We start from the raw sequence: 57,027 nt of genomic DNA on the forward strand, positions 1-57,027 counted from the left end.
AACCTCAAGAAAAACAAGCGCTTTTGCCACTCATCACCGCCTGCAACGTTGCCCGTCGCCGGCAGCGGATGCGTACTTTACGGATTCTCTCGGGGCGACGCAAGGACTATTTGCCGAATCGTGACGAGGGGATGAACAAGGCGTGACACTCACCTGCACCGGCACCCGCGGAAAGCTATCCACACCCGCCCGCCCGCTCGACCGCCTGTGGATAATTCAGGCCCGGCGCCCAGAGACAACAACGCCCGCACGAGGCGGGCGTTCGTCTCGGCACTCGTCAGCGCATCAGGCGACGATGACGCGCGCGTAGCGCTTCTTCCCGGCCTGAACCACGTAGCTCTTGCCGGTATCCAGCATGGCGCTCGGCTCCACGACCTCGCCGTCGACCTTGACCCGGCCGTTCTTGAGCATGTCCTTGGCCTGGGCGCTGTTCTTGGTCAGTCCGGCGCGATTGAGCAGTGCGGCAATAGGCGCCTGCTCGCTGCCCTCGAAGTCGACCTCCACTTCCGGCAGGTCTTCCGGCAGCTCGCCGTCGGCCAGCTGGTTGCCGGCGCTGCGGTGGGCATTGGCGGCGGCCTCATCGCCGTGATAGCGGGCGATCAGCTCGCGGGCCAGCTCCATCTTCACGTCGCGCGGGTTGGCACCGCCCTCGACATCGCGCTTGAGCGCCTCGAGCTCCTCGTTGCTCTTCAGCGAGAGCAGCTCGAAGTAGCGCCACATGAGGCTGTCGGGCATCGATACCAGCTTGTTGAACATGGTGCCCGGCGTATCGTCGACGCCCACATAGTTGCCCAGCGACTTGGACATCTTCTGCACGCCGTCCAGGCCCTCGAGCAGCGGCATGGTGATGACGACCTGGGAAGACTGGCCGTAGTGCTTCTGCAGCTCGCGGCCCATCAGCAGGTTGAACTTCTGGTCGGTGCCACCCAGCTCGACATCCGCCTCCAGAGCCACGGAGTCGTAGCCCTGCACCAGCGGATACAGGAACTCGTGAATGGAGATCGACTGGCCGGACTTGTAGCGCTTCTCGAAGTCGTCGCGCTCGAGCATGCGCGCCACGGTGCTCTGCCCCGCCAGCGAGATCATGTCGGCCGCGCTCATGGCGGAGAACCACTCGGCGTTGAAGCGCACCTCGGTCTTCTCGGGATCGAGGATCTTGAACACCTGGGCCTTGTAGGTCTCGGCGTTGGCCTTGACCTCTTCCTCGGTGAGCGGCTTGCGGGTGACGTTCTTGCCGGTGGGATCACCGATGCGGCCGGTGAAGTCCCCGATCAGGAAGATGACCGTATGACCGAGATCCTGGAACTGGCGCATCTTGGTCAGCAGCACGCTGTGCCCCAGATGCAGGTCCGGTGCGGTGGGATCGAAGCCCGCCTTGATGCGCAGCGGGCGGCCGGAGGCCAGCTTCTTCTCCAGCTCGTCTTCCAGCAGGATCTCGTGGGTACCACGCTTGAGCAACGCTAGCGCGTCGGCGACATCGGTCATGCTCTCCTCTCCACTCGGCAGGGCGGCCCGTTCGGGCGACGCAGGACATTGGCAATGGGCGAGGATGTTACCATGCCAGCCATCGACGGTTGAGCCCCAGCGAGAGCCCTTATGCCCTACTTCATCGGCCTGATGTCCGGCACCAGTCTCGACGGCATCGACGCCGCCCTGGTCGACTGCTCGGCGACACGGCCCCCGCGCCTGATCGCCACCCACGGCGAGCCGATGCCGCCGACGCTCCGCGAGCGCCTGTGGACGCTGTGCCACGCCGACGGCGCCGGCTTCGCCGAACTGGCCGCGGCCGAGCAAGGCTTCTGCGAGGCCCAGGCCCGAGCCGTCACCGGACTGCTGGCGGATGCCGGGCTCGCTCCCGCCGACATCGCCGCCGTCGGCAGCCATGGCCAGACCATCGAGCACGCCCCCTGGGGCCACGACGGAGGGCCGCCCTATACCCTGCAGCTCGACAACCCCAGCCTGCTGGCCGAGCTCACCGGCTGCCCGGTGGTCGCCGACTTCCGTCGTCGCGACCTGGCCGCCGGCGGCCAGGCCGCGCCCCTGGCGCCCGCCTTTCATCAGGCGCTGTTCCGCGCCCCGGGCCAGTGGCGCCTGGTGCTGAACCTGGGCGGCTTCGCCAACCTGACCCTGCTGCCGCCGCGGGAGGACGACCGCCCACCCCTGGGCTTCGACAGCGGTCCGGCCAACGCCCTGCTGGACGCCTGGCACGCCCGCCATCGCCGCGGAAGCTTCGATGCCGACGGCGCCTGGGCGGCCTCGGGCCGCGTCGATGAAGCCCTGCTGGAACGGCTGCTTGCCGAGCCCTTCTTCCATCGCCCGCCACCGCGCAGTACCGGGCGCGAGATCTTCCATCTCGGCTGGCTGGCCTCACATCTCGACGGCCGCGAGCGCCCGGAGGACGTTCAGGCCACCCTCGCCGAGCTGACCGCCGCCAGCGTGGCGCTGGCCGTGGAAATGGCCCGCGACGTCTACGACGCCCCGCCCGCCGAATGCCTGATTCCCTGCGGCGGCGGCGCCCACAACGCCAATCTGCTGGCCCGCCTGGCACGCCGAATGCCCGACACGCGACTGGAAACCGCCGAGGCCTTCGGCTGGTCGCCCGACTGGCTCGAGGCCGCCGCCTTCGCCTGGCTGGCCTGGTGTCGCCTCGAGGGCCTGCCCGGCAATCTGCCTTCGGTCACCGGCGCCACCGGACCGCGAGTGCTGGGCGGACTGTTCGCACCTTAGTCGTCACCGCCGAATGCCTTACTAATGACACATCGGGGACGAAGCAGCGCGAGGGGTTTTTGGCCATGGATGGCCAAAGTAGCGCCCAAGGATGGGTTCATAGCGCCCTCGCGATGCTTTGTCGCCGGATACGTCCTTCTGAAAGCCACGCAAAACGGGATGACTCAATAGTCGTCCTCGCCGCGCAGGGACAGATGACTGGCCGCCTCCTTGGCCTGCGCCAGCCCCACCCCCTGCTCGTCGCCGTACTTGATCATCATGCGCAGATCGTTGGCCGAGTCGGCATGCACCAGCGCGACCTCTTCGCTGATCGCCCCCCTCTTGTAGAGGTCATAGAGCGCCTGGTCGAAGGTCTGCATGCCCATGTCCCGGGAGCGGGCCATGACGTTCTTGACGTCCGCCACCTCCCCCTTGCGGATCAGGTCGGCGATCAGCGGCGACTTCAGCAGGACCTCGATGGCCGGGCAGCGGCCACCGGCCTGGGTCGGCAGCAGCTGCTGGGCGACGATGCCCTGCAGGTTGAGCGACAGGTCGAGCCAGACCTGGTCGTGCCGCTCGTGGGGGAAGAAGTGGATGATGCGTTCCAGCGCCTGGTTGGCGTTGTTGGCATGCAGGGTCGCCAGGCACAGGTGGCCGGTCTCGGCGAAAGCCAGCGCATGTTCCATGGTCTCCCGGGTGCGGATCTCGCCGATCAGGATCACGTCCGGGGCCTGGCGCAGGGTGTTCTTTAGCGCCACCTCGAACGACTCGGTGTCGATGCCGACCTCGCGCTGGTTGATGATCGCTCGGCGGTGGGGGTGCACGTACTCGATCGGATCCTCGATGCTGATGATGTGGCCGCCGGCGGTCTCGTTGCGCTGCTGGATCATCGACGCCAGGGTCGTCGACTTGCCGGTGCCGGTGCCGCCGACCACGAACACCAGCCCGCGCTTGATGTTGGCCAGCTCGCCGAGCACCTCCGGCAGCGACAGTTCCTCGAGATGGGGAATCTCGAAGGCGATGCGACGGAGCACCATGGCCGGCTGGTTACGCTGGCGGAAGGCACTGACGCGGAAGCGCCCCCGCCCCGACAGGCTGAGCGCGAAATTGGCCTCCTGCTCATCGTCGAAGCGCGCCCGGTGATTCTCGGGCATTGCCGCCGCCACCAGCTCGCCGACCTGCGCCACCGACAGCCCTTCTTCGCCCATGGGCGTCAGCTGACCGGCCATCTTCAGCGTCGGCGGCGCGCCCACCGAGATCAGCAGGTCCGAGGCTTCCTTCTCGATCATGATGTCGAGCAGCTGATACAGCCATTCCTTCGCGGTCATTGACGCTTTCCTCCTGCCTCACCGCCTCATTGATGCGCGAGCGTGGCTCGCGCCTTGGTCTGGGCTTCCTCACGGGCGACCACGTTGTCCGCCACCAGCCGCGACAGCGCCGTATCCAGGGTCTGCATGCCCAGGTTGCCGCCGGTCTGCAGCGCCGAGTAGATCTGCGCCACCTTGTCCTCGCGGATCAGGTTGCGCACGGCCGAGGTGGCGATCAGGATCTCGTGGGCCGCCACCCGGCCGCCGCCCTGGCGCTTGAGCAGGGTCTGCGAGATCACCGCCTGCAGCGACTCGGAGAGCATCGAGCGCACCATGGCCTTCTCGTCCCCCGGGAAGACATCGATGATCCGGTCGATGGTCTTGGCCGCCGAGGTGGTATGCAGGGTGCCGAACACCAGATGGCCGGTCTCGGCCGCGGTCAGCGCCAGCCGGATGGTCTCCAGATCGCGCATCTCGCCGACCAGGATCACGTCCGGGTCCTCGCGCAGCGCACTGCGCAGCGCCGGGGCGAAGCCCTGGGTGTCGCGATGCACCTCGCGCTGGTTGATCAGGCAGCGCTTGCTGCGATGCACGAATTCCACCGGATCCTCGATGGTCAGGATATGCTCGAAGCGGTTGTCGTTGATGTGGTCGATCATCGCCGCCAGGGTGGTGCTCTTGCCCGAGCCGGTAGGCCCGGTCACCAGCACCAGGCCGCGCGGCAGCATGGCCAGGCGGCGGAACGTCTCGCCCATGCCCAGATCCTCCATGGTCAGCACCTCGGAGGGAATGGTGCGGAACACCGCCCCGGCGCCGCGGGCCTGGTTGAAGACGTTGACGCGAAAGCGCGAGACGCCCGGCACCTCGAAGGAGAAGTCGGTTTCCAGGTACTCCTCGAAGTCGCGCCGCTGACGGTCGGTGAGGATATCGTAGATCAGCTTGCGGACCTCACGATCGTCCATGGCCGGCACGTTGAGCCGCCGAATGTCGCCGTCGACCCGGATCATCGGCGGCAGGCCGGCCGAAAGGTGAAGGTCCGAGGCGTTCTGCTTTGCCGAGAATGCCAGCAGTTCGGTAATATCCATGCGATTCCCCTGCTCCCGGGATAGAGGTGTTCTTAGTATGGTAAAGCTTGCGACATGACAAACCTGGCACTTCGTGACGCCCTGGCCAACGCCCGCCACCGCCTCGACGCGGCACTGGCCGATGCCGGCCGCGCGCCCGACGGCGCGACGCTGCTGGCCGTGAGCAAGACCAAACCCGCTGCCATGATCCGCGAAGCGCACGCGCTGGGCCAGCGCGACTTCGGCGAGAACTACCTGCAGGAGGCGCTGGAGAAGCAGGAGGCGCTCGCGGATCTCGACGATATCGTCTGGCATTTCATCGGCCCGCTGCAATCGAACAAGACCCGCGACGTGGCCGAGCACTTCGCCTGGGTGCACAGCCTGGAACGCGAGAAGATCGCTCGCCGCCTCGATGCCCAACGCCCCGAGGCGCTGCCGCCGCTGAACGTCTGCCTGCAGGTCAACATCAGCGACGAGCCCTCGAAGTCCGGCGTCTCCGTCGCCGATCTCCCGGCACTGGCCGAGGCCGTGCTGGCCATGCCGAACCTCCGGCTGCGCGGGCTGATGGCGATCCCGGCCCCGGCCGACGATCCCGCCGCACAGCGCCGCCCCTTCGCCCGCCTGCGCGAGGCGCTCGAGGACCTCCGCGAGCGCTTTCCCGAGGCACGGCTCGACGCCCTCTCGATGGGCATGAGCGGCGACCTGGAAGCCGCCGTGGCCGAGGGCGCCACCCAGGTGCGGCTCGGCACCGCCATCTTCGGGGCACGCGACACCTCCGCCTGATCACTCACGACGCCGCCGGCATGCCGACGGCCCATTCGTCGACCCACACAGGATTGAACGCATGGCAAGCCAAGTCACCTTCATCGGCGCCGGCAACATGGCCGGCGCCATCATCGGCGGCATGATCGACAGCGGCTATCTCCGCGACGCCATCACCGCCACCTCGCCCAGCGACGAGATGCTCGCGCCGATGCGCGAGAAATACGGCATCCACACCGCCACCGACAACGCCGCCGCCGTGGCCGAGGCCGACGTGGTGGTGCTGGCGGTCAAGCCGCAGATCATGCAGGACGTCTGCGCCGGGATGCGCGACGCGATCCAGGCGCGCAAGCCGCTGATCGTCTCGGTGGCGGCCGGCCTGCCCGCCGAGACCCTCGAGGCCTGGCTGGGGGGCGAACTCGCCGTGGTGCGCTGCATGCCCAATACGCCCTCGCTGGTCGGCGCCGGCGCCGCCGGGCTCTATGCCAACGCCAAGGTCAGCGACACCCAGCGCGACCTCGCCACCGAACTGCTCGAGGCCGCGGGCCTGGTCGAGTGGGTCGACGACGAAGGCCTGCTGGAAGCCGTGACCGCGGTCTCCGGCAGCGCTCCGGCCTACTTCTTCCTGATGTTCGAGGCCATGGAAGAAGCCGGCGTCAGCCTCGGCCTGCCCGCCGACACCGCCCGTCGACTGGCCATGCAGACCGCCTTCGGCGCGGCGCGCATGGCGATGGACAGCGACAAGACCCCAGGCGAGCTCAAGCGCAACGTGATGTCCCCCGGCGGCACCACCGAGCGCGCCATCTCGCACCTCGAGGATGCCGGCATGCGCCGCATCGTGGCCGAGGCCATGGATGCCTGCGCCGCCCGCGCCCGCGAAATGGCCGACGAACTCGGCAAGCACTGAACGCCGCGCCACCGCGACCGATCGCACAAGACACGGAGGAGCCCCGATGGGCAGTCAACTGGGAAACGCCGGCCTGCTGCTGGTCAACACCCTCGTCAATATCTACCTGTTCCTGCTGATGCTGCGCTTCCTGCTGCAGGCATCCCGGGCCGACTACTACAACCCGATCAGCCAGTCGGTGGTGAAGATCACCCAGCCGGTGGTACGCCCCTTCCAGAGTTTCCTGGGGCCGGTGATGAACCGCTTCGACCTGGCCACCCTGGCGGCCGGCCTGGTGGTCAAGCTGATCGCCATCGTGGCCATCCTGCAGATCGCCGGCTACGGCATGGCACCGATCGGTAGCCTGGCGATCGGCGCGGTGGCGGCGCTGGCCAATGCCATTCTCAAGATCTACTTCTTCGCGCTGATCGTGATGATCATCCTCAGCTGGGTGTCGCCCCGCGCCAGCCACCCGGCGGCGATCCTGGTCATGCAGCTGGTGGAGCCGATCATGGCACCGGTGCGCCGGGTGATCCCGCCGCTGGGCATGCTCGACCTCTCGCCGATCGTGGTGTTCATCGCCATCAGCCTGCTCGACGGCATCGTGGTGGGCTCGCTGATCCGCGCCGCCGGCGTCGTCGGCGTGCTGGTGGGGCTCTAGAAGACACGTCGCCGACGATCCGGGATTCGCGATGAGCGTTTCCGGCGACAAGCCGTCGCGAGGGCGCCTTGACCCCATCCATGGCCAAGCCCCCCTCGCGCCGGCTCATCCCCGGCGCGGATCGAGCCGAGCCTCCCGTCACGCCCCGAATACCAACGAAAAACGACTGGACACGCCTGACAGATGACCGAGCAGCCACGCGATTCGGTCGGCCTGGTGACGCCGCAGACGGCGCACTTCGACGACCCCCTGGAGCTGGCCTGCGGCAGAACGCTGCCGGCCTACGACCTCGTCTACGAGACCTACGGCACCCTCAACGCCGAGGGCACCAACGCCGTGCTGATCTGCCACGCCCTGTCGGGGCATCACCATGCCGCCGGCTACCACTCGGCGGACGACCGCAAGCCCGGCTGGTGGAACGCCCATATCGGCCCCGGCAAGTCGATCGACACCGACCGCTTCTTCGTGGTCTCGCTGAACAACCTGGGCGGCTGCCACGGCAGCACCGGGCCGACCAGCGAGAACCCCGAGACCGGCACCGCCTGGGGCCCCGACTTCCCGATGATGACGGTGATCGACTGGGTGCACAGCCAGGCGCGCCTGGCCGACCGGCTCGGCATCCAGCGCTTCGCCGCGGTGGTCGGCGGCAGCCTCGGCGGCATGCAGGCGCTGCAGTGGGCCCTGACCTACCCGGAGCGCGTCGCCCACGCCGCGGTGATCGCCGCCACGCCCAAGCTGTCGGCCCAGAACATCGGTTTCAACGAGGTGGCCCGCCAGGCGATCCGCTCCGACCCCGAATTCTTCGACGGCCACTACGCCGAACACGCCTCCCTGCCACGCCGCGGGCTCAAGCTCGCCCGCATGGTGGGGCACATCACCTACCTGTCCGAAGACGCCATGGGCAGCAAGTTCGGCCGCGACCTGCGCAGCGACGACCTCAACTTCGGCTACGACGTGGAGTTCCAGGTGGAGTCCTACCTGCGCTATCAGGGCGACACCTTCTCGACCTCGTTCGATGCCAACACCTACCTGCTGATGACCAAGGCGCTGGACTACTTCGACCCGGCGGCAGCCCACGGCGGCGACCTGGCGGCGGCGCTGGCCCCGGCCGCCTGCCCCTTCCTGGTGGTCAGCTTCACCAGCGACTGGCGCTTCCCGCCGTCGCGCTCGAAGGAACTGGCCAACGCCCTGATACGCGCCGGCAAGGCGGTCAGCTACGCCAACATCGACTCGCCCCACGGCCACGACGCCTTCCTGCTGCCCGAGCCCCGCTACCTGGCGGTGTTCGCCGCCTTCATGCAACGCGTGGCCCGCGACCAGGGACTGGAGGAACGCTCATGATGCGCGCCGACCTGCAACGTATCCACGACTGGGTGCCGCACGGCGCCCGGGTGCTCGACCTGGGCTGCGGCGACGGCACCCTGCTGGCGGCCCTGGCCGAGAGCAAGAACGTCACCGGCTACGGCCTGGAAATCGACCCGGACGGCATCACCGCCTGCCTGGCCCGGGGCGTCAACGTCATCGAGCAGAACCTCGACGAGGGGCTCTCCAACTTCGAGGACGACGCCTGCGACCTGGTGGTGATGACCCAGGCCCTCCAGGCGCTGCGCCGCCCGGACCGCATGCTCGACGAGATGCTGCGCGTGGCCGACGAGTGCATCATCACCTTCCCCAACTTCGCCTACTGGCGTCACCGCGCCTATCTGGGCCTGCGCGGCTACATGCCGGTCTCCAAGTCGCTGCCCCACGCCTGGTACGACACCCCCAACATCCACCTCTCGACCTTCAACGACTTCGAGCAGCTGTGTCGCGACAAGGGGCTGTCGATCGTCGACCGGGCGGTGGGCGTCGGCAGCCGTGGCGGCAACTGGGCCTCGCGGCGCTGGCCCAACCTGTTCGGCGAGATCGCGATCTTTCGCGTCACCCGGCGCTGAGCGGACGGGGCGCCGCCCCGTCCGGTTCGTGCCCGTCAGCGATAGCGGCGCTCGAGCTCGACCGGCAGCGCCTCGCCCAGGCTCACGGCCACCGGCCGCCCGTCTTCCCGCATGAAGCGGCAGGCCCGCGCCAGCACCTCCACGCCCTCGCCGGCCACCCGACGCAGCGCCTCGGCATAGGCCGGATCCAGGTGGCCGGCCGGCGCCACCGAGCGGATGCCCTCATGGGCGACGCAGAACAGCAGCACCGCACGATGGCCCTCGGCGGCGAGCGCGGCCAGGGTCTCGAGGTGCTTGCGCCCACGCTCGCTGACCGCATCGGGAAAGTAGCCGTGGCCGTCGTCCTCGCGCAGGGTCACCTGCTTGACCTCGACATAGGTGGTCGCGCCGGCATCGCCATCCAGCCGGAAATCCAGCCTCGCGCCCTCCACCCTGGCCTCACGCTTCAGCGTACCGGCCCCGGCCAGCGCCTCGACCGTGCCCGCCACCAGCGCCTCCTCGACGATGCGGTTGGCCCGCCCGGTATGCACCGAGGCCAGGTCGACGCCGCCCTCGGGCCGAGGCAGCTCGATAAGCTCCCAGGTCCAGGCCAGCTTGCGCCGCGGATCGTCGCTTGGCGACAGCCACACCCGGCAGCCCGGCACGTTGACCGCGCGCATCGAGCCGGTGTTGGGGCAGTGGGCGACGACCTCGCGGCCGTCGGCCAGGCGCACGTCGGCCAGGAAGCGCTTGTAGCGGCGCAGCAGCACGCCCGCCACCAGCGGCGCGGCATAGTTCATCAGGCGCCCTCCTGGCGACTCAGGAACCGCCCCAGCCGCGTCACGGCCTCCTCCAGCCGCTCGACGCCGGTGGTGAAGGCGATGCGCACATGGTATTCGCCGCCCTCGAGGGCGAAGTCGGTGCCCGGGGTGATGGCCACGTTCTCCTCCTCGAGCAGGCGCCGGCAGAAGGCCTCGCTGTCGCGGGTGTAGCGGGACACGTCGAGCCACAGGTAGAAGGCGCCCTGGGGCGGCTGATCGGGCGCCAGCCCCAGTCGCTCCAGCCCCGCCAGCAGGGCGTCGCGGCGCTGCGCCAGCTCCCGGCGGCGCGCCTCGAGGATGTCCCGACACTCGGGCTCGAAGGCCGCCAGGGCGGCGTGCTGGGCCGGCGTCGGTGCCGACAGGAAGACGTTCTGTGCCAGCCGGGTCAGCGGCTCGACCGCCGCCTCCGGCGCCACCAGCCAGCCCAGGCGCCAGCCGGTCATGCCGAAGTACTTGGAGAAGCTGTTGACCACGAAGGCCTGCGGCGCCACCGAGGCGGCGGAGAGCGGCGCCAGGTCGTAGCACAGCCCCTGATAGATCTCGTCGACCAGCAGATGGCCGCCGCGCGCGGCGACGGTGTCGGCCACGGCGCCCAAGGCCGAGGCATCGAGCATGTGCCCGGTGGGGTTCGACGGCGTGGCCAGCATCGCCAGCCGGGTGTCGTCGCGCCAGTGGCGGGCGACAGTCGCGGCGTCGAGCTGCCAGCCGCTCGCCGGCCCCACCGGCACCGCCTCGACCTCGGCGCCGGCCAGTGCCATGAAGTGGCGATTGCAGGGATAGGTGGGATCGGCCATCAGCACCCGATCTCCGCCCTCGACCAGCAGCTGGCTGGCCAGCAGCAGCGCGCCGGAGGCGCCCGGAGTGACGATGATGCGGGACGGATCGACCTCGGCGCCGAAATGGCGCGCGTAGTGCCCGGCGATCGCCTCGCGCAGCGCCGGCAGCCCCGCCGCCGGCGTGTAGCGGGTCTGCCCCTCGGCCAGGGCCCGCTGGCCCGCGGCCTGCACCGGTTCGGGAGTGGGGAAGTCCGGCTCGCCCACCTCCAAATGGATGACGTCGTGGCCGGCGGCCTCGCGGGCCTGGGCGGCCTCCAGCAGGCGCATCACGCGGAAGGGAGCAACGGCGTCGAGTCGCGAGCTCCAGGACATGGGCTTCTCCTTGCACGGCGAGTCGTGACCGGCATCTTTTCGGCCGCTCATGGTCAAAGCTCGCATGTTACGACTTTTGTTGCGCTGGCGCAGTCCGGCGCGTCGGGGGGATTGCAAAGGCCGCGTTTTTTCGCTAAACAAGCATCCCTTTGGCGTGAGATACCTTGAGAAGTTCATCGGGTATTGATCAGCAGTCACACAAGTAACGAGGCAGTCCCATGCCAGTAGCAGAAAAGAAGATGGAAGCGCCCAAGAAATTCACCCCGTACGAGCCGGCACCGGGTGAAGAGTACATGAACGAGAAGCAGCTCGAGCACTTCCGCCAGATCCTGCTGGGCTGGAAACAGGAGCTCATGGAAGAAGTGGATCGCACGGTGCGCCATCTCCAGGAAGAGGCGAACAACTACGCCGACCCCGCGGATCGCGCTACCCAGGAGGAAGGCTTCAGCCTCGAGCTCCGCACCCGCGACCGCGAGCGCAAGCTGCTCAAGAAGATCAACGAGACCATCGAGAAGATCGACGAGGACGACTACGGCTTCTGCGAGGCCTGCGGCGTCGAGATCGGCATCCGCCGCCTCGAGGCGCGTCCCACCGCGACCCTGTGCGTCGACTGCAAGACCCTCGCCGAGCTCAAGGAGAAGCAGCTGGGCGGCTGATGGCCGGCCGCCACCGCTTCCGCGACGGGCGCCGCCGGCGCCCGTCCGCACCGTCGCTTCAGCCCTGTCTCTTCCGCTCCGGAGCCGCCCATGAGTGCCTATCGTGGCCGCTTCGCGCCGACCCCCTCGGGTCCCTTGCACTTCGGCTCACTGGTCGCCGCCCTCGCCAGCTTCCTCGACGCCCGCCACGCGCGGGGCCACTGGGGACTGCGCATCGAGGACGTCGACCCGCCACGCTGCCCGCCCGGCGCCGCTGATGCCATCCTGCGCCAGCTCGAGGCCTTCGGCCTGCACTGGGACGGCCCGGTCGCCTGGCAGAGCGAGCGTGACGACGCCTACGCCGCCGCCCTGGCTCGCCTCGAGGCCCGGGGCCTGGCCTATCCCTGCAGCTGCTCGCGCAAGCAGTGGCGCGATCACGCGATCTACCCCGGCTGGTGTCGCGACGGCGTGTGCGAACCGCAGCAGCCTCAGGCCTGGCGGCTGCGTAGCGACCTCGGCCTGCGCCCCGTGCGCTGGCAGGATCGCCTGTTCGGCCCGCAGACCTTCGATCCGGCCGAGCTCGGCGACGTGGTGCTCAAGCGCAAGGACGGCCTCTGGGCCTACCAGCTGGCCGTGGTGGTCGACGACGCCGACCAGGGCATCAACGAGGTGGTGCGTGGCGCCGACCTGCTCGACAACACCCCCTGGCAGCGCCAGCTGCAGCACGCCCTGGGCCTGCCCGAGCCGCGCTACCTGCACCTGCCGCTGGTGATGGGCGACGACGGCCAGAAGCTCTCCAAGCAGAACCTGGCCCCGGCGCTGCCGGAGGCCGAGCCCGAGGCCCGGCCGCTGCTGCATCGGGCCCTGACGCTGCTCGACCAGGCACCGCCGGCCGCGCTGGCCGAGGCCCCGGTGGCCGAGCAGCTCGAACACGCCATCGCCCGCTGGGCACCATGGCGGCTGCGCGCCGATCCCGAGCGGCACCTGACCGCCGCCGACTGAGGAGAGCGCATGTACGTCTACCGCATCGTGCTGTTCCTGGTCTTCGCCGGCTACCTGTTCTCGCCGCTGCTGATGAGCGGCTGGGGCAGCCCCGGCGCCGCCTGGTATCGGCCCTTCCTGATCTGGGGCGGACTGATCGCCCTGACCGTGTGGCTGGAGCGCAAGCGCCACCTCGACGAGCGACGCCAGGGGGACCTCGAATGAACCTCGCCGGCCTGCTCGCCCTGGGCGTGGGCTACCTGCTGCTGCTCGCCCTGTGCGCCCTGGCGGTGGAACGGGGCGGGGCGGCGAACCGCCTCGCCCGCCATCCCGCGACCCACACCCTGGCGCTGGGCGTCTACGCCAGCGCCTGGGCCATCCACGGCACCCTCGAGCAGGCCGACCGCAGCGGCTACGGCTACCTGGCCTACTACCTGGGCGCGGCCGGTGCCTTCCTGCTGGCGCCGATGCTGCTGGTGCCGATCCAGCGCATGGCCCACACCTACCAGCTGGCCTCGCTGGCCGACCTGTTCGCCTTCCGCTTCCGCTCACGCTGGGTGGGCACGCTGGTCACCCTGGTCAGCCTGCTGGCGGTGCTGCCGCTGCTGGCGCTGCAGGTGCAGACCATGGCCAACGCCATCCGTCTGCTGACCGGCGGCGGCTCGCGGGAGTGGCTGGCGCTGGGCTTCAGCGCCCTGATCGCGCTGTTCGCGATCCTGTTCGGCGCCCGGCATACCCACCTCAATGCCCGCCAGGACGGCCTGCTGGCGGCGATCGCCCTGGAGTCGGTGGTCAAGCTAGGCGCCATGCTGGCGCTGGGCGCCGTGGCGCTGTTCGGGATCTTCGACGGCCCCGGCGACCTCCAGGCCTGGCTCGACGGTCCGGGCCACCTCGCCCAGGCCGAGACGCAGTCGCTGCCCCCGGCCCAGTGGCGCACCCTGCTGATGCTGTTCTTCGCCGCGGCCTTCCTGATGCCGCACATGTTTCACATCACCTTCGCCGAGCCGCTGGAGCGCCGCACCCTGCTGCGCGCCGGCTGGGTGGTGCCGCTGTTCCTGCTGCTGATGGCCCTGCCGGTGCCGCTGATCCTGTGGGGAACCCAGCGTCTCGGGGTCGACCCCGCGACCACCGGCAGCGCCTACCTGGCCTTCGCCCTGTCGTCCTCGTGGTGGGTCGGCGCCCTGGCCTTCCTCGCCGGCCTGGCCGCGGCCAGCGGCACCATGATCATCATCTCCCTGGCGCTGTCGGGGATGATCCTCAACCACCTGGTGCTGGTGGCCCACCCGCCCATCGCCCAGCCCGACCTCTACCGCTGGCTGCGCTGGCTGCGGCGCGCCCTGATCGGCGCGGTGATCGTTGGCGGCTGGCTGTTCTATCGCACCGTGGGCGTGCACCACGACCTGTCGACCCTGGCGATCGCCTCGTTCGTCGGCATGGCCCAGTGCCTGCCGGGCATGCTGGCGCTGCTCTACTGGCCCGGCGCCAACCGCAAGGGCATGGTCACCGGCCTCGCGGTGGGCGTGGCCATCTGGCTGGCCGGCCTCTGGCCGTCGCTGCTCGGCGGCGCGCCCTGGCTCCCTCCGATCCCCCCGGGACTGGAGACGCTGGCCGACGAGCCCGACTGGTATCTCGTCACGCTGGTCTCGCTGGCCGCCAACGTGCTCGCCTTCATCCTCGTCTCGCTGGCCACCCGCACCTCGGCCGGCGAGCGGGCCGCCGCCGAGGCCTGCTCGGTGGACGCCGTGGTGCGCCCCATGCGTCTGCCGCTGGTGGCCGCCAACGGCCTGGAGATCAAGCGCCACCTGTCCCGGGCGCTGGGTCAGGAGGTCGCCGAGCGCGAGGTGGAGCGCGCCCTGGCGGCGCTGCAGATGTCGCCTCTCGATGGCCGCCCCTATGCCCTGCGCCGGCTGCGCGACCGCATCCAGGCCAACCTCTCCGGGCTGATGGGCCCCTCGGTGGCCCAGGACATCGTCGACCGCTTCCTGCCCTATCGCCAGGACGGTCCCGGCGCCACCGAGGACATCCACTTCGTCGAGAACCGGCTGGAGGACTATCGTCCGCGGCTCAACGGCCTGGCCCGTGAGATCGACGGCCTGCGCCGCTATCATCGCCGCACCCTGACGCGGCTGCCGGTGGGGCTGTGCGCCTTCGGCGAGGACGGCGAGCTGCTGATGTGGAACGACGCCCTCGCCGAGCTCTCCGGCATCCCCGGCGAGTCGGTGATCGGCGCCCACCGCGATACCCTGCCGCCACCCTGGGACGAGCTGCTGGGCCGCATCCTCGCCGAACCGGCCAGCCAGCTCTACAAGCAGCCGGTGACGCTGGCGAACGGCCAGCGCTTCCTGAGCCTGCACCGGGCCGAACATCAGGACGAGCGCGACGCCCACGGCGGCAACGTCATCCTGGTGGAGGACCACAGCGAGATGAAATGGCTGGAGGACGAGCTGGTGCACGCCGCTCGCCTGGCCTCCATCGGCCAGCTGGCGGCCGGCGTGGCCCACGAGATCGGCAATCCCATCACCGGCATCTCCTCGCTGGCCCAGAATCTGCGCTACGACACCGATGACCCCGAGCTCCGGGAGACTGCCGACCAGATCCAGCAGCTCACCGACCGGGTCTCGCGCATCGTCGGCTCGCTGGTGGGCTTCGCCCACGGCGGGCGCCACGTCACCGGCGCCGCCTTCGCGCCGGTGTCGATGGCCGAGGTCACCGACGAGGCCCTGAACTTGATCCACCTCGCCCGCTCGGGGGAGGATATCCGCTTCGAGAACCGCTGCCCGCCGAACCCACGGGTGTCCGGCGACGCCCAGCGCCTACAGCAGGTGATGATCAACCTGCTCGGCAACGCCCGCGACGCCAGCGTGCCCGGCGGGCGAGTGGTCGCCGCCGGCGAGGCGGATGGCAAACGGCTTCGGGTCACGGTCACCGACGAGGGCCACGGCATCGACGCCCGGGTCCGCGATCATCTCTTCGAGCCCTTCACCACCACCAAGCCCGCCGGCGAGGGCACGGGACTCGGCCTGCCGCTGGTCTACAGCATCGTCGCCGAGCACGGCGGCCAGATCGACATCGAGTCCCCGCCCGCCGGGCAGGCCCATGGCACCCGTATCCTGCTGTGGCTGCCCCTCCACCGAGAGGATGCTGAGAGTACCGATGAGCCGGATCCTGATCGTTGAAGACGAAGCCATCATCCGCAGCGCCCTGAAGCGCCTGCTGGAACGCCATGACCACCGCGTCAGCGAGGCCGGCTCGGTGGACGAGGCGCTGGCCCTCGATCCCCAGGGCTTCGACCTGGTGATCAGCGACCTGCGCCTGCCCGGGGATCCCGGCACCGAGCTGGTCGCCCGCGTCGCCCCGGTGCCGGTGCTGATCATGACCAGCTACGCCAGCATGCGCTCGGCGGTGGAGGCGCTGAAGCTCGGCGCCGTGGACTACGTGGCCAAGCCCTTCGATCACGACGAGCTGCTCGAGACCGTGGCCCGGGTGCTCCACCAGCGCGCCCTGCAGCAGGGCGAGCCGCCTGACGTCACCGCCCCCGGCGGCGAACGCCAGCCAATGATCGGCAACTGCCCCGCCATGCAGGCGGTCTACACCCGCATCCGCAAGACCGCGCCGGCCGACGTCACCGTGCTGATCCAGGGCGAGTCCGGCACCGGCAAGGAGCTGGTGGCCCGCGCCCTGCACCAGCAGAGCCGGCGCGCCGCCGCCCCACTGGTGTGCGTCAACTGCGCGGCCATTCCCGAGACGCTGATCGAGTCCGAGCTGTTCGGCCACGAGAAGGGCGCCTTCACCGGCGCCAGCGCCGCCCGCACCGGCCTGGTCGAGGCCGCCGACGGTGGCACCCTGTTCCTCGACGAGATCGGCGAGCTGCCGCTGGATGCCCAGGCCCGCCTGCTGCGCGTGCTGCAGGAGGGCGAGATCCGCAAGATCGGCTCGGTGGAGACCCGCCACGTCGACGTGCGCCTGATCGCCGCCACCCATCGCGACCTGCACGCCCTGTCACGCACCGGCGGCTTCCGCCTGGACCTCTACTACCGCCTCAACGTGATGCAGATCGACCTGCCGCCGCTGCGCGACCGCGAGGACGACATCCTGGAAATCGCCGACGTGCTGCTGGAGAAGGCCTGCCGGCGCCACGAACGCGAGGGGCTCAAGCTGTCGCGGGCCGCCCGACGGGTGATCCGCGACTGCCCCTGGCCCGGTAACGTGCGCGAGCTGGAGAACGCCCTGGAACGCGGGGTGATCCTGGCCGAGGGCCACCTGATTCACCCCGACGATCTGGGGATCGGCCCCCCGCCCCATGCCGGTGCGGCCCCGCCGGCGCCGCCCGTTCCCGACGACGAGCCGCCCGCGTCCGGCGGCGGCGAACGACCGGACGAGGAGGAAGAGGACCTGTCCCTCGAGGACTACTTCCAGCACTTCGTGCTCGAGCACCAGGACCAGATGAGCGAGACCGAGCTGGCCCAGAAGCTCGGCATCAGCCGCAAGTGCCTGTGGGAGCGCCGTCAGCGCCTCGGCATCCCGCGCAAGAAGGGCCCTCGCCGCAGCACCGGCTGAGGCGACGGGCACCGGACGCCGCCCGCCTCTACGACCAAAGCACTAACGCCCGCGGCCGACCCCGCGGGCGTCGTTTTTGAGGCATTCGACGGCGCGCACGCACCATTTGTTACCTTCCCACACAGCCTTTGCCCCATAAGCGCGCACCCTGGGTAACACTTTCCCGCCTCACGCCGAGAGCACTCGACGATGGATAACATATCTTATTGATTTAAATGAGCTTAATGGATTGTGGCACACCGCCTGCTACATACAGGACAAGAAAAACAATGCCGGATGCCACCCGCGGCCAATAACAACAACAAGGCCCGCGCGCGGTGACAGGCCCGCCCAACAACAACAAGACCACGGGCCGGAAGACACACGAGCGCCATTGCCGACAACAAGCACAACAGCGGCAGCGGGCGCGAGTCCTTCGAGGCAACAACAACAAGACGCTCGAAGTCCGGAATCAGGACGCGACGCACCCGACCCGGCCGCCAACAACAACAAGGGCCGTCAGAGGTGCACCCCCGTCAACAACAACAAGACGTCGGGGGGAGGCAATCACATGCCGTCGTGGTTGGATTATTGTTTTGAATACGAGACGGTCACTTTCAGGAACGTCCACAATGACAACAACATTGCTTGCCTGAGCTCCTTGGTGACTGTGGTGCGTATTCAAGGCGATGCGCCATCACGAAGAAGAATCAGCAGCAGGGATGCTGCATCCTGCTTTCAGGGGAGGCTCACGAGCCTCCCCTTTCCATTTCCAGGCGGCGGGTCAGCGGCCCACGCTTTGCAAGGTGTCGGGTGTTCGCTACACTCAACGCCTTTCGTACCCTCTTTTGTACCCCGCGAGTCGACAACGCCGCATGATCAAAGGATTTACCCGCTTTCTGCAGAGCCCGGGCGAGCGCCTCCGGTCGCTGTTCGGCCCTCAGGAGCCGTCGGCCGCCCTCCCCGAGCTGCGCATCATTCCCCGCGACGAGCACCCGGTCTCTCGCCAGCACTTCAGCGACGCCGCCCTCAAGGTGCTGTACCGGCTGCACAACGCCGGCCATGAGGCCTTCCTGGTGGGGGGCTGCATCCGCGACTCCCTGCTCGGCCGCATGCCCAAGGACTTCGACGTGGCCACCGACGCCACCCCGGAGCAGGTCCGCGAGCTGTTCCGGAACTCGCGCATCGTCGGGCGCCGCTTCCGTATCGTCCACGTGCGCTTCGGCCGCGAGGTGATCGAGGTCACCACCTTCCGCGGCAAGCCCAGCGACGATCACGCCGACCATATCGCCCAGCAGTCGGACGACGGCATGCTGCTGCGCGACAACGTCTGGGGCAACATCGAGGAGGACGCCATCCGGCGCGACTTCACGATCAACGCGCTCTACTACAACATCGCCGACTTCTCGATCCACGACTTCGCCGGCGGCGTCCAGGACATCGAGGATCGCACCCTGCGGCTGATCGGCGACCCGGCGACCCGCTACCGCGAGGACCCGGTACGCATGCTGCGTGCGGTGCGCTTCGCCGCCAAGCTCGACTTCGACATCGCCCCGGCCACCGAGGCGCCGATCGCCGAGCTGGCCGAGCTGCTGCTCCAGGTACCGCCGGCGCGACTGTTCGACGAGGTCCTCAAGCTGTTCATGAGCGGCCACGGCGTCGAGACCTTCCATCTGCTGCGCGACTACGGCCTGTTCGCCATGCTGTTCCCCGAGGCCGACGAGGCCATGGAAGAGCTGCCCTGGGCCGAGGCGGTCATCGAGCGCGCCCTGACCAGCACCGACCGCCGCGTCCGCGACGATCGCCCGGTCACGCCGGCCTTCCTGTTCGCCGCCCTGCTGTGGGGCCCGGTGCAGCTGCGCCAGCAGGCCCTGGAGGCCGACGGCATGCCGCCCATCCCGGCCCAGCAGGCCGCCTCCCAGCAGGTCATCTCGCGCCAGCTGCAGCACGTGTCCATTCCCAAGCGCTTCAGCCTGCCGATGCGCGACATCTGGGACCTGCAGCAGCGCCTGCCGCTGCGCCGCGGCAAACGCGTCTTCCAGACCCGCGAGCACCCGCGTTTCCGCGCCGCCTACGACTTCCTGCTGGTGCGCGAAGCCGCCGGCGAGATGGAGCCCGGCCTCGGCGACTGGTGGACCGCCTTCCAGGACGCCGACGAGCACGAGCAGCGTCGCCTGCTGGGCAAGGTCGACGCCGACCCCGCCGGCACCCCCGCCCCACGCAACAAGCGCCGGCGCCGCCGTCGTCGCCGCAAGCCGTCCAACGACGACTCATGAGCGCCCCACACCGTGCCTGGATCGGGCTTGGCAGCAACCTCGACGACCCCCACGGCCACGTCGAGCGCGCCCTGACCGAGCTCGACGCCCTGCCGCTGACCCGGCGGCGCCGGGCCTCGTGGCGCTACGCCAGCCGCCCGCTGGGCCCGGCCGACCAGCCCGACTTCGTCAACGCCGTGGCCGAGCTGGAGACCCGGCTGTCGCCGCTGGCCCTGCTCGACCAGCTGCAGGCCCTCGAGCAGCGCCACGGACGTGTCCGTGGCCGCCGCTGGGGGCCGCGCACCCTGGACCTCGACCTGCTGCTGTTCGACGATCACGAGATGACGACGCCACGACTGACGCTGCCCCACGCGGAAATGGCGAACCGCGCCTTCGTGCTGGTGCCAATGGCCGAGCTCGCCCCGGCGCTGCGCCTGCCCAACGGCCGAACCGTCGCGCATCTGGCCGCCGACCTCGACCAGGCCGGACTGCGCCGAGTGTTACCCGATACCGCCGAGTGACGCCCCGCCTGTTACCTATCGACACCCTCGACCGGTTCGGGTAACAATGCGCGGTTACACAAGAGCGCGGCCTTCGCCGAGCGCCGGATCACGACACGAGAGCACGCCATGAAAACCGTCACCCTGAGCACGCTGCAGGCCTTCAAGCGCGCCGGTGAAACCTTCAGCTGCCTGACCGCCTACGACGCCACCTTCGCCCATGCCGCCAGCGAGGCCGGCATCGAGGTGCTGCTGGTCGGCGATTCCCTGGGCATGGTCCTGCAGGGCCACACCAGCACCCTGCCGGTGACCCTGGACGACGTCTGCTATCACACCCGCTGCGTGGCCCGCGGCAAGGGCGCGAGCCTGCTGATGGTCGACCTGCCCTTCATGAGCAACGCCACCACCGAACGCCTGCTCGAGGACGCCGGGGCGCTGATGCGTGCCGGCGCCGAGATGGTCAAGGTGGAAGGCGAGGCCTGGATGGCCGACGGCATCCGCGAGCTCTCCCGCCGCGGCGTGCCGGTGTGCGCCCATCTGGGCCTGACCCCGCAGACCGTCCACCAGCTGGGCGGCTACAAGGTCCAGGGGCGCGACGCCGGCCAGGCCGAACGCATCCTCGAGGATGCCCGCACCCTGGCCGAGGCCGGTGCCTCGGTGATCCTGCTCGAGTGCGTGCCGGCGAGCCTCGGCCGCGCCGTGAGCGAGGCCCTGGACGTGCCGGTGATCGGCATCGGCGCCGGCGCCGGCACCGACGGCCAGATCCTGGTGATGCACGACGTGCTCGGCGTCACCGCTGGCCGCAAGCCGCGCTTCGTGAAGAACTTCCTGGCCGAGGCCGACGACGTCCAGGGCGCCTTCCGCCGCTACCACGAGGACGTCAAGGCACGGCGCTTCCCCGCCGAGGAGCACGGCTTCTGATGCAGACCCTGAACGACGTCGCCACGCTGCGCGAGATGCTGGCCGAGCATCGCCGCGCCGGCCGCACCATCGGCCTGGTGCCGACCATGGGCAACCTGCACGCCGGCCACCTGGCGCTGGTCGCCGAGGCACGGCGCCGCGCCGACGTGGTGGTGGCGACCATCTTCGTCAATCCGATGCAGTTCGGGCCGAACGAGGACCTCGACGCCTATCCGCGCACCCTGGCCGACGATCAGGCCCACCTCGAGGCCGCCGGCTGCGACCTGCTGTTCGCCCCCGACGTGGCCACCGTCTACCCGCGCGGCCTGGACGCCCAGACCCGGGTCAGCGTGCCCGAGGTCTCCGAGGGGCTGTGCGGCGGCGACCGTCCCGGTCACTTCGACGGCGTGGCCACCGTGGTCACCATGCTGTTCAACCTGGTGCAGCCGGACCTGGCCTGCTTCGGCGAGAAGGACTACCAGCAGCTGGCGGTGATCCGCCGCCTGGTGGCCGACCTGCACCTGCCGCTCGAGATCGTCGGGGTGCCGATCGAGCGCGCCGAGGACGGCCTGGCGCTGTCCTCGCGCAACGGCTATCTGGACACGGCGCAGCGCGCCGTGGCGCCCGAGCTGTATCGCACCCTGTGCGCCCTGCGCGAGGCGCTGGAGGGCGGCGAGCCGGTCGACGACAGCCTGACCCGCGGCCTCGAGCGGCTGCGCGAGGCGGGCTTCGTCCCCGACTATCTGGAACTGCGTGCCGCCGACCTGGGCCCGGTCGGCGACACCACGCGCGACGCCGTGCTGCTCACCGCGGCGCGCCTGGGCCCGACCCGACTGATCGACAACCTGTCGCTGACCCTCCCCCGCTGAGGGCCCGGCCACGCCACGAAGGAGTTCCCCTTTCATGCTGACCACCATGCTCAAGGCCAAGCTGCACATGGCCCGCGTCACCCACTCGGTGCTGAACTACGAAGGCTCCTGCGCCATCGACGGCGAGCTGCTCGACATGTCCGGCATCCGTGACAACGAGCAGATCCAGATCTACAACGTCGAGAGCGGCCACCGCTTCACCACTTATGCCATCCGCGCCGAGGAAGGCTCCAAGGTGATCTCGGTCAACGGCGCCGCCGCCCACCTGGCCAACGCCGGCGAGCGGGTGATCATCTGCAGCTACGCCCAGTACGAACAGGCCGAGCTCGACGATCACCAGCCCTCGCTGGTCTACCTCAAGGAAGGCAACGTCGTCAGCCACACCAGCAACGCCATCCCCGTCCAGCTGGCCTGATGCTCCCCGGCCGGGGCGCCCGCCCCGGCCTCTCCTCTCGTCCTTCTCCCGCGTGCCTATACTGAAGTTCTAGCCGAGCCGACTCGGCGGGGATTGCCGCAGCGCACAAAAGTCCCCTATGCTGAGCGGACGCTCGTCCGCGAATCTTCAGGAGTAAGCCTCATGCAAGAAGTGGTCATCGTTGCCGCCCGTCGCACCGCCGTCGGCGCCTTCGGCGGCTCCCTCGCCGGCATCCCCGCCAGCGACCTGGGCGCCCATGTGATCAAGGACATCCTCGCCGGCACCGGCGTGGCCCCGGAGCAGGTCGACGAGGTGCTGCTCGGCCAGGTGCTGACTGCCGGCACCGGCCAGAACCCGGCCCGCCAGGCCGCCATCAAGGGCGGACTGCCCGACGCGGTGCCGGCCATGACCATCAACAAGGTCTGCGGCTCGGGCCTCAAGGCCCTGCACCTGGCCACCCAGGCGATTCGCTGCGGCGACGCCGAGCTGATCCTGGCCGGCGGCCAGGAGAACATGTCGCTCTCTCCGCACGTGCTGCCCAATTCGCGCACCGGCCAGCGCATGGGCGACTGGAAGGCCATCGACTCCATGGTTCATGACGGCCTGTGGGATGCCTTCAACGACTTCCACATGGGCATCACCGCCGAGAACCTGGCCGAGAAGTACGGCATCACCCGCGAGGAGATGGACGCGTTCGCCGCCGGCTCCCAGCAGAAGGCCTCCGCCGCGATCAAGGAAGGCAAGTTCAAGGGCCAGATCGTTCCGGTGGAGATTCCCCAGCGCAAGGGCGACCCGCTGGTGTTCGACACCGACGAGAACCCCCGCGAGACCACCGCGGAGAAGCTCGGCGGCATGCGCCCGGCGTTCAAGAAGGACGGCAGCGTGACCGCCGGCAACGCCTCCTCGATCAACGACGGCGCCGCCGTGGTGATGCTGTGCTCCGCCGAGAAGGCCAAGGCCCTGGGCCTGGAGCCGCTGGCCCGCATCAAGGCCTATTCCAACGCCGGCGTCGACCCGGCGATCATGGGCATCGGCCCGGCCCCGGCCACCCGCCGCTGCCTCGACAAGGCCGGCTGGAGCCTCGAGGACCTGGACCTGGTCGAGGCCAACGAGGCCTTCGCCGCCCAGGCGCTGGCGGTGAACAAGGAGCTCGGCTGGGACACCTCGATGATCAACGTCAACGGCGGCGCCATCGCGCTGGGCCACCCGATCGGCGCCTCCGGCTGCCGCATCCTGGTGACCCTGGTGCACGAGATGATCGCCCGCGATGCCAGGAAGGGCCTGGCGACGCTGTGTATCGGCGGCGGGCAGGGCGTGGCGCTGGCGATCGAACGTTAAGCGACTGCCACGACGCCTCACCACGAAAAAAGCCCCCGCTCCGATGAGCGGGGGCTTTTGCGTTCTGGCTGGTGTCTCTCGTCTTCAGCCCTGAGGCGGCCCGACCACCCGCGAGGGCGTGCGTGCCACCAGTGCCGCGGCCAGCACGAACAGTCCGCCGGCGCCGAGCAGCACGCCGCTCAGGCCGATGGCATCCACCACCCGGCCGCCGGCCATGGCCCCGATGCCGATCGACAGGTTGAAAACGAAGGCCATCAGCGCGGTGGCGGCCTCGGTATTCAGGGCGCTCTTGAGGATCCAGGTCTGCAGGCTCACCGAGATGCTGCCGAACACCGCGCCCCACAGCATCAACAGCCCGATCGCGGCCGCCGGCTCGCGCCCCAGCCAGGGGAAGGCCAGGGTCGCGATCGCCAGCAGCAGCGGAATCACCAGCACCGTGGCGTAGGGCCGTCGCCCGGCGGCGGTGCCGGCGAGGAAGTTGCCCAGCAGCCCGGCCGCGCCGTAGCAGAGCAGCAGGGCGCTGACGCTCGCCAGGGGTATGCCGGCGATCTCCTGCAGGATCGGGCTGACGAAGGTGTAGGCGGCGAAGTGGCCCATCACGATCAGCGCGGTGGCGGCCACGCCGACCCGCACGCCGCGGCTGGCGAACTGGCCGGCCAGGTTGGACAGCCGCACCGGCTGCTGCGCCGGCAGGCTCGGCAGCAGCCGCCACAGGGCAATGGTCACCAGCAGGCTCAGCCCGGCCAGCGAGCCGAAGGCGATGCGCCAGTCGGTGTGCTCGCCGAGCCAGGTACCCGCCGGCACGCCGAGCACCGAGGCCCCGGCCACGCCGCTGAAGATCAGCGACATGGCCCGCGGCACCTGCTCCAGGGCCACCAGCCGCGAGGCCAGCCCGCCGGCGATGGCCCAGAAGCCGCCGATGCACACGCCCACCAGCACCCTGGTCACGAGCAGCATGGCGAAGTCGTCGGCCAGCGCGCCCAGCAGGCTGGCCAGGGTCATCAGTGTCATCAGCCCGGTCAACAGCCAGCGGCGGTCGAGCCGGCCCACCGCCACCGGCAGCAGCGGCGCGGCGAAGGCTGCCACCACACCGGGCACGGTGATCAAAAGGCCGGCGGTACCGGAAGTCACGGACAGCGAGTCGGCCACCTGGGACAGCAGCCCGATGGGCAGCTGCTCGGCGGTGACCAGCAGGAAGATACCGATCATCACCGCGCCCACGCCCAGCCAGTCGCGACGCTGGGTGACGGTCCTGGGGGCGGTGGATGACGGAGCGGATTCGTGGCGCGTCATGGGTCGTCCCTGATCGATGGCGGGGCCAGGGCCCCGGAACGAGAACGCCCCCGCGGCGTGAGCCACGGGGGCGTTCGGCTCAATGACCGCTCGCTTAGAGCTCGTCGGTCTCGGCTTCCTCGGCCTCGAAGGCGGCCTTCTCTTCCGGGGTGATCTCCTTGATGGTCAGCTTCACCCGGTTGCGGTTGTCGATGTCGAGCACCTTGACCACGGCCTCGTCACCCTCGTTGAGGAAATCACGCACGTCATTGACGCGCTCGGGCACGATCTGGGAGATGTGCACCAGGCCATCGGTGCCGGGCATGATGTTGACGAAGGCGCCGAAGTCGGCGATGCGCACCACCTTGCCGCGATAGAGCTTGCCGATTTCCGGCTCGGCGGTGATCGCCAGCACGGTGTCGATGGCCGCCTTGGCCGCCGACTTCTCCTCGGCGTAGATGCGTACGGTGCCGTCGTCGTCCAGGTCGATGGAGGCGCCGGTGTCCTCGCAGATCTTGCGGATGGTGGCGCCGCCCTTGCCGATGACGTCGCGGATCTTCTCCGGATCGATCTTGATGGTGGCCATGGAGGGCGCGTTGTCGGAGACCTCCTCGCGGCTCTTGGCGATCACGGTGTTCATCTGCTCGAGGATGCTCAGGCGGGCCTCGTTGGCCTGCTGGAGCGCCTGCTCCATGATCTCCTCGTTGATGCCCTCGATCTTGATGTCCATCTGCAGGGCGGTGACGCCCTCGGCGGAACCGGCCACCTTGAAGTCCATGTCGCCGAGGTGGTCCTCGTCGCCGAGGATGTCGGTCAGCACGGCGTAGCCGTCATCGTCCTTGACCAGGCCCATGGCGATGCCGGCCACCGGGGCCTTCATCGGCACGCCGGCGTCCATCAGGGCCAGCGAGGAGCCGCACACGGAGGCCATGGAGCTGGAGCCGTTGGACTCGGTGATCTCGGACACCACGCGAATGGTGTAGGGGAAGTCGTCCTCGCTCGGCAGCATGGCCTGGACGCCGCGGCGGGCCAGACGGCCGTGGCCGATCTCGCGACGCTTGGGACCGCCCATGAAGCCGGCCTCGCCCACGCTGTAGGGCGGGAAGTTGTAGTGCAGCAGGAAGCGGTCCTTTCGCTCGCCTTCCAGCGATTCGATCAGCTGGGCGTCGCGCAGGGTGCCGAGGGTGGCCACGACCACGGCCTGGGTTTCGCCGCGGGTGAAGATCGCCGAACCGTGGGTCTTGGGCAGGCCACCGACCTCGATGTCCAGCGGACGCACGGTCTTGTGGTCGCGGCCGTCGATGCGCGGCTCGCCCTGGATGACGCGGGAGCGCACGACGCGCTTCTCGAGACCGGCGAAGGCGCCCTTGACCTCGTCGGCGGCGAACTGGCCTTCTTCTTCACCGGCCAGCTGGGCCACGGCCTCGTCCTTCAGCGCGGACAGGGCATCCTGGCGGGCCATCTTGTCGGTGATCCGATAGGCCTCGCCGACCTTGGCCTCGAAGCCCAGCGCCACGGCGTCCTTGAGGGCGGTGTTCTCGGCGGCCGGCTGCCAGTCCCAGCGCGGCTTGCCGGCCTCGGCGGCCAGCTCGTTGATGGCGGAGACGGCGACCTGCATCTCCTGGTGGCCGTAGAGCACGGCGCCCAGCATCTCGTCCTCGAGCAGCTCGCTGGCCTCGGACTCGACCATCAGCACGGCCTTCTCGGTGCCGGCGACGACCATGTTCAGCTCGGAGCTGGCGAGCTCCTCGACGCTGGGATTGAGGAAGTAGCCCTTGTCCTCGGTGAAGCCGACGCGGGCGGCGCCGATCGGGCCGTTGAAGGGCACACCGGAGACGGCCAGGGCGGCGGAGGTGCCGATCATGGCGGCGATGTCCGGGTCCTGGTTACGGTCGGCGGAGAGCACCGTGCAGATGACCTGGACCTCGTTCATGAAGCCCTTCGGGAACAGCGGGCGGATCGGGCGATCGATCAGCCGCGAGGTGAGGGTCTCCTTCTCGGTGGGCCGCCCCTCACGCTTGAAGAAGCCGCCGGGAATCTTGCCGACAGAGTAGGTCTTCTCCTGGTAGTGGACGGACAGCGGGAAGAACGGCTGGGCGGGATTGACGTCCTTCTTCGCCACCACGGTGCACAGCACCACGGTGTCGTCCATGGTGACCATCACGGCACCGGAGGCCTGGCGGGCGATGCGCCCGGTTTCCAGGGTGACGGTGCTGCGACCGTACTCAAACGTTTTCTTGACCGGGTTCACGGCGACTTCCTTCAGCTTTTCGATTCATGTTCGGGTCGTTTCGACTCGGCGACCATTTTAGGGGGTGTCGCCCGGCGCGGCCACCAGGGGGTGAGATTTCCCCCATCGACTTCTTGCGCAAATCATGAGCATTCGAGGCTGATCCGGGGACAGGCCTCCGCGAGGCGCTGTGAACCCATCCCTGGGCGCTACTTTTGCCATCCATGGCAAAAACCCTCGCTGCGACCTGCCCCCGGCGCCTCGATGAAAGCTGCCATGCCTGCCCCATAAACGCGAAACGGGCAGCCCCGGAGGGCTGCCCGTTTCACGTCTACGTCAGAAAAGGAGGAATTCGCGTCTCGAGCGACGAGAGGATGGTCGCCGCCGGAGCGCAGGAACCGGAATGTAGCCTGCTACATGAGGATTCCGAGCACCGCCGACGGCCAGGCTATCGAGCGCAGTAGCGAATTACCCTTTTCCTTAGCGACGCAGGCCGAGGCGCTGAATCAGGGACTGATAGCGCTCGAAGTCCTTGCGCTTCAGGTAGTCCAGCAGCTTGCGGCGCTGGTTGACCATGCGGATCAGGCCACGACGAGAGTGGTGATCCTGCTTGTTGGTCTTGAAGTGATCCTGCAGGCCGTCGATGTTGGCGGTCAGCAGGGCCACCTGCACCTCGGGGGAACCGGTGTCGTTGTCGCCACGGCCGTATTCGTTGACGATTTCGGCCTTCTGCTCGGCTGTCAGTGCCATCTGTCTCTCCAGTTCAGCAATATGCCTGAATGATGTGAATGTCGGAGACCACGCATATTTGCAGTCTCCACGCCGGCCCCGAAGGGCCGGATCATGCCGAGTCCGCCTCGGCGGTGCTCAGCAGGCGGCGCGGGGCGATCTCCCCCGCCGCTCTCACCACGCCGAGCCCCAGAAAGGTCTCGTCGCGGTAGAGTCTGGTCAGGCCGTCGACCGGCAGTTCACCGGTGTCGCACCTGGCGCTCTGGCCATGCAGCAGGCGGCTGGCCGCCGCCTCGTCCAGGGCCAGCCTGGGCAGGTCGGCCACCAGCACGTCCACCGGCAGCAGCACGCCTTCGCGTGCAGCCTGATCCGGCAGCGCCTCGAGGGCCTCCGGCGTCAGCATGCCGTCGGCGCCGAAAGGGCCGGTGGCCAGCCGTCGCAGGACGCTGATATGGGCGCCGCAGCCGAGCGCCTCGCCGATGTCCTCGGCCAGGGTCCGGATGTAGGTGCCCTTGCTGACCCGCACCTCGAGTTCGAAGGCCGTGCCCTCGAACGAGAGAAGGCGCGCATCATACACCGTCACGCGACGCACTGCACGCTCCACGCTCTTGCCCTCGCGGGCCAGCTCGTAGAGCTTGCGCCCCTGGTGCTTGAGCGCCGAATACATCGGCGGCACCTGGTCGATCTCGCCGGTGAAGCGCTCGAGCACGCCGCGCAGGTCGGCCTCCTCGAGGGGCGGCACCTCGCGACGCTCGACCACCTCGCCCTCGGCGTCGCCGGAGTCGGTGATCGTCCCGAGTTCGACCCGGGTGCGATACGCCTTGTCGGCGTCGAGCAGGAAGGCCGAGAACTTGGTCGCCTCGCCGAAGCACACCGGCAACAGCCCGGTGGCCATCGGATCGAGGGTGCCGGTGTGGCCGGCCTTCTGCGCCTGGAACAGGCGCCGGGCCCGCTGCAGCGCGTGGTTGCTGGACGCGCCCTGGGGCTTGTCCAGCAGCAGCACACCGTTCACCGGCAGTCCGCGACGGCGACGCGCCATCAGTCCCGCTCTCCCTCGCCGCGCTCGCCGCCGTCACCCTCGGTCTCGTCGTCGTGACGGTCGCGATCGCTCGCCACCGCCTCGTCGATCAGCGAGGACAGCTGCTGGCCACGCACCACGCTCTCGTCGAAGTGGAAGCGCAGCTCCGGCACGTGACGCAGCTTGATGCGACGGGCGATCTGCCCGCGCAGGAAACCGGCGGCACGCTTGAGCACGCCGAGGTTTTCCTTGATGCGCTCGGCATCCTGCTCGCCGAGCAGCGTCACGTAGACGTCGGCATAGCCGAGGTCACGGCTGACCGTGACCCCGCTGACGGTGACCATGCCCAGGCGCGGATCCTTGATCTCGCGCTGGATGAGTACCGCCAGCTCCTTCTGGAGCTGGTCGGCTACCCGGTCGGTACGCTTGAACTCGCGCATGATCGGCTCCTCGCGGTCAGAGCGTCCGCTCGACCTTGACCTGATCGAAGACCTCGATCTTGTCGCCGACCTGGACGTCGTTGTAGTTCTTCACGCCGATACCGCACTCGATACCGTTGCGAACCTCGTTGACGTCGTCCTTGTAGCGGCGCAGGGACTCGAGCTCGCCCTCGTAGATCACCACGTTCTCGCGCAGCACGCGGATCTTCTTGTGGCGATAGACGGTGCCCTCGACCACCATGCAGCCGGCGACGGCGCCGATCTTCGGTGCCTTGAAGACGTCGCGAACCTCGGCCACGCCGACGATCTCTTCCTTCCACTCCGGCGCGAGCATGCCGCTCATCGCCTGCTTGACCTCGTCGATCAGCTGGTAGATGACGCTGTAGTAGCGCAGGTCGAGACCCTCGCGCTCGATGATCTCGCGAGCGGCGGCGTCGGCACGCACGTTGAAGCCGACCACGATGGCGTCACTGGCGAGCGCCAGGTTGGCGTCGGTACCGGTGATACCGCCCACGCCGGAGGACACCACGGCGACCTGCACTTCGTCGGTCGACAGCTCTTCGAGCGCGCCCTTGATGGCCTCCAGGGAGCCCTGGACGTCGGCCTTGAGGACGATGTTGACCTTGGCGACCTCTTCCTGGCCCATCTGGGAGAACATGTTCTCCAGCTTGGCCTTCTGCTGGCGAGCCAGGCGCACCTCGCGGTACTTGCCCTGACGGAAGTTGGCGACCTCGCGGGCCTTCTTCTCGTCGTCGAGGACCATGAAGTCGTCACCCGCTTCCGGGGTGCCGTCCAGGCCCTGGATCTCGACCGGCATGGCCGGACCGGCGTCGTCGACCTGCTGGCCGAGCTCGTTGATCAGCGCACGCACGCGACCGTAGTGCAGGCCGGCGAGCACGATGTCGCCCTTCTTCAGGGTGCCGTTCTGGACCAGCACGGTGGCCACCGGGCCACGGCCCTTGTCCAGGCGAGACTCGACCACCACGCCCTTGCCGGGCGCCTCGGGGACGGCCTTGAGCTCGAGCACTTCGGAGACCAGCTGGATCGACTCGAGCAGGCCCTCGATGCCATCGCCGGACTTGGCGGAGACGTGCACGAACTGGGTGTCGCCACCCCACTCTTCCGAGATCACGCCGTGCTGGGACAGCTCGTTCTTGACCCGGTCCGGATCGGCGCCCTGCTTGTCGATCTTGTTGACCGCGACGACCATCGGCACGCCGGCGGCCTTCGAGTGCTCGATGGCCTCGATGGTCTGGGGCATGACGCCGTCATCGGCAGCCACGACCAGCACCACCACGTCGGTGGCCTTGGCACCGCGAGCACGCATGGCGGTGAACGCCGCGTGGCCCGGGGTATCGAGGAAGGTCACGCCGCCGTGATCGTCCTCGACGTGGTAGGCGCCGATGTGCTGGGTGATGCCGCCGGCCTCGCCGGTGGCGACCTTGGCGCGACGGATGTAGTCGAGCAGCGAGGTCTTGCCGTGGTCGACGTGACCCATGACGGTCACGACCGGCGAACGGGTGATCTCATCGCCTTCATAGGAGATGTTCTCGAGGACCTCGGTCTCCAGCGCATCGTCCTTGACCAGCTTGGGCTTGTGACCCATTTCCTCGACCACGATGGCCGCGGTGTCCTGATCGATGGTCTGGTTGATGGTCACCGCCGCGCCCATGGTGAACATGGTCTTGATGACCTCGTTCGCCTTGATGGACATCTTGTCGGCCAGGTCGGCGACGCTGATCGACTCGGGGATGGAGACCTCGCGGACGATCGGCTGCGTCGGCTTCTGGAAGCCGTGCTTGCCGCCGCCCTGGCTGCCACCGCGACGGCCGCCGCGACGCTCGGCGCGCTTGGCCTTCTTGCCGCCGCGACGACGCTCTTCGCGATCGCCACGGTCGTCCTCGCGCTCGTGACGGCCCTTCTTGCCGGCCTTCTTGCCGGCCGGTGCGGCGCGGCGGTCGGTGCGGCCTTCCTTCGGCGGGGCCGGCGGCTGCTCGGACGGCGCCGGGGTTTCCAGCTCCGGCACCGGGATCTCCGGCTCGGCCTTGGCGGCCGCCTCGGCGTCGGCCTTGGCCTTCTCGGCCTGGGCCTTTTCCTCGGCCGCGCGGGCCGCCTGCTCGGCGGCGCGCTGCTCTTCCTCGGCCTGACGCTTGGCTTCGGCCTCGGCCATGTCACCGACCAGCTGACGCGGACCGTGATCCTGCGACTTCGGCTCCTCGGCGGGCTTCTCTTCCTCGCGCTTGACGTAGGTGCGCTTCTTGCGGACCTGCACCTCGATGCTCTTGCCCCGGTCGCCGCTCTTGATGCGGCTGCGCGTCTTGCGGGTCAGGGTGATACGGTTCTTGGGCGCGGCCTTCTCGGCGCTCCCGCCGTGACTCTTGGTGAGGTAGTCCAGCAGCTGACGTTTGTCCTCTTCGGACACGGCGTCGCCCTCGGACTTGTGCTCGAGCCCGGCTTCTTTCATCTGTTCCAGCAGACGGGGCACTTCACGCCCCACCTTCGCTGCAAAATCCTTAACGGTCATTTCTGACATTACGACCCTCCTCAGCCCGTGACCCGTTTACTGTTCGCTCTCGAACCAAGGCGCACGGGCAGTCATGATCAGTGCCGCGGCGCGCTCCTCGTCCAGTTCCTCGATATCCGTCAAATCGTCGACGGACTGTTCGGCGAGGTCCTCCATGGTCTTGATGCCCCGGCTGGCCAGGATATAGGCCAGGTGACGCTCCATGCCGTCCATTTCAAGCAGGTCGTCGGCCGGTTCGGCACCGTCGAGCTCCTCTTCGGAAGCGATGGCCAGGTTCAGCAGCTCGTCCTTGGCACGAGCGCGCAGCTCCTCGACGAGATCCTCGTCGAACTCTTCGATCTCCAGCATTTCCTCCGCCGGGACATAGGCGACCTCCTCCAGGGAGGTGAAGCCTTCCTCGACGAGCAGGCGTGCCACGTCGTCGTCGATGTCCAGGTGATGGATGAAATGCTCGACCAGGCTATCGACCTCCTGGTCGCGCTTGGCCTCGGCGTCGGCTTCGGTCATGACGTTGAGACGCCACCCGGTGAGCTCGGAGGCCAGGCGCACGTTCTGGCCGCTACGGCCGATGGCCTGGGCCAGGTTGTCCTCGGCGACCGCCACGTCCATGGCGTGGGAATCCTCGTCGACGAGAATCGAGGCGACATCCGCCGGCGCCATGGCGTTGATCACCAGCTGGGCCGGGTTGTCGTCCCACAGCACGATGTCCACGCGCTCGTTCTGGAGCTCGGTGGACACCGCCTGGACCCGGGAACCGCGCATGCCCACGCAGGCGCCGACCGGGTCGATGCGGCGGTCGTTGGTCTTGACCGCGATCTTGGCCCGCGAGCCCGGATCGCGGGCCGCGCCCTTGATCTCGATGAGCTGCTCGGCGATTTCCGGCACCTCGATGCTGAACAGTTCGATGATCAGCTCGGGGCAGGTCCGCGACAGGATCAGCTGGGCGCCGCGGGCCTCCGGATCGACCTTGGTCAGCAGCGCGCGGACGCGCTCGTTCATGCGGTAGCGCTCGCCCGGGATCATCTCGCTGCGCGGCAGGAAGGCCTCGGCGTTCTCGCCGAGGTCGATGATCAGGCCATCGCGTGTCGTCTTCTTGACGATGCCGGCGACCAGCTCGCCCTCGCGGTCGGCATAGAGGCGCACCACCTCGGCCCGCTCGGCCTCGCGCACCTTCTGCACGATGACCTGCTTGGCGGTCTGGGCCGCGATGCGACCGAAGGCGGCGTTCTCGATCTGTTCCTCGACCACGTCACCGAGGCCCAGCGGCGGATCGCGACGCTCGGCATAGCTCAGCTTGATCTGGGCGTCCGGGCCGTCGAAGTCGTCGTCCTCGACGACCTCCCAGCGGCGGAACGTCTCGTAGTCGCCGGTGATGCGGTCGATATGAACCCGCACGCTGGCTTCTTCGTCCTCGAAGCGCTTGCGTGACGCGCTGGCCAGCGCCGCCTCGACGGCCTCGAAGATTACCTCGCGGGGGACACCCTTTTCGTTGGAGATCGCGTCGACGACCGCCAGAATCTCTTTACTCATGCCTTAGCCTCGCCAGTAAACCCGTCCTTGTGCATCGACCTCAGTCTTCGAACTGCGGCACGACCCGCGCCTGATCGATGCTCTCGATGGGAAAGCAGTATTCCTCGTCGTCGAGCCGCACCAGCACCTCATCGTTCTCGACGCCGGCCAGCAGGCCCTGAAACTTGCGCCGCCCATCGAACGGCACCCGCAGCTTCACCGCCACCTTGTGGCCGGCATAGCGCGCGAACTGCTCGAGGGTGAACAGGGGGCGATCCATCCCCGGAGAGGACACCTCGAGCCGATATTCACCGCTGACGGGATCCTCGACGTCGAACACCGCACTGACCTGGCGGCTGACGTCGGCGCAATCATCCACGCTCACGCCATCGGCGTGATCGATGTAGATCACCAGACGAGAGTGTTTGCCCTGGGACAGATAGTCGATGCCCCACAGCTCGAACCCCATGGCCGAGACCACCGGTTCGATCAGCGCGTGCAGCGCAGCATCCTTGGTTGCCACGGAAGAAAGCTCCTACAGCCGTTGCATCAGGCACCTGGCCGGGAGTGAACAGGAGAGTCAGGTGGCTGATTGGCGTTGCCCGGATCAGCGCCGCCGATGCTTGCCGGCGAGCTGGCCGCTAACAAAAAGCCCCTTCACAGGAAGGGGCTTTTCAAGAAACCTGTATACCACTTCTCGACGCCTGGCATGCCCCTCAAGGGTCCTGCATGCCCGACAGGAAGATGGTAGCGGGGACCGGATTTGAACCGATGACCTTCGGGTTATGAGCCCGACGAGCTACCAGACTGCTCCACCCCGCATCAATCTAGGTCGGTGATTCTATGCTGACTCGGCGCTTCCGTCAAGCCGCATCACACCGTTTCGCCAATCCTGCGATGAAGATCCGATGCTCGGCGATGAGATCGCCAGACCGGCTTCAGGAATGGTGCCGAAGGCGGGACTTGAACCCGCACGGCCGTAAGGCCACTACCCCCTCAAGATAGCGTGTCTACCAATTCCACCACTTCGGCATCAGGGGAGGCCAGATTCGCGGCTCAGTTGCTGCCGCTATCCTCTAGCACTGGCGCAGTATTATCCATACCCGATGACCCTTCGTCAAGGGACGGCACGGCATTTTGCTGCTGTTCGACCAGCTCGGCATCGGGAATGCCCGTCTCTTCCGGCGCCTGACCGGCCTGGGAGGCGAAATACGCCAGGGCCAGGGAGGTGACGAAGAAGGCCGCGGCCAGCAGCCCGGTGGCGCGCGACAGGAAATTGCCGCTGCCGCTGGAGCCGAACACGGTCTGGGAGGCACCGCCACCGAAGGAGGCACCGGCGTCGGCGCCCTTGCCCTGCTGCAGCAGGATCAGGACGACCAGGGCGATGGCGATCGCCACATGGATCATGAGAATGGCAACTTGCATGGTTATCAACCTGCTGACTGGCAAATGGCTAGGAATTCGTCGACGTTCAGGGAAGCGCCGCCAATGAGACCGCCGTCGATGTCCGGCTGCGCGAGCAGCTCGGCGGCGTTGGCGGCCTTCATGCTGCCGCCGTAGAGCACCTGGGTATCGGCGGCGAGCCCGGCGTCGTAGCGCGCAAGACGCGCCCGGATGGCGCCGTGGACCGCCTGGGCCTGCGCCGGTGTCGCGGTGCGGCCGGTGCCGATGGCCCACACCGGCTCGTAGGCGAGCACCAGCCGGGCGCGCTCGTCCGCGCCGAGCGCATCGAACACCGCCTCGAGCTGACCGAGCACCACCGCCTCGGTGCGGCCGGCATCGCGCTCCTCGAGGGTCTCGCCCAGGCACAGCACCGGGGCGAGCCCCAGGTCGAGCGCGGCACGCACGCGGGCCAGCACGGCGTCATCGTCCTCGCCGAACAGCGTGCGCCGCTCGGAGTGGCCGACCAGCACCATCCGGGCGCCGCAGTCGCGCAGCATCTCGCCGCTGACCTCGCCGGTGAAGGCCCCGGAAGGCCGGTCGCTCAGCGTCTGGGCGCCGAGGGCCAGCGGCGTGCCCTCGAAAGCGCGACTCGCGGCGTCCAGATAAGGGAAAGGCACCATCAGCGCCACCGCCACGTTCTCCGGCAGCTCGGCATCGCCGAAGGCACGACCGAAGTCGTCGACCAGCGCGCGGGACCCGTTCATCTTCCAGTTGCCGGCGATCAGCGGCGTAGGCATGCAGCTTCCCTCTTTCAAGGTGGAGCGAAATGGTATAGGAGCGGCCCTGTCAAGACAACCGACCTAGGTCAGCAGCCCCTCGACGTCGGCCGCCAGGCGACGAGCCAGGCCGTCGACGTCCAGGTGCGGCCGCCCTTCGACCATCACCCGGATCAGCGGCTCGGTACCGGAGGGGCGCAGCAGCACCCGCCCCTGGTCGCCGAGCTCGGCCTCGACGGCGGCCACCGCGGACTTGAGCGAGGCCTCATCCATCAGCGCCCGGGCGTCGGTGCCTGGCGTCAGGCGCACGTTGACCAGCGCCTGGGGCGCCTTCTCCAGCCCGTCGAGCAGCCGCCCCAGCGGCTTGCCCTCGCGCACCATGATGGCCAGCACCTGCAGGGCGGAGACGATGCCGTCGCCGGTGGTCTGGACGTGACCGCAGACGATATGCCCCGACGATTCGCCGCCGAGCTGCCAGCCGTTGGCGTCCAGGCGCTCCATGACGTAGCGGTCGCCGACCTTGGCCCGCTCGAAGGGCACGCCCATCGTCTCCAGCGCGGCGGCCAGGCCGAAGTTGCTCATCAGGGTGCCGACCACGCCGCCGCCGAGCTCGCCGCGGGAGTGGCGATCGCGGGCGATCATGTAGAGGATGTCGTCGCCGTCGATCTCGCGCCCCTCGGCGTCGACCATCAGCACCCGGTCGCCGTCGCCGTCGAAGGCCACGCCCAGGTCGGCGCCGCTGCGGATCACCGCGGCGCGCAGCGCGGCGGGATGGGTGGAGCCGACCTCGTGGTTGATGTTGAGACCGTCCGGCTCGGCGCCGATCACCTCGACCCTGGCGTCCAGCTCGCGGAACACGCTGGGCGCGATGTGATAGGTGGCGCCGTGAGCGCAGTCGATCACCACCTTCAGGCCGTGCAGGTCGACGCGATCGGGAATGGTCGACTTGCAGAACTCGATGTAGCGGCCGGCGGCGTCGTCGGCACGCCGCACCTTGCCCAGGGCATCGGGTGCCACCGTGGTCAGCGGCTCCTCGAGCATGGCCTCGATGCGTTCCTCGACGGCATCACCGAGCTTGGTGCCGGCGGCGGAGAAGAACTTGATGCCGTTGTCGGCGAAGGGGTTGTGCGAGGCCGAGATGACGATCCCGGCGCTGGCGCGGAAGGCCCGCGTCAGGTAGGCGATGCCCGGGGTCGGCATCGGGCCGAGCAGGATCACGTCGACCCCGGCGGCCGACAGGCCGGCCTCCAGGGCCGACTCGAACATGTAGCCGGAGATACGGGTGTCCTTGCCGATCACCACCCGCGGCCGCCCGCCCTTCTCCGCCAGCACCCGGCCAGTGGCCCAGCCCAGCTTGAGCATGAAGTCGGCGGTGATGGGCGGCTCGCCCACCGTGCCGCGAATGCCGTCGGTCCCGAAATAGCGCCTAGTCATGGTCGCAACCCTCCTTGAGTACGGCCCAGGCCATGTTGATCGCATCCACGTGGGGCGCCACGTCATGGACGCGAAGAATCCGTGCGCCGCGCTCGACGGCCAGGGCCGACAGCGCCAGTCCGCCGTGGAGCCGCTCCTCCACCGGACGATCCAGCACCTTGCCGATCATGCTCTTGCGCGACATGCCCACCAGCAGCGGCAGGCCGAGCGCCTCCAGACGCTCCATGCGATGGAGCAGGCGCAGGTTGTGCTCGACGCTCTTGGCGAAGCCGAAGCCGGGATCGAGAATCAGCCGCTCGCGACGCAGGCCGGCGGCCTCGCACTCCGCCACCCGGCGCTCGAGGAAGTCGGCCACCGCCTCCTCCACCGGCACCTCATAGCAGGGCGCGTCCTGCATGTCGCCGGGCTCGCCGAGCATGTGCATCACGCACACCGGCAGGCCGCTGGCGGCGGCGGCGCGCAGGGCGCCCTCGCGACGCAGGTTGCGCACGTCGTTGAGCAGTCCGGCGCCGGCCTCGGCCGAGGCGGTCATCACCTCGGGGGCGCTGGTGTCAGCCGAGACCAGGGCATCGAACTCGCGCACCAGCGCCTCGACCACCGGCACCACACGATCGAGCTCCTGCTGCACCGGCACCGCCGCGGCGCCGGGACGCGTGGACTCGCCGCCCACGTCGATGATCGCCGCCCCCTCGGCCAGCATCCGCTCGGCGCGCCGCAGGGCGTCGTCGAGGGCGTTGTGCCGACCGCCGTCGGAGAAGGAGTCGGGAGTGACGTTGAGGATCCCCATCACGCGGGGAAAGGAGAGGTCGAGCCGCTGCCGGCCACACTGCAGGGAAGTGGGAACGCTGTTGTGCATCGTTGTCCTGAAGCTGTTCGGGTGGCGGGGAGCGGTCGCCCCGCCACGGCAAGGGCGCCCCGCAGGGCGCCCGTTGATCGTCTCGCTCGCGAGGGGTCAGCTGCCGGCCGGACCACCGAGGGGGTCGGAGGGACGGCGGCCCGAGGATTCCTCCTCGTCGTCGCCGTCATCGCCCTTGGCATCCTCCTGGGGCGCCTCGCCGATCGGCGCACCGGGGCCGGGGCCGTCGTCATCCCAGCCCTTGGGCGGACGCGGGGTGCGGCCGTCCATGATGTCCTTGAGCTGGTCGGCGTCGATGGTCTCGTACTGCACCAGCGCCTCGGCCATGGCATCCAGCTTGTCGCGGTTGTCCTCGAGGATCTGCTTGGCCTGGGCGTAGCACTCGTCGATGATGCGACGCACTTCCTTGTCGAGCTTGGTGACCGTCTCGCCGGACTTGAGCTTGCCGCCGCTCTGGCCCGGGCCGCCGAGGAACTGGTGGGACTCGTCCTCGTCGTACATGATCGGGCCCATTTCCTCGGACAGGCCCCACTTGGCCACCAGATTGTGGGCCAGCTCGGTGGCGCGCTTGATGTCGTTGGAGGCCCCGGTGGTCACGCCGTTCGGGCCCAGCGTCATCTCCTCGGCGAGACGGCCGCCGTACAGCGAGCAGATCTGGCTGATGATCTGCTGACGCGACAGGCTGTAGCGATCCTCCTCGGGGAGGAACATGGTCACGCCCAGCGCGCGGCCGCGCGGGATGATGGTGACCTTGTAGACCGGGTCGTGCTCGGGCATCACCAGGCCGATGATGGCGTGGCCCGATTCGTGATAGGCGGTATTGAGCTTGTCCTTCTCGGTCATGACCATGGAACGGCGCTCGGCGCCCATCATGATCTTGTCCTTGGCCAGCTCCAGCTCCTCCATGCCCACCAGGCGCTTGTTGCGACGGGCCGAGAACAGTGCCGCCTCGTTGACCAGGTTGGCCAGGTCGGCGCCGGAGAAGCCCGGGGTACCGCGGGCGATCAGCGACGGCTTGACGTCGTCGCCCAGCGGCACCTTGCGCAGGTGCACGTTGAGGATGTGCTCACGACCGCGGATGTCGGGCAGCGGCACGGTGACCTGGCGGTCGAAGCGGCCCGGACGCAGCAGCGCCGGGTCGAGCACGTCGGGACGGTTGGTGGCGGCGATGACGATGATGCCCTCGTTGGCCTCGAAGCCGTCCATCTCGACCAGCAGCTGGTTCAGGGTCTGCTCGCGCTCGTCGTTGCCGCCACCCATGCCGGCGCCACGCGAGCGGCCCACGGCATCGATTTCGTCGATGAAGATGATGCAGGGCGCCTGCTTCTTGGCCTGCTCGAACATGTCGCGCACGCGCGAGGCGCCCACGCCGACGAACATCTCGACGAAGTCGGAGCCGGAGATCGAGAAGAACGGCACCTTGGCCTCGCCGGCGATCGACTTGGCCAGCAGCGTCTTGCCGGTACCGGGCGGGCCGACCATCAGCACGCCGCGGGGGATGGTGCCGCCCAGGCGCTGGAACTTGGTCGGATCGCGCAGGAAGTCGACCAGCTCCTCGACCTCCTCCTTGGCCTCGTCGCAGCCGGCCACGTCGGCGAAGGTGGTCTTGATCTGGTCCTGGGACAGCAGCTTGGCCTTGGACTTGCCGAAGCTCATCGGGCCGCCCTTGCCGCCACCGCCCCCCTGCATCTGGCGCATGAAGAACATGAAGATGGCGAGGATCAGCAGGATCGGGAAGCTGGCGATCAGCAGCCGCGTCCACAGGCTCTGCTGCTCGGGCTCCTGGCCGATCACGGTGACGTCGTGGGCCAGCAGATCATCCATCAGCTTGGGATCTTCCGCCGCCGGGCGGATGGTCTGGAACTGGGAGCCGTCCTTGCGCTCGCCATTGATGGTATAGCCATCGATGGTCACGCTCCGGACCTGCTCGTTCTGCACCTGCTCGACGAACTGGGAATAGTTCATCGTCTGCGGTGTATTCTCGACGCTGAAGTTGTTGAACACCGTCAGCAGCACCGCCGCGATGACCAACCACAGAATCAGGTTCTTCGCCATGTCGTTCAAGGGACTACCCTCAATTGCAAGAATCTGTCGGCCGTAACCACCTGGCCCTTCGACACTACCCTACCACGCCCGTTCGCTGGCAGGGCCCAAGGTGCGGCTCCTGTCTCCACTGTGACACAGACACGCGATGATGTCCGGCCATGGCATCCTTAGCCTGACGCTATCGATGCGCCTTCATCGGCGGCCCGCCACGGCGCTCAGCCGCGAAACCCTTCCGCCAGCAGGTAGACCTCGCGGGAACGCGCCCGGGACGCTTCCGGCTTGCGGGTCACCACCCGCTTGAAGCTGCCGCGCAGCTCCTTCAGATATTCGTCGAAGCCTTCGCCCTGGAAGACCTTGGCCAGGAAGGTGCCGCCGGGGGACAGGGTCTGACGCGCCAGGTCCAGGGCCAGCTCCACCAGATACATGGCCTGGGGCTGGTCGATGGCGGCCATCCCACTCATATTGGGGGCCATGTCCGACATCACAAGGTCGACCGGACGATCGCCGAGGCGGCCGAGGATCTCGTCGAGCACGGCCTCCTCGGTGAAGTCGCCCTGCACGAAATCGACCCCGGCCAGGGCATCCATCTCGAGGATGTCGGAGGCGATGACGACGCCATTGTCGCCGACCTTCTCGGCGGCGATCTGGCTCCAGCCGCCGGGGGCCGCTCCCAGGTCGATGATCGTCATGCCGGGACGCAGCAGCTTGTCCTTCTCGTCCAGCGCCAGCAGCTTGTAGCTGGCCCGCGAGCGATAGCCGTCCTGCCAGCTCTGCTGGACGTAGCGGTCGTCGAAGTGTTCCTTCAGCCAGCCGGCGCTGCTCTTGCTGGCGCCGCGCCGCTTGGAGCCCTTGTCCCGGGCGTCATGGGAAGATGCCACGGCATCACCTGTGAGAAATCTGGATGACAGGGGGTCGAGCGGATTCCGATAAACGGGGATGGGGAAGCTGACCTTGCGGACCGGTCGAGGAGGCGGTGAGAGCCGGCCGCGCTTTCGCCGCGAGGCGATTCACCGTACCATGTGCGCTGCGCGCCAACCGGGAAGAAGCAAGATACCATGAGCTTGTCACAGGCACAAAAGAAAGCATTTCGCAGCATCGGCCACCATCTCGACCCCGTCGTCATGGTCTCCGAGAACGGCCTCAGCGAGGGCGTGCTCGCCGAACTCGACCGGGCGCTGACCGACCACGAACTGGTCAAGGTCAAGCTGGCGCTGGCCGAGCGCGAGGACCGCGCCGCCGTGCTGGAGGCCCTGGTCGCCGAGAGCGGCGCCGAGCTGGTGCAGAAGATCGGCAAGGTCGCCCTCTTCTACCGCCACAACCCCAAGGTCAATCCGAAGCTGTCCAACATCAAGCGCTTCGAGGAGCACCACGGCCGGCGCTAAAGCGCTTCGCGCGAGCTGGAAGCTGGAAGCTGGAAGCCCAGCAGAAACAGCAGCTTCAGAAATAGAAACACCCCCGCAGCGGTGCTGCGGGGGTGTTTTTCTTCAAGCTTCCAGCCTAGGGCTTCAAGCTTGAATCACAGGTGCTCGACGCTGGAAATCTCGTACTCGACGTCGCCGCCGGGGGTACGCACCAGCACCACCTCACCCTCTTCCTTGCCGATCAGGGCACGGGCGATGGGCGAGGTCACGGAGATCTGGCCTTCCTTGATGTTGGCCTCGTCCTCGCCGACGATGCGGTAGGTCACCTCTTCGTCGGTATCGAGGTTCATCAGCTCCACGGTCACCCCGAAGATCACCTTGCCGGTCTTGGGCAGCTTGGTGACATCAATGACCTGTGCGTTGGACAGCTTGCCTTCGATCTCCTGGATACGCCCCTCGATGAAGCCCTGCTGTTCGCGGGCCGCATGATACTCGGCGTTCTCCTTGAGGTCGCCGTGCTCGCGCGCCTCGGCGATGGCCGCGATCACGTTCGGACGGGCCTCGCTCTTGAGGTGATCGAGCTCGTCGCGAAGGCGCTGCTCACCGACGACGGTCATCGGGACCTTGTTCATTGACTGACTCCTGCATGCTGTTCCTGTAGCCGCCGCACGGTGATGGCATTGCCGTACTCGAGCGCCAGACAAACGGCCTTGGCCCCTGCCAGGGTGGTGGCATAGGGAACCTTGCGGGCGAGGGCGGTGCGACGGATCACCGAGGAATCATTGATGGCCTGACGGCCCTCGGTGGTATTGACGATGTAGGCGACCTCGTCGTTCTTGAGCAGATCGACGATGTGCGGACGACCCTCGTAGACCTTGTTCACGATCTCCACGGGCAGATCGGCCGCCTGAAGGGCCGCCGCCGTACCACGGGTCGCACAGAGGGTGAAGCCCAATGTTAACAGAGAACGGGCCACCTCGATAACACCCGCCTTGTCGGGCTCGCGCACGGACAGGAACGCCTTGCGCTCGCCTTCCAGCGACGGAATCGCCTCGCCGGCCCCCAGCTGCGCCTTGTAGAAGGCCTCGGCGAAGGTCTCGCCGGAACCCATCACCTCGCCGGTGGACTTCATCTCCGGCGACAGGATCGGGTCGACGCCCGGGAACTTGTTGAACGGGAAGACCGCTTCCTTGACGCTGTAGGTCGTCGGCACGATCTCGGCCACGAAGCCCTGGTCGGCCAGGCTGATGCCGGCCATGCAGCGCGCCGCCACCTGGGCCAGCGAGGTGCCGATGCACTTGGAGACGAAGGGCACGGTGCGCGAGGCGCGCGGGTTGACCTCGATGACGTAGATCTCGCCGTCCTGCCAGGCCAGCTGCACGTTCATCAGGCCGTTGACGCCGAGCTCCACCGCCATGCGCTTGACCTGGTCGCGCATCTCGTCCTGCACGTCGGCCGGCAGCGAGTACGGCGGCAGCGCACAGGCGGAGTCGCCGGAGTGCACGCCGGCCTGCTCGATGTGCTGCATGATGCCGCCGATCACCACCTGCTGGCCGTCGGAAACGGCGTCGATGTCGACCTCGATGGCGGCGTTGAGGAAGTGGTCCAGCAGCACCGGCGAGTCGTTGGAGACCTTGACCGCGTGGGTCATGTAGTTCTCCAGCTCGGAGGCATCGTAGACGATCTCCATGGCCCGGCCGCCGAGCACGTAGCTCGGGCGCACCACCAGCGGATAGCCGATCGCCTCGGCCTTGGCGAAGGCCTCGTCGAAGCTGCGCGCGGTGGCGTTGGGCGGCTGCTTGAGGCCCAGCTTGTCGATCATGGTCTGGAAGCGCTCGCGGTCCTCGGCGCGGTCGATGGCGTCCGGGGTGGTGCCGATGATCGGCACGCCGGCGGCCTCGAGCTCGCGGGCCAGCTTGAGCGGGGTCTGACCGCCGAACTGCACGATCACGCCGGCCGGCTGTTCCTTGTCGGCGATCTCCAGCACGTCCTCCAGGGTCACCGGCTCGAAGTAGAGGCGGTCGGAGGTGTCGTAGTCGGTGGAGACGGTCTCCGGGTTGCAGTTGACCATGATGGTCTCGTAGCCGTCGTCGCGCATGGCCAGCGCGGCGTGGACGCAGCAGTAGTCGAACTCGATGCCCTGGCCGATGCGATTCGGACCGCCGCCGAGCACCATGATCTTCTGCTTGTCGCTGACCTCGGCCTCGCACTCCTCCTCGTAGGTGGAGTACATGTAGGCGGTGTCGGAGGCGAACTCGGCCGCGCAGGTGTCGACCCGCTTGTAGACCGGGCGGATGCCGGCCTTCTGGCGCGTCTTGCGGAACTCCTTCTCGGCCACGCCGAGCAGCGCCGCCAGGCGGGCGTCGGAGAAGCCCTTGCGCTTGAGCTGCCACAGGTCACGGGCGCTCAGCTCGGAGAGCGAGCGCCTGGCCAGGGCCTGCTCGGTCAGGATCAGATCCTCGAGCTGGACCAGGAACCAGCGGTCGATGTTGGTCAGCGCGAACACGTCCTCGACGCTCATGCCGCTGCGCATGGCATCGGCGACGTAGAAGATGCGGTCGGCGCCGGCGGCCTGCAGCTCGCCCTTGATCTGCGCCATCGCCTCGTCGGTGAAGCGGGTGATCTTCGGGTCGAGGCCGTCGTTGCCGGTCTCCATGCCGCGCAGCGCCTTCTGCAGCGACTCCTGGAAGGTACGGCCGATCGCCATCACCTCGCCCACCGACTTCATCTGGGTGGTCAGACGGTCGTTGGCCTGGGGGAACTTCTCGAAGGTGAAGCGCGGAATCTTGGTCACGACGTAGTCGATGGACGGCTCGAAGGACGCCGGGGTGCGACCGCCGGTGATGTCGTTCTGCAGCTCGTCCAGGGTGTAGCCGACGGCCAGCTTGGCGGCGATCTTGGCGATCGGGAAGCCGGTGGCCTTGGAGGCCAGCGCCGAGGAGCGCGACACCCGCGGGTTCATCTCGATGACCACCACGCGGCCGGTCTTCGGGTCGACGCCGAACTGGACGTTGGAACCGCCGGTCTCGACGCCGATCTCGCGCAACACCGCCAGGGAGGCGTCGCGCATGTTCTGGTATTCCTTGTCGGTCAGCGTCTGGGCCGGGGCCACGGTGATGGAGTCACCGGTGTGCACGCCCATGGGATCGAAGTTCTCGATCGCGCAGACGATGATGCAGTTGTCGTTCTTGTCGCGAACGACCTCCATCTCGTATTCCTTCCAACCCAGCAGCGACTCGTCGATCAGCAGCTCGTGGTTGTTGGAGAGCTCGAAACCGCGGGTGCAGATCTCCTCGAACTCTTCCTTGTTGTAGGCCACGCCGCCGCCGGAGCCGCCCATGGTGTAGGACGGGCGGATGATGACCGGGAAGCCCAGCTCGCCCTGGATGCCCCAGGCCTCGTCCATGGTGTGGGCGACCTTGGCCTTGGGGCACTCCAGGCCGATGCGCTTCATGGCCTGGTCGAACAGGTCGCGGTCCTCGGCCATGTTGATGGCGTCGGCGTTGGCGCCGATCATCTCCACGCCGTGCTTGGCGAGCACGCCGTGCTTGTCCAGGTCGAGGGCGCAGTTGAGCGCGGTCTGGCCACCCATGGTCGGCAGCACGGCATCGGGCTGCTCGGCCTCGATGATCTTCTCCACCGCCTGCCAGGTGATCGGCTCGATGTAGGTGGCGTCGGCCATCACCGGGTCGGTCATGATGGTGGCCGGGTTGGAGTTGACCAGGATGACCCGGTAACCCTCTTCGCGCAGGGCCTTGCAGGCCTGGGCGCCGGAATAGTCGAACTCGCAGGCCTGGCCGATGACGATGGGGCCGGCGCCGATGATCAGGATGCTCTGGATGTCGGTACGTTTTGGCATGGTGCTTCCCGCAAAAAAGGTGACGGACGAGGGGCGACGATCGGACGGTTAGCGCTTGGCCTTCATCATCTCGATGAAGCGATCGAACAGCGGCGCGACGTCGCGCGGCCCCGGGCTCGCCTCCGGGTGGCCCTGGAAGCTGAAGGCCGGACGGTCGGTGCGCTCGATGCCCTGCAGGGTGCCGTCGAACAGCGAGCGATGGGTCGCGCGCAGGGTCTCGGGCAGGGACGCCTCGTCCGCGGCGAAGCCGTGGTTCTGGCTGGTGATCATCACGTGGCCGGTATCGAGATCCTGGACCGGATGGTTGGCACCGTGGTGGCCGAACTTCATCTTCTCGGACGTCGCGCCACTGGCCAGCGCCAGCAGCTGGTGGCCGAGGCAGATGCCGAAGATCGGCAGCTCGGTCTCGAGCAGCTCGCGGATGGCGGCGATGGCATACTCGCAGGGCTCGGGGTCGCCCGGGCCGTTGGAGAGGAAGACGCCGTCCGGATTCAGCGCCATGACCTCGCTGGCCGGGGTCTGGGCCGGCACCACGGTCAGGCGGCAGCCGCGGGACGCCAGCATGCGCAGGATGTTGCGCTTAACGCCGTAGTCGTAGGCGACCACGTGGAAGGGACGCTCGGCCTCGGCGGCATCGGCGTAGCCGGCGCCCAGGGCCCACTCGCCCTCGCTCCACTCGTAGGCGGACTGGCAGGACACCACCTTGGCCAGGTCCATGCCCTTGAGGCCCGGGAAGGCGTTGGCCGCGGCCAGGGCGCGCGCCTCAGCGTCCTCGCCCTCGGCGTCCGCGCCGGCCAGGATGGCACCGTTCTGGGCACCCTTGTCGCGCAGGATGCGGGTCAGGCGGCGAGTGTCGATGTCGGCGATGCCCAGCACGTTCTGGCTGACCAGGTAGTCGGAGAGCGACTGCTCGGAGCGGAAGTTGCTGGCCAGCAGCGGCAGGTCGCGGATCACCAGGCCGGCGGCGGCGATGGCACCGGATTCGACGTCTTCGGCGTTGATGCCGGTGTTGCCGATGTGAGGATAGGTCAGGGTGACGATCTGACGGGTATAGGAGGGGTCGGTGAGAATTTCCTGATAGCCGGTCATGGCCGTATTGAACACCACCTCACCGCTGGTTTGTCCATCGGCGCCGATGGCGGTGCCATGAAACACACTGCCATCTTCCAAGGCCAGTATCGCGGGTTTGTTCAATGCAACGTCCTCCCATATGTTCACAGACGACTTCAAGAGACAGCTCGTCAAGGATAGGCTCGGCAGGCACCCGACGGGTAAAACGCCCCACCGCCCTTCGGCCCGTAAAAAAGCGGGACGAAACCCGACATGGAAGACCGGTTTCATCCCGCTTGTTGTCATTCGCTCGGAATGCTGGGCCGACGCAACAAGCGCTTGCGCGGCGAAGGGCCGTCGCCCGGCCAAAATTTGGGGGATTTTAAAGCATCCGAGCCCGCTCGACTACCCCCTCACGCATACCGATGGCTCAATTCAGGCCGATGACGTCCTGCATGTCGTAGCGCCCGGCCGGACGCTCGCTCACCCAGCGCGCCGCGCGCACCGCGCCCTTGGCGAAGGTCATGCGGCTGGAGGCCTTGTGGGTGATCTCGATGCGCTCGCCCTCGGTGGCGAACATCACGGTGTGCTCACCGACGATGTCGCCGGCGCGCACGGTGGCGAAGCCGATCTCCTTGTCGGTGCGCGGCCCGCACTGGCCGACGCGCTCGAACACACCGTATTCCTTCAGCGGACGCGCCATGGCATCGGCCATCACCTCGCCCATCTTCAGCGCGGTACCGGAGGGCGCGTCGACCTTGTGGCGGTGGTGGGATTCGATCACCTCGATGTCATAGCCCTCGTCGCCCAGCGCCCTGGCGGCGGTCTCGAGCAGCTTGAGGGTCAGGTTCACGCCGACGCTCATGTTGGGCGCGAAGACCATCGGCACGCGGTCGCGGTAGCCGTCCAGCTCGGCCAGCTCGTCGTCGGACAGGCCGGTGGTGCCGATCACGATGCGCTTGCCGTGCTCGGCGCAGATCGCCAGGTTGGAAAGCGTCACCTGCGGCGTGGTGAAGTCGATCAGCACGTCGACGTCGTCGACGATCTGCGCCAGGGAATCGACCGCGGCGACCCCCAGCTTGCCCTGACCGGACAGCTCGCCGAGATCGGCGCCGACCAGCGAGCTGCCCGGCTCGACGATGCCGCCGGCCAGGGTGGCTTCGGCATCCTGCTGCACGGCGTTGACCAGGGTGCGGCCCATGCGGCCGGCGACACCGACGATGGCGATACGGGTCATGCGGAGACTCCTGACATTGGCGGATCGAAAGATGGCCGGGAGTATATCAGAGCCCCGAGGGAGACCGCGCCGTCAGCCGCGACGCTCGCCACCCTCGGCCGCGCCAGCGTGGCCGTCATCGGCGCCTTCCTCGCCGCCGGCCAGCAGCAGGCCGATGGCCAGCACCACCAGGGCGCTGCCCGGCAGCCAGACCCAGTCGAGCCGCGACGGCGTCTCAACGAACAGCCACAGCATCGAGACGAAGGGCACCAGATAGCCGTAGGCGGTAATGCTGGCCGGGCCGAGCACCGCCGTGGCGCGCTGCATCAGCCAGAAGGTCAAGGCGCTGGAGCCGAGCCCCAGATAGACGATCAGCAGGGCGTCGCGCCCGCTCATGGTGGCGAGCCTGGCCACCGGCTCCACGACGATCCCCAGCGCTCCGACCAGCACGCCGCCCAGCGCCAGGCTCCAGAAGGTGCGCACCGCCGCCGAGGCGGGCAGGTGCCCGGCGACCAGGCCGCGACGCGACAGCACCGGATACAGCGCCGAGCACAGGCAGCCGAGGAAGAACACCGCCTCGCCGGCGCCGAAGCGCCACTGGCCGCCGCGCTGCCAGGCCTCGGCGCCGGCCAGCCCCAGGGCCCCGAGCGCGCCCAGCGCAAGGATCGCCGGCAGCCGCCAGGCCAGCCGTTCCACGCCGACCGCCAGCCCCATGCCATAGGCCAGCAGCGGCACGCTGACGTAGAGCGTGGACATGGACAGCGCCGTGGCGTGATGGGCGGCCCAGAACATCGCGCCAAAGAACCCCGCCAGGCACGCCCCCATGGCGACGAGCCACGGCCAGGCGCACCGCGCGGGCCGGCGCTCGGGGGAGCGGTGCACCAGTGCCCACAGCCCCAGGCAGGCGATGGCGAAGCGCAGCGCGGTCAGCGACAGTGGCGGCAGCTCGCCGAGCCGCCCCACGATGGGAAAGGAAAGCCCCACCAGCAGCGCCCAGGCCAGCATGCCGAGGTGGGCGCGGCGGACCGGGGCACGGGAGGCCATCAGTTCTCCCAGACGATCTCCAGCGGCTCCTTGCCGGCCATGCGTTCGAGATGGCTCGCCACCACGCCCTCGAGCCGGTCCAGCGCCTCTTCGTCCAGGGCCTCGATGGCCACGTGCAGCTTGCCCGGCTCGCTGGTCATCAGGCAGCTGCCCGCCTCGAAGGTCACGCGCCCCTTGCCCTCTTCCTGCTCGACTTCCAGCTTGTGGGCCCAGTGCTTGCACAGTCGGTTGATCAGCTTGTCGCCGGACTCGGTGGCGATATCGGCTCGTGAAATCGGCATCTCTGCCCTCCGCGTTCCAGAGTGGATAGGCCTCCAGCCTATGACGTGGGCACCCTCGCGCGCCAGTCCCTATCCGGCAACCTCATGTTCGCCACTGCGGTACCCGAGGGCCGCCCGCCGGGGCGGAACGCGACGTTCCGCCTGTCTCGACGCCGCCGAGAGATGCGGGCATACTGGCCATCGCCTGCGAATAGGAATGATACGTAACCACCAGCAGGCAGCACCGGCGCCCCTCGCGCATTCCGACACACGAAACGAGCCCGATACCGCCCATGTCCAGCCCCTTGCTGAAAGCCGTCGCCGGCACGGCCATCGCCCTCGGTTCCACGGCTGCCCTGGCCGAGGAAATCACCGTGACCGACGTCGCCGGTCGTGAGGTCACCGTCGACGCCCCCGTGGATCGCGTGATCCTTGGCGAGGGGCGTCAGATCTACCTGCTGGGCGCGCTGCAGCCGGAGAACCCGTTCGAGCACGTGGTGGGCTGGCGCGAGGACTTCTCCCAGGCCGATCCGGACAACTACGCCAGCTACGCGGCGAAGTTCCCCGAACTGGAAGACATCCCGACCTTCGGCGGCTTCAAGGACGGCACCTTCGACGTCGAACAGGCCGCCGCGCTGCAGCCCGACGTGGTGCTGATGAACCTCGAGGCCAGGACCGCCACCGAGGATGCCGCCTACGACGACAAGCTCGCCCGGCTGGGCATCCCGATCGTCTACGTGGACTTCCGCGAAGATCCGCTCGCACACACCACGCCCTCGATGCGACTGATGGGCGAGCTGCTGGGCGAGGAAGACGCCGCCGAGGCCTTCATCGACTTCTCCGAGGCACAGATGGCGCGGGTCACCGAGACCATTGCCGCCGCCGAGCCGGAACGCCCGCGGGTGCTGATCGACCGCGCCGGCGGCTACTCCGAGGAGTGCTGCATGAGCTTCGGCCCGGGCAACTTCGGCGAGTACGTCGAGCTCGCCGGCGGCAGCAACATCGCCGACGGCATCATCCCCAACACCTTCGGCACCCTGAACCCGGAACAGATCATCGCCGCCGACCCGCAGCAGGTGGTGGTGACCGGGGGCAACTGGGACGCCTACGTGCCCGGCGGCGCCTGGGTGGGCGTGGGCCCCGGCGCCGACATGGAGGCCGCCCGGGCCAAGCTCCAGGGGCTGACCGAGCGCACCGCCATGACCGGCATCGAGGCCGTGGAGAACGATGACTTCCACGCCATCTGGCACCAGTTCTACAACAGCCCCTACTACTTCGTCGCCGTGCAGCGGCTGGCCAAGTGGTTCCACCCCGAGCTGTTCGCCGATCTCGACCCCGAGGCGACGCTGCAGGAACTGCATGAACGCTTCCTGCCGGTGGACTACGCCCCGGGCTACTGGGTCTCGCTGAAGGATGACTGACATGTCGGCCAGCGCACCGTCCGCCGCCCCCTCCGCCGAGGAGGGGCGAGACTTCTATCGCGCCCTGGTGGTCCGCCGCCAGCTGATTCTCGCTGCCCTGACCCTGGCGCTGTTCCTGAGCCTGTGCGTCGACCTGGCCCTGGGACCGGCCCGCTTCGGCCTCGGCGAGGTGATTACCGCGCTGTTCTCCCCGGATGACGTCGGCCAGCAGGCCCGCGTCATCCTGTGGGAGATCCGCATGCCGGTGGCGCTGATGGCGCTGGTGGTCGGCGCCAGCCTGTCCGTGGCCGGCGCCCAGATGCAGACCATCCTCAGCAACCCGCTGGCTAGCCCCTTCACGCTCGGTATCTCTGCCGGCGCCAGCTTCGGCGCCGCCCTGGCTCTGGCCTTCGGCGTGGTGATCGTGCCCGCGGCGGTCGACTACATGGTGCCGATCAACGCCTTCGTCATGGCCATGCTGACCGCCTTCGCGATCCATGCCCTGAGCATGCGGCGCGGCGTGACCATCGAGACCATCGTGCTGTTGGGCATCGCCATGGTCTTCATCTTCAACGCCCTGATGGCGCTGATCCAGTTCTTCGCCAGCCAGCAGGCCGTCTCCGCGGTGGTGTTCTGGACCATGGGCAGCCTGACCAAGGCCACCTGGCCCAAGCTGTGGATCGCACTCGGCGTACTGGCCGTGGTGATGCCGCTGCTGGCGCGCCACGGCTGGGCGCTGACCGCCATGCGCCTGGGCGACGCCAAGGCCGAGAGCCTGGGCGTGAAGCCCCGCGCACTGCGCCTCGAGGTGCTGGTGCTGGTCTCGCTGCTGGCCGCCATCGCCGTGGCCTTCGTCGGCACCATCGGCTTCATCGGCCTGGTCGGGCCGCACATCGCCCGCCTGCTGCTGGGCGAGGATCAGCGCTTCTTCCTGCCCGGCGCGGCGCTGTGCGGCGCGCTGATCCTGTCCATCGGCTCGGTGCTGTCGAAGGTGCTGATCCCCGGGACCGTCATCCCGATCGGCATCATCACCTCGCTGGTCGGCATCCCCTTCTTCCTGTTCCTCGTTCTCAGCAACAAGAAGGCCTCATGGTAACGCTCACCCTCGACGGGCTGTCGGCCCGCTACGGCCGCCGCCGCATTCTCTCCGAGATCACCACCCCACCCCTCGAGGGCGGCCAGGTGGTGGCCGTGCTCGGCCCCAACGCCGCGGGCAAGTCGACCCTCTTCCGGCGCATCTTCGGGCTGCTCGACGGCGGCGGCACGGTGCGCATCGAGGGGGCCACCCGCGAGCGCCCGGTGGCCTACATGCCGCAGGACACCGGCGTCAATGCGGTGCTGACGGTCTACGAGTCGGTGCTGCTGGCGCGCATGCAGGGCCGGCGCCTGAACGTGAAGCCCGAGGACCTGGCCGAGGTGGATCGCGCCCTGGACGCGCTGGGCATCGCCGCGCTCGGCGAGCGTGACATCGGCGACCTGAGCGGCGGCCAGCGGCAGATGGTGGGCGCGGCCCAGGCGCTGGTACAGAACCCGGAGGTGCTGCTGCTCGACGAGCCGACCTCGGCGCTGGACCTGCATCGCCAGATCCAGCTGCTGTCGATCCTGCGCCGGCTGGCGAAGGAGCGCGGCATGCTGGTGATCGCCGCCCTGCACGATCTGGGCCACGCGCTGCGCTTCACCGACCAGGCGATGGTGCTCAAGCACGGCGAGCTGATCACCTGCGGCCCCACCGAGGAGGTGGTGACCCCCGAGCTGCTGCATCGCGTCTATCAGGTGACCGCGCGCATCGAACGCTGCTCGAGGGGCCAGCCTCAGCTCATTGTCGAAGAGGCCGTGTGAGGCGACGCCCTTCCAGCGCCGCCAGGGCCGCCCCGCCCAGCACCAGGGGCAGGGCCACCAGGAAGCCGCTTGACGGCGCCAGGCCGAAGATCGCCAGGTCGGCCAGCACCGGCCAGACCAGCGCCACGTACTCGAAGGGCGCCAGGCGCGAGACCTCGGCATAGCGCAGCGCCAGGGTCATGCAGATATGCGCGGCCCCGCCGAACAGCCCCGCCAGCACCAGCAGCGCCAGCGTCTGTCCCGACACCGCCACCCAGCCCAGCGGCAGGGTGGCGAGCCCCGCCAGCGCCGTGACCAGCACGAAATAGAAGGCGATGGACGCCGCCGTCTCGGTGCGCGATATGCGCCGCACCGTCACCAGCGCCCCCGCCGTCAGCAGCGCGGCCAGCACGCCCAGGCCGTAGCCCATCACCTGCCCGCGGGACTCACCCAGGTCGGGCACCACCAGCGCCGCCACCCCCGCCAGCACCAGCGCGAAGGCCGCCGCCCGGTGGAGGGTGAAACGTTCACCCAGCAGCAGCACGCCCCCCACCGCCATGGCCACCGGCGACAGCTGGGCCAGCAGCGTCGCCTCGGCCACCGGCAGCCGCGCCACCGCGGCGAAGGAGGCGAACATCGCCGCCGCCCCCAGCCCCGAGCGCACCAGATGCCCCAGCGGCTTGCGCGTCACCAGCGCCCGCGGGAACTCACGCCGCCAGGTCATGAAGATCACGATCGGCAGCAGCGCGAAGGCAGAGCGGAAGAACACGGTCTGGCCCAGCGGCACCGCATCGCTCACCGCCTTGACGCACACCATCATGCCCGTGAAAAGAATGCCCGACATCAGTCGAAGCACGATGCCGGCCAGCGGCCGATCCGTGGCGTTATCCATGAGCGCCCCTGTGAGTGATTGGATCGGTCGGGCCCGGCGATCACCGCGCCCGGAATAGCCCCACATGGTACACCGTCGACGGGAATGATTCCCATCTGAAAGCTGGCATTTTTCACCTCTCCTCCGGAAAGCGGCATGACAGCCATCGCCTGTGCGCGATACGTTGTCCGCTCTCATGACGATCGGAAAGGCAGCGCACATGGACGAGCGACTCGAATGCCTCAAGCGCCTGCGAACGAGCAGCCCCTTCCACAAGCCCGGCCTCATGATGGCTATCATTTGCGAGATTCAGGCAGGGCACATCACATCACCCCGAGTCGATCTCGACGATCGCCTGCTGGCGCGCTACCACGATATCTACGAAACCCTGAAGGGTGAGAGAAGCAACGCGAGTCCCTGGCTGCCGCTGTGGCACCTCAGCAGCGACAAGGGGCCATCGGGGCCGCTATGGACACCCGATTATTCCCCCGAGATCGCACCGCTGGCGAGACAACTGGGGCAACCGAAATCGCTGAACCAGCTGTTCGAACGCTTTTCCTCCGCACGCCTGGACGCCGAACTGTTCGAATCACTACAAGCCCCCGGCACGGCAGAAACGGCCTGCCAGTTGATCGCCCACCACCATCTCGCGCTGGAACCGGATGCCCTTGGCCGACTACAGAAATATCTTCGCGTCGCCCTCGCCAGCGGCGCATACGAGCGACAGCCGGATCGAATGCTCGGCAGCGTCGAGGAAGCAAGCCAGCAGCAATATGCCCGTTCCGCGGCTTTTCGCGCCCTGGTGCTGGAGGCCTATGACTATCGATGCGCGGCCACCCGAGTGCGTTACATCACGCCGGACTACCGCTATCTGGTGGAGGCCGCCCACCTAATTCCCTTTTCCGTCAGCCAGGACGACCGCCCCGTGAACGGCCTGGCCCTGACACCCAACCTGCACTGGGCCATGGACAATCATCTGATCGCGCCGGGGCCGGACAAGCGCTGGCACGTCAGTCCCGTCATCGACGCCCTGGTGCCGGACAATCGCTGGCTGTGCGAACTGGATAACGCACCTCTTTCCATGCCACGGGACGAACAGCGCCATCCCTCTCCCGAGGCGCTCGCCTGGCGACTGGCACAGCTGCAGCGCTGAGCCAGACACGACGAGGCCCCGCCTCCCTGAGGAGCGCGGGGCCTCGAGCGTGCCACCGAGGTTGTCGCCTTACGGCTTCATGTCCTCGAAGAACTTCTTCACGCCGTCGAAGAAGCTGGTCTTCTTCGGCGAGTGATGGCTGTTGCTGCCTTCCAGGCTGTCCTGGAACTGGCGCAGCAGGTCCTTCTGCTCCTCGCTGAGCTTGACCGGGGTCTCGACGACCACCTTGCACAGCAGGTCGCCGGCGGGGCCGCCACGGACCGGCTTGACGCCCTTGCCCTTGAGCCGGAACAGCTTGCCGGTCTGGGTCTCGGGCGGAATCTTCAGCTTGACCCGGCCGTCCAGGGTCGGCACCTCGAGTTCGCCGCCCAGGGAGGCGTCGACGAAGTTGATCGGCACCTCGCACTGCAGGTGGCGGCCGTCGCGCTCGAAGATCGGGTGCGGCTTGATGGCCACCTGCACGTAGAGGTCGCCGGCCGGCCCGCCGTTGAGCCCGGCCTCGCCTTCGCCGTTCAAGCGGATGCGATCGCCGGTGTCGACGCCCGCCGGGATCTTCACCGACAGGGTGCGGGTCTCGCGCACGCGACCCTCGCCGTGACAGCCGTGGCACGGCACCTTGATGTGCTGGCCGCTGCCGTGACAGGTCGGGCAGGTCTGCTGCACGGCGAAGAAGCCCTGCTGCATGCGCACCTGACCCATGCCGTTACAGGTCGGGCAGGTCTCCTTGGTGGAGCCCGGCTCGGCGCCGTCGCCGTCGCAGCGCTCGCACTCGACGTGACGCGGCACGCGGATGTCGACGCTGGTGCCGGCCACCGCATCCTCGAGGTCGAGCTCGAGGTTGTAGCGCAGGTCGCTGCCACGCTGCGGGGCGTTGGGATGACGCCGGGCGCCGCCCCCGCCGAAGATGTCGCCGAAGACATCGCCGAAGATGTCGCTGAAGCCGCCGGCTCCCGCGCCGCCGAAGCCGCCGCCACCGCCGGCCTGGCCGTCGACGCCGGCATGGCCGAACTGGTCGTAGGCCGCGCGCTTCTCGCTGTCGGTCAGGACCTCATAGGCTTCCGAGACCTCGCGGAATTTCTCCGCCGAGGTCTCGTCGTCCGGATTGCGATCCGGATGGTATTTCTGGGCCAGGCGTCGATAGGCCTTCTTGATCTCTTTCTGATCGGCCCCACGCTCGACGCCCAGTACCTCGTAGTAATCACGCTTGGACATGAGTCTGTCCGCCTCCGTCGCGACGCTGCTGCGGAAACACCAACGCGGGAGTCTGGCCCCCGCGCTGGCGTCACCCGATGTCAGGCGTCGTGGTTACTGCTTCTTCTGGTCGTCGTTGACTTCCTCGTACTCGGCGTCGACCACGTCGTCTTCCTGCTTGGCACCGGCCTCGCCGGCGGCGTCGGCGCCCTGGGCGGCCTCGCCCTGCTCGGCGTACATCTTCTGCGCCAGGTTGCCGGAGGCCTCGGTCAGCTTGTCGAGCTTGGCCTGAATGTCTTCCTGGTCGTCGCCCTTGACCGCTTCCTCGAGCTCGGAGGCGGCGCTCTCGATGGCCTGCTTCTCCTCGTCGGTGGCCTTGTCGCCGGCTTCCTCGAGGGTCTTGCGAGCGGCGTGGATCATGCCGTCGGCCTGGTTGCGCAGCTGCACCAGTTCCTCGAACTTCTTGTCCTCGTCGGCGTGGGCCTCGGCGTCCTGGACCATCTGGTCGATCTCTTCGTCGGACAGGCCGCTGGAGGCCTTGATGACGATCGACTGCTCCTTGCCGGTGGCCTTGTCCTTGGCGGACACGTTGAGGATGCCGTTGGCGTCCAGGTCGAAGGCGACCTCGATCTGCGGCACGCCGCGCGGCGCCGGCGGAATGTCGGCCAGGTCGAAGCGGCCGAGCGACTTGTTGCCGCTGGACTGCTTGCGCTCACCCTGCAGCACGTGGATGGTCACGGCCGTCTGGTTGTCATCCGCGGTCGAGAAGGTCTGGGTCTTCTTGGTCGGGATGGTGGTGTTCTTCTCGATCAGCGGGGTCATCACGCCGCCGAGGGTCTCGATGCCAAGCGTCAGCGGGGTGACGTCGAGCAGCAGCACGTCCTTGACGTCGCCGCCCAGCACGCCGCCCTGGATCGCGGCGCCCACGGCCACGGCCTCGTCCGGGTTGACGTCCTTGCGGGCGTCCTTGCCGAAGAACTCGGCGACCTTGGACTGGACCATCGGCATGCGGGTCTGGCCGCCGACCAGGATGACGTCGTCGATCTCGGAGGCGGACAGACCGGCGTCGGCCAGTGCGGTCTTGCAGGGCGACAGCGAACGGGTCACCAGGTCTTCCACCAGCGACTCCAGCTTGGCCCGGGTCACCTTCACGTTGAGGTGCTTGGGACCGGTGTTGTCGGCGGTGATGTACGGCAGGTTGACCTCGGTCTGCTGCGCGCTGGACAGCTCGATCTTGGCCTTCTCGGCGGCTTCCTTGAGGCGCTGCATGGCGAGGTTGTCGCCGGACAGGTCGATGCCGCTGTCGGACTTGAACTGGTCGACCAGATAGTTGATCAGCGCCAGGTCGAAGTCCTCACCGCCCAGGAAGGTGTCGCCGTTGGTGGCCAGCACCTCGAACTGGGTCTCGCCGTCGACGTCGGCCACTTCGATGATGGAGATATCGAAGGTGCCGCCACCCAGGTCGTAGACCGCGATAGTCTTGTCGCCGCGGGCCTTGTCCATGCCGTAGGCCAGCGCGGCCGCGGTCGGCTCGTTGATGATGCGCTTGACCTCGAGACCGGCGATGCGGCCGGCGTCCTTGGTGGCCTGGCGCTGGCTGTCGTTGAAGTAGGCCGGCACGGTGATGACCGCTTCGGTCACGGACTCGCCGAGGTAGTCTTCGGCGGTCTTCTTCATCTTCTTCAGCACTTCGGCGCTGACCTGCGGCGGCGCCAGCTTGCTGCCCTTGACCTCGACCCAGGCGTCACCGTTGTCGGCCTCGGCGATGGTGTAGGGCACCATCTTGATGTCCTTCTGGACCACGTCGTCGGCGAAGCGGCGACCGATCAGACGCTTGATGGCGAACAGGGTGTTCTGCGGGTTGGTCACTGCCTGGCGCTTGGCCGCCTG

50 protein-coding genes and 2 tRNA genes (1 of these 52 running past the window's edge) are annotated in these 57,027 nt (G+C 68.3%); 22 read left to right on the forward strand and 30 right to left on the reverse strand.

Features of this window, described 5'->3' with window-relative positions:
• Window positions 1–285 precede the first annotated feature (285 nt).
• The gene (gene tyrS, locus QWG60_RS15565) at window positions 286–1,485 is read right to left on the reverse strand and encodes a tyrosine--tRNA ligase (protein WP_046079382.1); all 1,200 of its coding nucleotides are present in this window, start codon (window positions 1,483–1,485) and stop codon (window positions 286–288) included.
• A gap of 111 nt (window positions 1,486–1,596) precedes the next feature.
• Here tyrS and QWG60_RS15570 point away from each other — a divergent pair, with 111 nt between their 5' ends.
• Window positions 1,597–2,727: an anhydro-N-acetylmuramic acid kinase gene (locus tag QWG60_RS15570; protein WP_146908806.1), complete on the forward strand. Its 1,131-nt coding sequence runs from the start codon at window positions 1,597–1,599 to the stop codon at window positions 2,725–2,727.
• Between the two features lie 164 nt (window positions 2,728–2,891).
• Here QWG60_RS15570 and QWG60_RS15575 read toward each other — a convergent pair whose 3' ends face one another.
• Window positions 2,892–4,034, reverse strand: a complete 1,143-nt coding sequence (locus QWG60_RS15575) for a PilT/PilU family type 4a pilus ATPase (RefSeq protein WP_146908808.1) — start codon at window positions 4,032–4,034, stop codon at window positions 2,892–2,894.
• 26 nt (window positions 4,035–4,060) lie between these two features.
• Window positions 4,061–5,098: a type IV pilus twitching motility protein PilT gene (locus QWG60_RS15580; RefSeq protein ID WP_107180913.1), complete on the reverse strand. Its 1,038-nt coding sequence runs from the start codon at window positions 5,096–5,098 to the stop codon at window positions 4,061–4,063.
• Window positions 5,099–5,152: 54 nt separating this feature from the next.
• Here QWG60_RS15580 and QWG60_RS15585 point away from each other — a divergent pair, with 54 nt between their 5' ends.
• The 5 genes from QWG60_RS15585 to metW all read left to right on the forward strand — a co-directional run bounded on the left by QWG60_RS15585 (window position 5,153) and on the right by metW (window position 9,320).
• Window positions 5,153–5,860: a YggS family pyridoxal phosphate-dependent enzyme gene (locus QWG60_RS15585; RefSeq protein WP_107180914.1), complete on the forward strand. Its 708-nt coding sequence runs from the start codon at window positions 5,153–5,155 to the stop codon at window positions 5,858–5,860.
• A gap of 61 nt (window positions 5,861–5,921) precedes the next feature.
• The gene (gene proC, locus QWG60_RS15590; protein ID WP_146908810.1) at window positions 5,922–6,746 is read left to right on the forward strand and encodes a pyrroline-5-carboxylate reductase; all 825 of its coding nucleotides are present in this window, start codon (window positions 5,922–5,924) and stop codon (window positions 6,744–6,746) included.
• A gap of 46 nt (window positions 6,747–6,792) precedes the next feature.
• Entirely contained in the window at window positions 6,793–7,386 is a 594-nt protein-coding gene (locus QWG60_RS15595) for a YggT family protein (protein ID WP_035593026.1), read from the forward strand.
• Window positions 7,387–7,569: 183 nt separating this feature from the next.
• Window positions 7,570–8,727 (forward strand): homoserine O-succinyltransferase MetX, encoded by a 1,158-nt coding sequence (gene metX, locus QWG60_RS15600; RefSeq protein WP_146908812.1) that lies wholly within the window; start codon window positions 7,570–7,572, stop codon window positions 8,725–8,727.
• Entirely contained in the window at window positions 8,727–9,320 is a 594-nt protein-coding gene (metW, locus tag QWG60_RS15605) for a methionine biosynthesis protein MetW (protein ID WP_035593045.1), read from the forward strand. The genes metX and metW overlap by 1 nt, the downstream gene beginning before the upstream one ends.
• 35 nt (window positions 9,321–9,355) lie before the next feature.
• Here the strand turns inward: metW and sfsA are convergent, their stop codons facing one another.
• Entirely contained in the window at window positions 9,356–10,099 is a 744-nt protein-coding gene (sfsA, locus tag QWG60_RS15610; protein WP_146908814.1) for a DNA/RNA nuclease SfsA, read from the reverse strand.
• Complete coding sequence (locus tag QWG60_RS15615; RefSeq protein ID WP_046079374.1) at window positions 10,099–11,268, reverse strand: pyridoxal phosphate-dependent aminotransferase; 1,170 nt, start codon at window positions 11,266–11,268, stop codon at window positions 10,099–10,101. The genes sfsA and QWG60_RS15615 overlap by 1 nt, the downstream gene beginning before the upstream one ends.
• A gap of 218 nt (window positions 11,269–11,486) precedes the next feature.
• On the opposite strand from QWG60_RS15615, the gene dksA reads away from it, so the two are divergent.
• The 11 genes from dksA to QWG60_RS15670 all read left to right on the forward strand — a co-directional run bounded on the left by dksA (window position 11,487) and on the right by QWG60_RS15670 (window position 23,697).
• Complete coding sequence (dksA, locus tag QWG60_RS15620; RefSeq protein ID WP_035593017.1) at window positions 11,487–11,924, forward strand: RNA polymerase-binding protein DksA; 438 nt, start codon at window positions 11,487–11,489, stop codon at window positions 11,922–11,924.
• 90 nt (window positions 11,925–12,014) lie between these two features.
• On the forward strand, window positions 12,015–12,905 hold the full coding sequence (gene gluQRS, locus QWG60_RS15625) for a tRNA glutamyl-Q(34) synthetase GluQRS (protein ID WP_146908816.1): 891 nt from the start codon (window positions 12,015–12,017) through the stop codon (window positions 12,903–12,905).
• A gap of 9 nt (window positions 12,906–12,914) precedes the next feature.
• On the forward strand, window positions 12,915–13,109 hold the full coding sequence (locus QWG60_RS15630; RefSeq protein ID WP_035593013.1) for a hypothetical protein: 195 nt from the start codon (window positions 12,915–12,917) through the stop codon (window positions 13,107–13,109).
• Window positions 13,106–16,060: an ATP-binding protein gene (locus tag QWG60_RS15635; protein WP_146908818.1), complete on the forward strand. Its 2,955-nt coding sequence runs from the start codon at window positions 13,106–13,108 to the stop codon at window positions 16,058–16,060. The genes QWG60_RS15630 and QWG60_RS15635 overlap by 4 nt, the downstream gene beginning before the upstream one ends.
• Complete coding sequence (locus tag QWG60_RS15640) at window positions 16,038–17,441, forward strand: sigma-54-dependent transcriptional regulator (RefSeq protein WP_107180917.1); 1,404 nt, start codon at window positions 16,038–16,040, stop codon at window positions 17,439–17,441. Before QWG60_RS15635 ends, QWG60_RS15640 begins: the two co-directional genes overlap by 23 nt.
• 854 nt (window positions 17,442–18,295) lie before the next feature.
• Window positions 18,296–19,696, forward strand: a complete 1,401-nt coding sequence (pcnB, locus tag QWG60_RS15645) for a polynucleotide adenylyltransferase PcnB (RefSeq protein ID WP_035593007.1) — start codon at window positions 18,296–18,298, stop codon at window positions 19,694–19,696.
• Window positions 19,693–20,196: a 2-amino-4-hydroxy-6-hydroxymethyldihydropteridine diphosphokinase gene (gene folK / locus QWG60_RS15650; protein WP_046079370.1), complete on the forward strand. Its 504-nt coding sequence runs from the start codon at window positions 19,693–19,695 to the stop codon at window positions 20,194–20,196. Before pcnB ends, folK begins: the two co-directional genes overlap by 4 nt.
• A 108-nt stretch (window positions 20,197–20,304) precedes the next feature.
• Entirely contained in the window at window positions 20,305–21,096 is a 792-nt protein-coding gene (gene panB / locus QWG60_RS15655; RefSeq protein WP_035593003.1) for a 3-methyl-2-oxobutanoate hydroxymethyltransferase, read from the forward strand.
• Complete coding sequence (gene panC / locus QWG60_RS15660) at window positions 21,096–21,944, forward strand: pantoate--beta-alanine ligase (RefSeq protein ID WP_046079368.1); 849 nt, start codon at window positions 21,096–21,098, stop codon at window positions 21,942–21,944. The genes panB and panC overlap by 1 nt, the downstream gene beginning before the upstream one ends.
• Before the next feature lie 34 nt (window positions 21,945–21,978).
• The gene (gene panD / locus QWG60_RS15665) at window positions 21,979–22,359 is read left to right on the forward strand and encodes an aspartate 1-decarboxylase (protein WP_035592999.1); all 381 of its coding nucleotides are present in this window, start codon (window positions 21,979–21,981) and stop codon (window positions 22,357–22,359) included.
• Between the two features lie 162 nt (window positions 22,360–22,521).
• Window positions 22,522–23,697: an acetyl-CoA C-acetyltransferase gene (locus QWG60_RS15670; RefSeq protein WP_046079367.1), complete on the forward strand. Its 1,176-nt coding sequence runs from the start codon at window positions 22,522–22,524 to the stop codon at window positions 23,695–23,697.
• Between the two features lie 84 nt (window positions 23,698–23,781).
• On the opposite strand, the gene QWG60_RS15675 is transcribed toward QWG60_RS15670, so the two are convergent.
• From QWG60_RS15675 to rlmE, 16 genes are all read right to left on the reverse strand, one after another.
• A complete protein-coding gene (locus QWG60_RS15675; RefSeq protein WP_082090907.1) occupies window positions 23,782–24,990 on the reverse strand; it encodes an MFS transporter in 1,209 nt (402 codons plus the stop codon).
• A gap of 94 nt (window positions 24,991–25,084) precedes the next feature.
• A complete protein-coding gene (gene pnp / locus QWG60_RS15680) occupies window positions 25,085–27,220 on the reverse strand; it encodes a polyribonucleotide nucleotidyltransferase (protein ID WP_173835027.1) in 2,136 nt (711 codons plus the stop codon).
• Window positions 27,221–27,679: 459 nt separating this feature from the next.
• Window positions 27,680–27,949: a 30S ribosomal protein S15 gene (gene rpsO, locus QWG60_RS15685; RefSeq protein ID WP_016853973.1), complete on the reverse strand. Its 270-nt coding sequence runs from the start codon at window positions 27,947–27,949 to the stop codon at window positions 27,680–27,682.
• A 91-nt stretch (window positions 27,950–28,040) separates the two neighbouring features.
• Window positions 28,041–28,967 carry a tRNA pseudouridine(55) synthase TruB gene (gene truB / locus QWG60_RS15690; RefSeq protein ID WP_046079365.1) on the reverse strand — a complete coding sequence of 309 codons (927 nt, stop codon included), beginning with the start codon at window positions 28,965–28,967 and terminating at the stop codon, window positions 28,041–28,043.
• Window positions 28,967–29,386 (reverse strand): 30S ribosome-binding factor RbfA, encoded by a 420-nt coding sequence (gene rbfA / locus QWG60_RS15695; RefSeq protein ID WP_146908821.1) that lies wholly within the window; start codon window positions 29,384–29,386, stop codon window positions 28,967–28,969. Before rbfA ends, truB begins: the two co-directional genes overlap by 1 nt.
• 16 nt (window positions 29,387–29,402) lie before the next feature.
• On the reverse strand, window positions 29,403–31,919 hold the full coding sequence (gene infB / locus QWG60_RS15700) for a translation initiation factor IF-2 (RefSeq protein WP_035592988.1): 2,517 nt from the start codon (window positions 31,917–31,919) through the stop codon (window positions 29,403–29,405).
• A 27-nt stretch (window positions 31,920–31,946) separates the two neighbouring features.
• A complete protein-coding gene (gene nusA, locus QWG60_RS15705) occupies window positions 31,947–33,440 on the reverse strand; it encodes a transcription termination factor NusA (protein WP_107180924.1) in 1,494 nt (497 codons plus the stop codon).
• A gap of 40 nt (window positions 33,441–33,480) precedes the next feature.
• A complete protein-coding gene (gene rimP, locus QWG60_RS15710; protein ID WP_046079364.1) occupies window positions 33,481–33,942 on the reverse strand; it encodes a ribosome maturation factor RimP in 462 nt (153 codons plus the stop codon).
• 222 nt (window positions 33,943–34,164) lie between these two features.
• Window positions 34,165–34,241 (reverse strand) — tRNA-Met (locus tag QWG60_RS15715).
• Window positions 34,242–34,364: 123 nt separating this feature from the next.
• Window positions 34,365–34,451 (reverse strand) — tRNA-Leu (locus QWG60_RS15720).
• Between the two features lie 24 nt (window positions 34,452–34,475).
• Window positions 34,476–34,844, reverse strand: a complete 369-nt coding sequence (gene secG / locus QWG60_RS15725) for a preprotein translocase subunit SecG (RefSeq protein ID WP_146908823.1) — start codon at window positions 34,842–34,844, stop codon at window positions 34,476–34,478.
• A gap of 5 nt (window positions 34,845–34,849) precedes the next feature.
• Entirely contained in the window at window positions 34,850–35,599 is a 750-nt protein-coding gene (gene tpiA / locus QWG60_RS15730; protein WP_046079363.1) for a triose-phosphate isomerase, read from the reverse strand.
• Window positions 35,600–35,662: 63 nt separating this feature from the next.
• Window positions 35,663–37,012, reverse strand: a complete 1,350-nt coding sequence (gene glmM / locus QWG60_RS15735) for a phosphoglucosamine mutase (protein ID WP_107180925.1) — start codon at window positions 37,010–37,012, stop codon at window positions 35,663–35,665.
• A complete protein-coding gene (gene folP, locus QWG60_RS15740) occupies window positions 37,005–37,868 on the reverse strand; it encodes a dihydropteroate synthase (protein ID WP_146908825.1) in 864 nt (287 codons plus the stop codon). The genes glmM and folP overlap by 8 nt, the downstream gene beginning before the upstream one ends.
• Before the next feature lie 96 nt (window positions 37,869–37,964).
• On the reverse strand, window positions 37,965–39,932 hold the full coding sequence (gene ftsH / locus QWG60_RS15745) for an ATP-dependent zinc metalloprotease FtsH (protein ID WP_046079360.1): 1,968 nt from the start codon (window positions 39,930–39,932) through the stop codon (window positions 37,965–37,967).
• Between the two features lie 197 nt (window positions 39,933–40,129).
• Window positions 40,130–40,792 carry a 23S rRNA (uridine(2552)-2'-O)-methyltransferase RlmE gene (rlmE, locus tag QWG60_RS15750; RefSeq protein ID WP_035592978.1) on the reverse strand — a complete coding sequence of 221 codons (663 nt, stop codon included), beginning with the start codon at window positions 40,790–40,792 and terminating at the stop codon, window positions 40,130–40,132.
• Window positions 40,793–40,969: 177 nt separating this feature from the next.
• On the opposite strand from rlmE, the gene yhbY reads away from it, so the two are divergent.
• On the forward strand, window positions 40,970–41,296 hold the full coding sequence (gene yhbY, locus QWG60_RS15755; RefSeq protein ID WP_035592977.1) for a ribosome assembly RNA-binding protein YhbY: 327 nt from the start codon (window positions 40,970–40,972) through the stop codon (window positions 41,294–41,296).
• 134 nt (window positions 41,297–41,430) lie between these two features.
• On the opposite strand, the gene greA is transcribed toward yhbY, so the two are convergent.
• The 6 genes from greA to QWG60_RS15785 all read right to left on the reverse strand — a co-directional run bounded on the left by greA (window position 41,431) and on the right by QWG60_RS15785 (window position 48,725).
• Entirely contained in the window at window positions 41,431–41,907 is a 477-nt protein-coding gene (gene greA, locus QWG60_RS15760) for a transcription elongation factor GreA (RefSeq protein ID WP_046079359.1), read from the reverse strand.
• Window positions 41,904–45,134: a carbamoyl-phosphate synthase large subunit gene (carB, locus tag QWG60_RS15765; RefSeq protein ID WP_046079358.1), complete on the reverse strand. Its 3,231-nt coding sequence runs from the start codon at window positions 45,132–45,134 to the stop codon at window positions 41,904–41,906. Before carB ends, greA begins: the two co-directional genes overlap by 4 nt.
• A gap of 48 nt (window positions 45,135–45,182) precedes the next feature.
• Complete coding sequence (gene carA, locus QWG60_RS15770; RefSeq protein WP_035592974.1) at window positions 45,183–46,328, reverse strand: glutamine-hydrolyzing carbamoyl-phosphate synthase small subunit; 1,146 nt, start codon at window positions 46,326–46,328, stop codon at window positions 45,183–45,185.
• 286 nt (window positions 46,329–46,614) lie between these two features.
• The gene (dapB, locus tag QWG60_RS15775; protein WP_146908827.1) at window positions 46,615–47,421 is read right to left on the reverse strand and encodes a 4-hydroxy-tetrahydrodipicolinate reductase; all 807 of its coding nucleotides are present in this window, start codon (window positions 47,419–47,421) and stop codon (window positions 46,615–46,617) included.
• A 72-nt stretch (window positions 47,422–47,493) separates the two neighbouring features.
• A complete protein-coding gene (locus QWG60_RS15780) occupies window positions 47,494–48,444 on the reverse strand; it encodes a DMT family transporter (RefSeq protein ID WP_246124667.1) in 951 nt (316 codons plus the stop codon).
• Window positions 48,444–48,725: a DUF2218 domain-containing protein gene (locus QWG60_RS15785; RefSeq protein WP_046079355.1), complete on the reverse strand. Its 282-nt coding sequence runs from the start codon at window positions 48,723–48,725 to the stop codon at window positions 48,444–48,446. Before QWG60_RS15785 ends, QWG60_RS15780 begins: the two co-directional genes overlap by 1 nt.
• 272 nt (window positions 48,726–48,997) lie before the next feature.
• Here QWG60_RS15785 and QWG60_RS15790 point away from each other — a divergent pair, with 272 nt between their 5' ends.
• Genes QWG60_RS15790 through QWG60_RS15800 form a run of 3 tightly spaced genes read left to right on the forward strand, consistent with a single transcriptional unit; the run spans window position 48,998 to window position 51,943 of the window.
• The gene (locus tag QWG60_RS15790; protein WP_046079354.1) at window positions 48,998–50,125 is read left to right on the forward strand and encodes an ABC transporter substrate-binding protein; all 1,128 of its coding nucleotides are present in this window, start codon (window positions 48,998–49,000) and stop codon (window positions 50,123–50,125) included.
• A 1-nt stretch (window position 50,126) separates the two neighbouring features.
• A complete protein-coding gene (locus tag QWG60_RS15795; protein WP_107180927.1) occupies window positions 50,127–51,200 on the forward strand; it encodes a FecCD family ABC transporter permease in 1,074 nt (357 codons plus the stop codon).
• Window positions 51,194–51,943 (forward strand): ABC transporter ATP-binding protein, encoded by a 750-nt coding sequence (locus tag QWG60_RS15800; RefSeq protein WP_046079352.1) that lies wholly within the window; start codon window positions 51,194–51,196, stop codon window positions 51,941–51,943. Before QWG60_RS15795 ends, QWG60_RS15800 begins: the two co-directional genes overlap by 7 nt.
• Here QWG60_RS15800 and QWG60_RS15805 read toward each other — a convergent pair.
• Window positions 51,921–52,814 carry a DMT family transporter gene (locus tag QWG60_RS15805; protein ID WP_146908829.1) on the reverse strand — a complete coding sequence of 298 codons (894 nt, stop codon included), beginning with the start codon at window positions 52,812–52,814 and terminating at the stop codon, window positions 51,921–51,923. The genes QWG60_RS15800 and QWG60_RS15805 overlap by 23 nt on opposite strands.
• A 199-nt stretch (window positions 52,815–53,013) precedes the next feature.
• Here QWG60_RS15805 and QWG60_RS15810 point away from each other — a divergent pair, with 199 nt between their 5' ends.
• Window positions 53,014–53,946, forward strand: coding sequence for an HNH endonuclease (locus QWG60_RS15810; protein WP_186810069.1), 933 nt, complete (start codon window positions 53,014–53,016; stop codon window positions 53,944–53,946).
• 69 nt (window positions 53,947–54,015) lie between these two features.
• Here QWG60_RS15810 and dnaJ read toward each other — a convergent pair whose 3' ends face one another.
• Window positions 54,016–55,158: a molecular chaperone DnaJ gene (dnaJ, locus tag QWG60_RS15815; protein ID WP_046079349.1), complete on the reverse strand. Its 1,143-nt coding sequence runs from the start codon at window positions 55,156–55,158 to the stop codon at window positions 54,016–54,018.
• Window positions 55,159–55,251: 93 nt separating this feature from the next.
• A protein-coding gene (dnaK, locus tag QWG60_RS15820; protein ID WP_046079348.1) for a molecular chaperone DnaK crosses the window boundary here: on the reverse strand, window positions 55,252–57,027 show its 3' portion. The gene runs 153 nt beyond the window's last position; the window shows 1,776 of its 1,929 coding nt (coding positions 154–1,929); the start codon falls outside the window, past its right edge; the stop codon is at window positions 55,252–55,254.

Source organism: Halomonas halophila (assembly GCF_030406665.1).
Lineage (GTDB): Bacteria > Pseudomonadota > Gammaproteobacteria > Pseudomonadales > Halomonadaceae > Halomonas > Halomonas halophila.

Coding starts and splice junctions, on each gene's coding strand:
- tyrS (WP_046079382.1), bottom strand. CDS start 1,485: ATGACCGATGTCGCCGACGCGCTAGCGTTGCTCAAGCGTGGTACCCAC.
- QWG60_RS15570 (WP_146908806.1), top strand. CDS start 1,597: ATGCCCTACTTCATCGGCCTGATGTCCGGCACCAGTCTCGACGGCATC.
- QWG60_RS15575 (WP_146908808.1), bottom strand. CDS start 4,034: ATGACCGCGAAGGAATGGCTGTATCAGCTGCTCGACATCATGATCGAG.
- QWG60_RS15580 (WP_107180913.1), bottom strand. CDS start 5,098: ATGGATATTACCGAACTGCTGGCATTCTCGGCAAAGCAGAACGCCTCG.
- QWG60_RS15585 (WP_107180914.1), top strand. CDS start 5,153: ATGACAAACCTGGCACTTCGTGACGCCCTGGCCAACGCCCGCCACCGC.
- proC (WP_146908810.1), top strand. CDS start 5,922: ATGGCAAGCCAAGTCACCTTCATCGGCGCCGGCAACATGGCCGGCGCC.
- QWG60_RS15595 (WP_035593026.1), top strand. CDS start 6,793: ATGGGCAGTCAACTGGGAAACGCCGGCCTGCTGCTGGTCAACACCCTC.
- metX (WP_146908812.1), top strand. CDS start 7,570: ATGACCGAGCAGCCACGCGATTCGGTCGGCCTGGTGACGCCGCAGACG.
- metW (WP_035593045.1), top strand. CDS start 8,727: ATGCGCGCCGACCTGCAACGTATCCACGACTGGGTGCCGCACGGCGCC.
- sfsA (WP_146908814.1), bottom strand. CDS start 10,099: ATGAACTATGCCGCGCCGCTGGTGGCGGGCGTGCTGCTGCGCCGCTAC.
- QWG60_RS15615 (WP_046079374.1), bottom strand. CDS start 11,268: ATGTCCTGGAGCTCGCGACTCGACGCCGTTGCTCCCTTCCGCGTGATG.
- dksA (WP_035593017.1), top strand. CDS start 11,487: ATGCCAGTAGCAGAAAAGAAGATGGAAGCGCCCAAGAAATTCACCCCG.
- gluQRS (WP_146908816.1), top strand. CDS start 12,015: ATGAGTGCCTATCGTGGCCGCTTCGCGCCGACCCCCTCGGGTCCCTTG.
- QWG60_RS15630 (WP_035593013.1), top strand. CDS start 12,915: ATGTACGTCTACCGCATCGTGCTGTTCCTGGTCTTCGCCGGCTACCTG.
- QWG60_RS15635 (WP_146908818.1), top strand. CDS start 13,106: ATGAACCTCGCCGGCCTGCTCGCCCTGGGCGTGGGCTACCTGCTGCTG.
- QWG60_RS15640 (WP_107180917.1), top strand. CDS start 16,038: ATGAGCCGGATCCTGATCGTTGAAGACGAAGCCATCATCCGCAGCGCC.
- pcnB (WP_035593007.1), top strand. CDS start 18,296: ATGATCAAAGGATTTACCCGCTTTCTGCAGAGCCCGGGCGAGCGCCTC.
- folK (WP_046079370.1), top strand. CDS start 19,693: ATGAGCGCCCCACACCGTGCCTGGATCGGGCTTGGCAGCAACCTCGAC.
- panB (WP_035593003.1), top strand. CDS start 20,305: ATGAAAACCGTCACCCTGAGCACGCTGCAGGCCTTCAAGCGCGCCGGT.
- panC (WP_046079368.1), top strand. CDS start 21,096: ATGCAGACCCTGAACGACGTCGCCACGCTGCGCGAGATGCTGGCCGAG.
- panD (WP_035592999.1), top strand. CDS start 21,979: ATGCTGACCACCATGCTCAAGGCCAAGCTGCACATGGCCCGCGTCACC.
- QWG60_RS15670 (WP_046079367.1), top strand. CDS start 22,522: ATGCAAGAAGTGGTCATCGTTGCCGCCCGTCGCACCGCCGTCGGCGCC.
- QWG60_RS15675 (WP_082090907.1), bottom strand. CDS start 24,990: ATGACGCGCCACGAATCCGCTCCGTCATCCACCGCCCCCAGGACCGTC.
- rpsO (WP_016853973.1), bottom strand. CDS start 27,949: ATGGCACTGACAGCCGAGCAGAAGGCCGAAATCGTCAACGAATACGGC.
- truB (WP_046079365.1), bottom strand. CDS start 28,967: ATGGCGCGTCGCCGTCGCGGACTGCCGGTGAACGGTGTGCTGCTGCTG.
- rbfA (WP_146908821.1), bottom strand. CDS start 29,386: ATGCGCGAGTTCAAGCGTACCGACCGGGTAGCCGACCAGCTCCAGAAG.
- infB (WP_035592988.1), bottom strand. CDS start 31,919: ATGTCAGAAATGACCGTTAAGGATTTTGCAGCGAAGGTGGGGCGTGAA.
- nusA (WP_107180924.1), bottom strand. CDS start 33,440: ATGAGTAAAGAGATTCTGGCGGTCGTCGACGCGATCTCCAACGAAAAG.
- secG (WP_146908823.1), bottom strand. CDS start 34,844: ATGCAAGTTGCCATTCTCATGATCCATGTGGCGATCGCCATCGCCCTG.
- tpiA (WP_046079363.1), bottom strand. CDS start 35,599: ATGCCTACGCCGCTGATCGCCGGCAACTGGAAGATGAACGGGTCCCGC.
- glmM (WP_107180925.1), bottom strand. CDS start 37,012: ATGACTAGGCGCTATTTCGGGACCGACGGCATTCGCGGCACGGTGGGC.
- folP (WP_146908825.1), bottom strand. CDS start 37,868: ATGCACAACAGCGTTCCCACTTCCCTGCAGTGTGGCCGGCAGCGGCTC.
- yhbY (WP_035592977.1), top strand. CDS start 40,970: ATGAGCTTGTCACAGGCACAAAAGAAAGCATTTCGCAGCATCGGCCAC.
- greA (WP_046079359.1), bottom strand. CDS start 41,907: ATGAACAAGGTCCCGATGACCGTCGTCGGTGAGCAGCGCCTTCGCGAC.
- carB (WP_046079358.1), bottom strand. CDS start 45,134: ATGCCAAAACGTACCGACATCCAGAGCATCCTGATCATCGGCGCCGGC.
- dapB (WP_146908827.1), bottom strand. CDS start 47,421: ATGACCCGTATCGCCATCGTCGGTGTCGCCGGCCGCATGGGCCGCACC.
- QWG60_RS15780 (WP_246124667.1), bottom strand. CDS start 48,444: ATGGCCTCCCGTGCCCCGGTCCGCCGCGCCCACCTCGGCATGCTGGCC.
- QWG60_RS15785 (WP_046079355.1), bottom strand. CDS start 48,725: ATGCCGATTTCACGAGCCGATATCGCCACCGAGTCCGGCGACAAGCTG.
- QWG60_RS15790 (WP_046079354.1), top strand. CDS start 48,998: ATGTCCAGCCCCTTGCTGAAAGCCGTCGCCGGCACGGCCATCGCCCTC.
- QWG60_RS15795 (WP_107180927.1), top strand. CDS start 50,127: ATGTCGGCCAGCGCACCGTCCGCCGCCCCCTCCGCCGAGGAGGGGCGA.
- QWG60_RS15800 (WP_046079352.1), top strand. CDS start 51,194: ATGGTAACGCTCACCCTCGACGGGCTGTCGGCCCGCTACGGCCGCCGC.
- QWG60_RS15805 (WP_146908829.1), bottom strand. CDS start 52,814: ATGGATAACGCCACGGATCGGCCGCTGGCCGGCATCGTGCTTCGACTG.
- QWG60_RS15810 (WP_186810069.1), top strand. CDS start 53,014: ATGGACGAGCGACTCGAATGCCTCAAGCGCCTGCGAACGAGCAGCCCC.
- dnaJ (WP_046079349.1), bottom strand. CDS start 55,158: ATGTCCAAGCGTGATTACTACGAGGTACTGGGCGTCGAGCGTGGGGCC.